The following is a 53,834-nucleotide window of genomic DNA, read 5'->3' on the forward strand; positions in this document are numbered from 1 at the left end:
CGACGAACCCGACCCCTCGACCGGCAGCACGAGCCGTACCGGTACCGCCCAGCTCACCCGAGCCGCCGCTCCCGCCCGCTCCCGCACCGGCACCGCCGCCAAGGTCGTCATCGCGGGTCTGCTCGTCGGGTTCCTCACCGGCTTCCTCGGCGTCGGCGGCGGCTTCGTCATCGTCCCCGCCCTGGTCATCGTCCTCGACCTGCCGATGCCGGTCGCCGTCGGCACTTCCCTGCTGATCATCGCGATCAACTCCGCCGCGTCGCTGGCCGCCCGCACCGGCCACGCCCACTTCGACTGGACGATCATCATCCCGTTCACCCTCGCCGCGATGGCCGCCAGCCTCGCCGGCAAGAAGATCGCCGACCGGCTCCCACAAACTGTCACCACCCGGGCGTTCGCCGTGCTGATCCTCGCCGTCGCCGCCTACACCGCCGGACACACCCTGCTCACCTGACAAGCCCGGACATCCGAACGAAGGAGAAACTCTGTGACCACCTCGGCCCCGGACCGCCTCGACGTCACCGCCCTGTTCCAGCGGCTCACCGGCGGCGGGCAGGTGAGCATCGTCGACGTGCGGACCCCGGCCGAGTACGAGACCACCCACATCGACGGCGCCGTGAACGTGCCACTGACCGTCATCGAAAGTCACGCCCCACAGGTCGCCGCCCGCCTCGACGGCGATGTCGTGCTGATGTGCCAGTCCGGCACCCGCGCCGAGCAAGCCCGCCGCCGCCTCACCGCAGCCGGCGCCGGCGGCCTGCGGGTCCTCGATGGCGGTGTCGAGCAGTACGCCGTCACCGGCGGCGACATCGTTCGCGGCAGGGCCCGCTGGTCGCTGGAACGTCAGGTACGCCTGGTCGCCGGCGGCCTCGTCCTGGCCGGGCTGGCCGCCGGCCTACGCGCCCCCAAGGCCCGCTGGCTCGCCGCGGGTATCGGCGCCGGACTGACCTTCTCCGCCCTGAGCGACACCTGCACCATGGGCCGCATCCTGTCCGCCCTGCCCTACAACCGCGGCCCCCGCGATCACACCCCGGCCGAGATCATCGACCGGCTGCCCGCCATCACGGCCTGACCCGCCGGCATGCATGCCGCACCTCACTCCGGCGCCGGCTCCCGGCCGCAGATAATCGCGTGGAGTCTCGTCGCCGCGCAGCTGCTGCTCATCGCGGCGGTCGCTGTCGCGCCGGCCCGACCGGGCTGGCCCGTACCATGGCCGGTGCGGCTGGCCGGCGCAGCCGTCACGGTTGCCGGGGCGGTGCTCGCCGCAGCCGCCGCGGCCGGACTCGGCCGCGGCCTGACCGCCTCACCGCTACCCAACGACGCTGCCCGCCTGCGCACCACCGGGCTCTACCGCCGGGTACGCCACCCCGTCTACAGCGGACTGCTCCTGGCCGCCGCCGGGTGGATCATCGCCTCCGGCAGCCTGCCTCGGGCCATCGCCGCCGTGGCTCTGGCCGCGCTGCTCGCCGCGAAGTCCCGCTGGGAGGAAACCCAGCTCACCCGCCGTTTCCCCGACTACCCGGCGTACGCGGCCCGGACCCCGCGCTTCATGCCGCGCCCCTGGCCGCGTCGCTCACGCCAGGGCCAGCACCCGCAGCAGTAGCCGCGCCGCGTCGCCGCCGGCGTCCACCGCCACCTCGACCGCCTGGGGCACGTCGAGGTCGTCGAGCAGGGCCGCAACGACAACACCGATGGCGGCCTCACCGGTGCCACCCGGGCGGCCGGCCGCCGCGTACAGCTGCTCGAGCCGGGCCGCCGCCGTGTCGAGATCACCGGGACGATACTGCCACACCGACCGCCACGGCCGGTCCAGCAGCAGCATCCGCACCGCCGCCGGGGAATGATCACGCAACAGATCGGCGACCAGGGTCAGGTTGCCGGTCGACTTGGCCATCTTGGTGCCGTCCTGATGCACCGCCCCCACGTGCAACCGCGCCCGCGCGAACGGTGCCACCGACGTGACCGCCTCGACCATCGCCGCCTGATACGCGTGGTGGGGGAACACCAGATCCTCCCCACCGGCCAGCACGTCCACACTCGGCCCGAACACCGACAGCGCCATCGCCGCGCACTCCGCGTGCCAGCCCGGGCGGCCCGGCCCCCACGGGCTCGGCCACGCCGGCTGGCCCTCACCCGACGGCCGCCACACCGCCACGTCGAACGGGTCGTCACGACGCGGATCCTGCGGATCGTCGCCGTACTCCGAGCTCCGCGCGAGCGCCTCCGCACGCGACAACCCGCACGCCGCGGCAACCTGCGCCCCACGGAAGTACACGAACCCGTCCCGCAGATACGCCCGCCCGCCGGCCAGCAGGGCCCCGGCGAGCTGCTGCACTGCGCTGATGTGATGCCGCGCCCGCGGCTCGTGCGCCGGACGCCGCACCCGCAACGCGGTCATGTCCTTGTCGAACAGGTACTCCTGCTGCAACGCGAACTGGTCGAAGTCACTGCCGCGCAGACCCGCGGCCCGGGTCAGCACATCATCGACATCAGTGACGTTGCGGCAACCGAGCGTCTCCACCCCGGCCAGCCGCCACACCGACGCCAGCAGATCCGACCACACGAACGTCGCCGCGTGCCCCAGATGCGTCACGTCATACGGGGTGATCCCACACGTGTACACCCGAGCCGTACCGACCACCGGCACGACCGCACCCGACAGCCGTAACGCGGCCCCGGAACCGGCCGCACCCTGCCCGGGGTGGTTCGAAAAGACCGTGCCGGCCGCGTGCGAAGAGGTCATGACCCCATGATGCGCCCGCACGCGCCGACCTGCCCCGCAGGCCGCACCCAACGCCCCCACGGCTTCGGCACCACCAACCCGTGGACAACGGCGGCCACGCCCGGCGGTAACGTGCCAAGCGAGCATGCCTGGCCAGTGGCCGGGCCTACCGTGACCTCGACCCGGCGCCGAGGCCGACTGCGGCGAGCACCGGCATGCCGGCGGGAGACACCATGATCTTGACCTATCTGCCCAGTCCCTCCCGGGGAGTCTGGCACCTGGGCCCCCTACCCGTACGCGCGTACGCGTTCTGCATCCTGGCCGGCATCATCGTGGCGGTCCTGATCACCCGCCGCCGGTGGGTCGCCCGCGGCGGCCGCGCCGAAGACGTCCTCGACGTGACCGTCTGGGCGGTCCCGTTCGGCATCATCGGCGGCCGGCTCTACCACGTCATCACCGACCCAGAGCTGTACTTCACCGCCGGCCACCACCCCATCCAGGCGCTGTACATCTGGGACGGCGGCCTCGGCATCTGGGGCGCGGTGGCCTTCGGCGCGCTCGGCGCCTGGATCGGCTGCCGCCGCCGCGGCATCGCCCTGACCGCCTACGCCGACGCCCTCGCACCTGGCCTGGTCGTCGCCCAGGCCATCGGCCGGTGGGGTAACTACTTCAACCAGGAACTCTACGGCCGGGCCACCACCCTGCCGTGGGCGCTGCACATCGACCCTGCTCACCGACCCGCCGACACCCCGACCGTCGCCCTCTACCACCCGACGTTCCTCTACGAATGCCTGTGGGACCTCGGCGTGGCCGGCCTGGTGATCTGGGCCGAACGCCGCTTCAAGCTCGGCGGCGGCCGCGCGTTCGCCCTCTACGTCGCCGCCTACACCGTCGGCCGCGCCTGGATCGAAGCCCTACGCGTCGACCACGCCAACCACATCCTCGGCCTGCGCCTTAACGACTGGACTTCCCTGATCATCTTCCTCGCCGCCGTCCTCTACCTCTGGCGAGGCCCACGAACGGCGAACGACCCGGCCACCCGAGTGAGCACGCCGGACGAGCCCGCGCCGCACCCCTCGAATGCATCGGAAGACAAGGACGCCGTGCAGCCCCGCTGAACCCTTCGCCGACGACGGCGAGGCGATCTTGTGCGCCGCGCGGTACGACCCTCCCCTCCCTGCTGCCGGAGGCGGGGCTGAACCACTGCTTCAGCGGTCCGAAGGGGCAGAATAGATCGGGTGAGGGCGTCGATTGTGTATTTCGCGGATTGCCCGAATTGACGGGCGGCCGGACAACGGTTGCGGGTGGCGTTGGACGCTGTCGGTCAGGCCGCGGTGAATGTCGAATTCGTGGTGGTCAGCAGCGAACCGGAGGCTGCGGCGGCCGGCTTGGCCGGGTCGCCGACGTTCCTGATCGACGGGGTCGACCTGCTCGGAAACGAAGCGGTACCGGCGGGGTTGACCTGCCGGGTTTTCCGGACAGAGTCCGGGAGCCTCGCCGGGTTGCCCGAGGTAGCCGACCTGGCCAGGGCGTTGAGGAAGAGGGTCGTGTGATGACGCCGGCCGATGGCTCGATCCGACCCGTCGATATGGCTGCTGCGGTAACACCTTCGCCGCCGACGAGGTCGCCGAGCTCGGCATGACGCCGGGTGTGTTCGTGTGCACCGGGTGCGCGTTGTGGGCGGCACGGCGGGCGACCACCTTCGCTGTGGTGCGGCGGCTGCCGGCCGCGTCACTGAAGGCGCTGGTGCGCTGGGCCCGTCCGCACGCCCACGCGTTGAGCCTAGAACAGGCCCGGACCGCTATCCCGATCTTGCCGAGCGGCGACCTCGACCGGACCGCGGCGTTCTGGACGCGGATCGGTTTCATCGAGACCGACCGCTACCCCGGCTATCTGCTGCTCAACAGCGGTGACGCCGAGCTGCACTTCTCCCAGCCAGACGGGGCTGTCTCACCGGGCGAGTGCTTCGTTCATATCGGTGACGCCCGGCAGCTGTGGAAACGGCTGAAGGAAGAGGCGGTCGACGGCATCGGCCCGATCACGGACACCGACTACGGACTCCGCGAGTTCATCGCCGCCGATCCCGACGGCAACCGCGTCCGGTTCGGCAGCCCCACACGGTGATCACTCTTCTCGATGCCGACACCCCGCTTCAGAAACCACCGCGAGCGCACGTTCGGGGCCGTGTGACTTGCATCCGGTACCTGGCGTCAGGGTGGAAACGAAGACCGCCGACTCGGTGGTGTCGGCAGCTGATCATGCCTCACCGTCCGGCCGGGTCCCGCCGTAGTGGGACTACCAGGCGCGACGCCGTGTCCGCGTTCTGACGGCGCAGGGCGTCGTTTTCCGCGGCGAGAGCGGCGATCACGGTGGCCGCGGCGTCGAGGTGGTGCTGCAGCTCGCGACAACGCGCGCGGCTGGCCTTCAGATCGTGTCGCAGGCGGTCGAGGTCGTCGTCGCGGCGGCGGGCGGCGGTCCCGGCCGGGCTTCTGCTGACGTGGGCATCCCAGGTGGCGAGGATGTCGCTGGCGCGGTTCATGGTGGCTCGGCTGACCCCGGCCTCCCGGTAGAGGTTGTTCTTGGTCAGCCGGCCGTCGGTGTGCTGGGGTGTGCCGGCAAGCAGCCGTTGCATCGCCTCGAGCAGCTGGCGCCGGGTGGCCGGGGAAACAGCGGCGGTCATGGGGTTGCCCGGTTGAGGACGTGCTCGACCTCGCTCAGCTCGGCTTCGATGCGGCGGCGGTGGTTTGGCGCGAGCGTCCCGGTGTCCAGTAGCCGGTTCAGGGAGGACCGCTCGGCGGTCCAGATTGGCAGGTGTTCGCCGGCGATGATGCTGTTCGTGCACCGGCCGGGCTGGCAGCGGTCCAGTAGCGGACCACGGTGCCCGGGCGGCGCGATCGCGTCTTCGAGGCATTTCGCGCCGACGGGGTCGTTGTCGTTCATGGTGCAGTGGTTGAGCTTGCCGAATCGGATGTTGATCCGGGTGCGGCGCAGCAGGTCGTGTTCGACGCGGATGTCGCCGCGGCGGGCCTTGCCGGTGGCGCGGAGCTGCTCGGCTTGTGCCCGGACCGCGGCGAAGGCTTCCCGGAGCCGGGCGGCGCCGGGGCCGTATCCGACGGTCTGGCCGGCGGTGTCGGCGTCGAACAGTTCGGTGAGCCGCTCGAAGCGGCGGTCGGTGATGGCCGCGTCCAGCTGGCGGGCCCAGGACGGGTCGGTGTCCATGTAGCTGCCGGTGACCCGGTTCGCCAGCGCGCGGGTCGTGACGTGTTTGAGCTGCATCCCGACGGCGATCTCTGAGCCGGGGAACTCGCGGGTGAGCATGGCCATGGTGCGCCGGAACATGTGCGGGGTGACCTTGCCGTCCGGGATCGCCTCCAAGCCGCTGATATGCCGCCACCGGTTGACGTGGTCGATGAAGTCGGCGATGGCGGCGATGCTGGCGAACCCTTCACCGGACCAGGTGTCGGTCACCGCGGCGAAGGTGAGCTGGTCGTGGCGCGATAACCGGCCGGCCAGCTCGATTGCGCGGGCGACCGGCGGGGTGATCCACCAGTGCTTGACCGGCAGGTCGGGGTCGAGTTTCTGCCGGACGGACCGAACGGCGGGGCTGCCGTAGTAGTCGACGAGCGCGTCCTTGGTGATCGCGCGCAGTTCCGACTCGCGCATCATCGACAGCGCCGCAGTGAATATGAAACACGCGTTGCGCAGCATCACCCGCTCGATCGCGACCTGGCGAGGACCGAGGTTGTCGTGCCAAGGCCCGCGGGTGCCGTCCGGGCGGGTCACCGTGGCGAGGTCGGGCAGCAGGCCGGGATGGCAGCGGCCGGCAGTGACCAGACGCGCGACGGCGTCCCGTCGGACCTGACCGTGCGGCTTGCTGACCTGGAAGAACGACGGTCCGACCCCGACGATCCGGGTCACCACGCTGAGGTGGGCGACGCTGCCGTCACCTTCGGCGCCTTTGGCGCGGCGCATCGGCACCCTCGTCGACGGATCAGCCAGCCAGGCCTGCAGCCGCTGGTCGCCGCCGGCGTCGCTGACCGCCCGGGACCGCAGATCGTCGGCGTAGGCGCTGACCCGCAGGATGTCGTCGGCGAACACGTCGATGTAGGCCCAGCAGTTACGGATCAGCGAGAACCAGGTCTGCGGCGGGATCGCTGGCGTGCGCAGCGGCGCGACGATCGGCTGGTGCGCCACCGCATTCGGCGACATGCCAGGCCAAGGGTCGCAAGACAGGCCGCCCCCGCTCAACGCGTCCCGGAAACGGTGCAGGGCCTTGATCACGTGCACCATGTTGCAGACGGTGCCTGGCTCGCTGGCCGCCTGCCGAGAAGCGACGTAGACCTTGACGTCCTCGATGCTCCAGCCCTGCAGATCGGCGGGGAGTTGTTGCTCGACACCGAATCGGGCCAGCGGCCGTAGCTGCGCGATGCGCTGAGCGACCGTCATCGCCGACAGCGGATCGGGCCGCAGATGGACACCGGCGGCCAGCACTGCGGGGTGGCGGGGGTTGAGCCAGAGCATCGCCAGTTCCCGCGCCAGCAGATTCCAGCCTCCCTGCAGGTCATGGAACAACAGCCGGATTGCCACGGGCGGATGATGCGCTGCCTTATGCACTACCCCGTTCAGGTCCCAGCGGCCGGTATCGCCGAACCGGGGAACGATCGCGCCCGGCAGCAGCGGATGGGACTGCACGACCGGTTCGTCGTCGCGGTAGAACGCCGACCGCCCGACCGCCGCCGGGTGAGGGCTGCTCATGCGTCGAACTCCACCCTGGTAGCCGCCGGCAGGACCAGGACGATGCCGTCCTCGGCGATCTGCCGCCGCGCCTCGGCCAGCTCGGCGGCCGTGCGCGAGCTCAGCACCTCGTCCAGGTTCGTGCGGCTTTGCCCCCACAACGTGTGGAAGTGAGTGGGGGTCAGCCGCAACGCGAGCTTCTGCAAGTGCTCGGCGAACAGCAGCAGCTGCGGCAGGTTCGACGGCAACACGAACGCGTTGCGGCATTCCAGGCAGCGCAGCGGCGCCACCGGGCAGAGCTGTCCGGGCCGGCCGAACGGCGACGCGAACGGGTCCGTGCAGTCGGTGACACCCATGTTGAGCTGCCCGGACCGTAGCGCCTCCACCTCGGCCGGATCCAACCCGAGCACGGTCGCGGTCTGAGGGTCGGCCAGCGACTGGGCAGCGTTCTCGTCCAAGACTGTCGGGCCGGCCAACGCGGTGTCCAGCCAGCGGTGCTGCGCGGCGGTGATGACCTCACCGGCGATCACGCGTAGGGTGGTGCCGTGTGCGTAGTGGCCGCGGAACGTCTTTTCGGAGTGGTCGTCGGCGATGTCGCTGATCCGGCCGCGGAACGCGATCGCCTTCTCCACCTTCGTAGACTTGCGCAGCCGGCGAATGTCCGCCGGCCCGGACACCGTCACACCGTGCAGGCGCAGCCAGTCAGTGAACGCGTAACCCCTCGACCGGGTCAGCAACCTGGCCACCAGCGCCGCGCCCGGCCGCGACACCCGCAGGAACAACGGCACCGGACTGATCCCGGCCAGCCGGGCCAGCGGCCGGTTCAACTCCAGCAACTCGGCGACGATCTCCGCGGCGTCCAGCCGGGACCCCGCCGGATGCAGCGTCCCCGCCTCATCCGACTCGGCGGTGAACGTCTGCCGGCGGCGCACCTGGGCCCGGCCCTTGGTGAAGGTGATCGTCACCCCGTGCGGGCCGAACTCCAGATCGTCCTCGGTCAGCCCGGTGATCTCCTCCGGCGCCCGGCCGGTCGCCGCCATCAACAAAATTCGGTAGGCATGCAGATCCAACGCGGTCACGAACAGCTCCGCCAGCAGGAACTGCACCAAGTGCCGCTTGCTGTGCCAAACCCCGCCCGGCGCCAGTTTGTGTAGGGCGGCCGGGAACTGCGCCGCCGGCGGTAAACGGTCCGGGATCTGCTCGCAGGCGCCTGAGTCCGACCAAAGCGCCCACAACAGGTTTTCCACCGCCAGCCATCCGCCGCGTTCCGGATCCGTGCCACCGGCGGCCAGCGCCCGGCCTCGCCGGATCCGGGCCGTCGTCGCCCGGCGTGCCACCAATGCGGCTCGAATCAGCTTCTTCTTGTCGGCTCGGCTGAACTCGTCCAGCTCACTGCTCGAACCCCGCCGAACCCCGACCGCGCCGTCGACCCACCCCTGCCACCCAGCGGCCACCGACCGGCCCGGATGCTCCATGCGCCGGGCGATCAACGCCCGGACCCGGCCCGCATGCCAGCCCGGCGTCCGCGAACCCGGCCGGCGCTGCGACGGCAGCACCCGCACCCAGTCGGCGACCACCCGCTGCAAATCCGGCTCGCCGCGCGCCAACGACGCCGCGGCCGCGTCCGGCATCGTCGCGTCGACGTGCGCCAGCAACACCTTCACCGCCGTCAGGTAGGAACGAGCCGCGCCTTCGCGCAATCGGGCGGCCGCCACCAGTTCCACCCACTCGTCGGCGAACTCGGCCGCCAGCCGCCCGCATCGAAACGCTCCTGGCTCGAACGACAGCTGCACCGTCGCGGACTTCAATCCGGCCGCGCCCGTCGCCGGGACCGTCACCTGCCGGCCCCCGATCCGCTCGACGGGTGCTGCGGCCCTCTGCGGGGCCGGGAAACCCGCCCGGTGCTCACCTCTGCGGGGCATCGGCCTGCCCGTCCAACGCGTGGCGGGCGATCTCGGCGTAGGTCGCTCCGCCGGCCACGGTCCAGGCTCGGAACGCCTGCGCGACATCGCGCATCGGGTCCTTCAGATAACGGATGTATCGGTAGGTCGTCGCTGGGCTGGCGTGGCCCAGCCGGCGCTGGACCTGCAACAGCGGGTTGCCGCTCATGTGCTCCAGCAGCGTCGCCATGCTCGCCCCGCGCCGCTGAAGCTCCTGCAACGCGAGCTCGGTCAGATAGATCAGCAACCGCAACGCGAACGTGTGCCGCAGGTCATGAAACACCCAGCAGCGGCCCGGCAACAACCCTGCCTGCCCGTCACCTGCCTGAGCTCTCATCCGGTCCCAGGCCGCCCAACGCACCCGATCCCAGCCCGACGCCGTGAGCATCCGTCCACCCGTGCCCACGAACAACGCCAGCGGGTCCAAACCGTCCCCGGTCTCGAGCACCGCGAGCCGGCGAAGCCGCGGATCCATCCCCCGCACCGACCGGGTCACCACCGCACCGTCCAAGAGCCCGCGGACCTTCGCGCCGTCGGCCTCCAGCCGGGTCACGACGAACAGTTCCCGCCGCCGGCGCCGCAACACCGACTGCGCCTTAGCAACGATCTCCGGACGCTCCAGCAGCAAATACGGACCCAGTAATTCGGCCGCGTCGGCCGGGACATAGACCCTCCGCGGGCGCCCGAACTTCGCGCACGCCCCCAGCTCGAACTCCACCGCCCGCGCCTGACCGTCACCGAGCAGCCCCAGCTCGGGCAGCAACACCGTGGACCATTCCTGGATCCGCATCCCGGTCAGCAGCGCCAACTCACACGCCGCCCGGTTGCGATGCGGCCGCCAGCCCCGGAAACGCTCGTCAAGGCCCGCGCTCGCAGCCAACCCACCGAACCCGACATCCCGCAGGAACAGGTACTGCTCCAAGCCCATGTGCCGGACCCGAAGATCACGACTGACCCCCGTCGACAACGAACGCCGGCCTCGGCCCGTGGCCCGCCACGGCCGACGGGCGATCATGCCCCGCCGGACCAAGAAGTCATACAGGCTGCCGATCGCCGCAGCATCGCGATCCCACGCCGCCTCGCTGATCGTCTGCTCCGCGTCATCAAGGCGCCAACGCCGGAACTCCTGCAGATCCGTCTCGGTAGCCGACGTCAGATCCGCACCCCGCGCCAGCAGGAACCGCAGCAACATCGTCGTGGTGTACGCGTACGCCCGCATCGTCTTCACGCTGCGCCGATCCAGGCTCAACTCCCGGAACCAGGAACACAGCGGCTCCACCGGCGTCATCGATTCCGACAACACGATCGGCGTACCCACCGCAGGAGCCCACCTCGCCAACAAGCCCGACAGCTCTGCGGCGCCAAGGCCCGCTATGCCGCCAGCCCGGTGGGCCTTCGGTACATCGGAGAAGAACAGGTGCATGAGAACCCCGCGAGCGATCGACGAGCATGCCAATCACTCAACGGACGAGACGGCGAACCGATACGCATCGATCCTCAGCTGAGACACATCAGTGTCTCTGGAGAACCATCCCACTTCGGCTCGTGCACCAAGCCCGGCCCCTCAGGCACCGCTTCGACCGGGGCCGCCAACATGGGCGCGACCGGCCGTTGCAACGCCGTCGGCGCAGCGCTTGGATGTGGGCGTTGGGGGGTCATCTCCAGCCGCGCCTGCACCGGCCGCGTGTGCCGCTCATCTTGGCCTCCCCACGTCCATCGTGGGAGGCAGGCGGGCTACGCCGGGTGCAGATCCGCAAGAACGGATGAGTCAGTGAGGAGCACAGCGGCGTTGGGTTCCACCCAGGCATCCCGAGGCCCCGTACCACATTCGGCCATGATCAGGGCGTTATCCACAGGCTCCGTGCTTATCCACAGCGCGTCGCCGGCCCGTGGCGAACGACGGCGCCAGCGGCGAACCTGGATCTAGTCGGCGAGGCCACCGCTCAGCTGCTGGCCACGGCCACGGGCAGGTGGAGCAGCTTCGGCCGCAGGCCACCGACAGCTGGTCCCCGCGGCCTTGCTCGCGGGGGCCAGCCCCGTTGCCCGCGCAGCGCCATGCCCTCCAGTGCCGGGGTCTCCTACGCGGCCTCCGAGGCCTGCGCGGACGTACGGTCGGAGCATGGACGTGCTGCTGCGCGGTGGACCCGGCGACGGGCAGGCAGTGCCTGGCGGCAGGGAGATCGTTGTGTGGCAGGCCTGCCTCTACGAGACTCATCAGAGTTCGAGCACCGGAACGACCGCGACCTTCGCGTCTACCGGCACCGTGGCGACTGTTGCGAACCTTACGGTCGAGGCGCCCAGGACGGCTGCGAATAGCCCTTCGGTCACTTAAAGCCTCGCCTTCACCGCCACCCGCACGACACCTAGTCGAACATGCGTACGATCGCGGGATGGAAGAGGTGGTCCGGAGGTGGTGGAACGGCAGCTGGGGGCGCCTAGCGCGCCGCGACGTCTGGCTCGTCCGCCAGACGCGCTGGAAGGTGGTTGCCCGCTCCGGAGACAGCGAGACGGGCAAGGTGCTGCGGTGGGAGTTCGACACGCAGCGGGACGCCGGCCTGATGGTGGAGCGCCTCCTTCGCGCCGACGCCGCCGGGCAGTGGCGTGAACAACAGGTTGGGGCCACGCCCCGAGCCGTCGTCGAGGATGTGAGACCGGCGGTAGGTCGGCCTCCCCAGGGAGCCGAAAGTGGAGAGCCCGATACCGGCATGAGGCGGGGCGACTAGCCGCTATCCGTCTGCAGGGCGTCCTACACACTCGCGCCGCTGGGCACGTCCTCCCAGAAATCGCTGCCGCGCCTCTGCCACTTGCTACTTCCGCACCGATGAAGCTGGCGAAGCTCGCGCTACAGCGGCAGGATGGCGGCCCGCACCGGTTGTGCCGGATAGAGCACGATCTTTAGGCTGCCACTCGTTCGGCGCCGCCAGCGCGGGGGAGGGTGAATGTCGCTGACCGACAGCATCAGTGGGGACCTGCAGGCGATGGGCGCAGGAGTGAGCGCCGCGCAGCAGGAAGCCGCCGCGGTCAACTCCGCCGTTGAACAGGTCGCCGCACGCGCCGCCGCTGCGGGCTTCGCGGGCATCGCGGTGGGGCTGGCACGGGTGCGCGAGGTGGTTGGGCAGGTCCGGGCACGGCTGACGACGGCCGGGGGAGTCTTGGGCGAGGCGTCGCGATCAGTCGCTGCGGTGCCGCAGCAGCCCTCACCGCAGGAAACCATCAGCGTGCTCACGCCCGTCGTTGCCGCCCTCTCAACGGTTGATTCCGCAGTCGCAGCGGCGGCGGCCGGAATCGAGGAAGCACGGCGACTCGCCGCAGCGACGCTGCAAGGAGGTCAACCCGGGCCAACACTGGCCCGCCTGCAGCAACTCGGCCAAACCCTCGCGGCCGTCAAGACCCGAGGGGGCGGAGCACGGCAACACGTCGAAGCGGCACTGGCGCAAGCCCGGCAGGTCGGTGATCTGGGAAACTGACGACGGGCGGCGGCAGCAGCCGACCGCCCGCCGCACGTGACGCCACCGAGATTGTGGCGCCAGCAGCCGATCGCACCGGATCCGACCCCGCCACGACGAGCGGCGGGCAGGTGCCTGAGGGACTCGCCGACATTCCGGAGCCAGCCGACCCCGTCTGGGTGCGAGTCGACCCAGTCGCCCTGCCCGACACGCTCCGGCGTGCGATCGGCCGATTCGAGCCACGGCCGGCCGGCAGCACCCGCCCTACAGCCGGCCTGCTCAACGACGAGGCCGTCACCTCCGGAGGAGGAGACCGGTCGCTGGCTGCCGACCTCGTCCACGACCCGCTGCGAGGACCCCCGGTCACCTTCTACGACCATGTCGAATCAAAGGCCGCCGCCCACCTGCGCCGCACCGGCGCGACCGAGGCAGACCTCGCGATCGACAACACCGTCTGCGGCACCAACGACCGAGACCGGAGCTACCCCTGGACCTGCGACAGAATTCTCCCCGCCATCCTCCCGCCGGGAAGCCGCCTGCGCCTGTGGGTCACCCGCGACGGCGGGCACAGCTGGTGGCACCGTACCTACACCGGAACCGGAGAAAGGATCAAGTGATGACGCTGCTGCTCCGTGACTACCACGGCCATCCATACCCGCTGAGCAGCCCCGATGAGGCCGGCCGCCGCTTCGACGAGCAGATCGAGACGATCATGCCCCACGGGGGCTGCGGCCAGACCATGACGATCGGCCCCGCTGACCAACCCGCGCTGCGCATCGACATCGACATCGACGCCGATCGGGCCGCGGTGCTCTGGCTACCCGACGACGCCTACGCCGCCGACCTCAAGCCCGACACGTCCATCACCGTCTACGAGTCACCCGACACAGGCTTGCTAGACATTCCGGCCGACCTCGCTCGCGTGGCGGTAGCCACAGCGCGGGACGTAGTCGTGGAGTACGTGGCTACAGGTCGCCGGCCCATCAATGTGCCATGGACGCGCAGGGCTGCATCCTAGGCCCAGCCGTAACTGAGCAGCCGCGATCGACAGCTCACCAGCAAACAGCTAACCGATGACTCAGACGAGCTTCCGCCTGGAGATCGAGCTCGGCTATCCCGCCTCATGCCTTCGCGGTCCACATCTCCGACGGCGGCGGCTACCTCAACCACCCATCAGTCCCGGACCCCGAGCGGAGGGCTCAGCTTCGACCTCGGCGGACTACCGACTGAGTACCCCGCCGAGCAACTGGGGTCCGGCGCGAAACGGTTGTGCAGGTCGCAGCCAGCATCCTCAAGACAGACGGCAAGCCGACTGGTCTGCCCGCGGGCAAGCATGTAGCGCCAGGCGAGGAATGCCGCTTTGCTGGTTCCTGCCCAGGATTCGGTTACTGCTGCGGGATCCGCAGGAGCGGTCGGTGACGGTAGAGTCGCGTACCTCCGGCTGACATCTCCGGCGAGTGGTGGCTTGCCGGCATCTGTGACGGGACTCGAAGCGCAGTGACGACGACCACGACCGTGCATGACGTCATCAAGGCGATCCGCGACAACTCGTTGAGTAATCGTGATCGTGGTACCGGCTTCGAGGAGTTGATGCTCCAGTACCTGAGCACCGACCCGCAGTGGACCGAGCAGTTCAGCCGGGTGTGGATGTGGGCCGACTGGCCGGGAACGGAGCACGACAAGCGGGATGTCGGCATCGACCTGGTCGCGCAGGACCGCGAGACGGGTGGCTACTGCGCCGTCCAGTGCAAGTTCTACGAGCCGCACCACACCGTGGAGAAGGCGGACATCGACTCCTTCTTCACCGCCTCCGGCAAGGGTGGCTTCACCCGCCGCCTAATCATCTCGACGACCGACAAGTGGAACGTCCACGCTGAGGCAGCGCTAGCCGATCAGCAGGTTCCGGTCACGCGGATCGGGCTCGACGAGATCGCGCAGAGCCCGGTGCAGTGGCACATGCCCACCGTTGACCGCCGCGTCGAAATGACGCTTCGCGCCAAGAAGTCACCGCTCAAGCACCAGCGCGAGGCCATCGACGATGTCTTCGCCCGCTTCGTCGAGCACGATCGCGGTAAGTTGATCATGGCGTGCGGGACTGGCAAGACGTTCACCAGCCTGAAGATCGCCGAACGGCTGCAGCGCGAGCGCGCGGTCGCTGGAGAGTCAGAGCACACCTCAGTGCTGTTCCTGGTTCCCTCCATCGCCCTTCTGTCGCAGAGCCTGCGCGAATGGTCGTACGAATCTGACGTGACGCTGCGCGCGTTCGCGGTGTGCTCGGACACCAAGGTCGGCAAGCAGCGGGCCGCCACCGGCGACGACAACGACATGGCCACCTACGACCTGGCGCTGCCCGCCACTACCGACCCCGACCGCCTGATTGAACAGATGGCCAGGGTTGAGGCTGAGCCGGGGCTGACTGTGGTCTTCTCCACCTACCAGTCCATCGGAACCGTGGCGGCGGCCCAACGCAAGGGCCTGTCCCGCTTCGACCTGATCCTGTGCGACGAAGCCCACCGCACAACCGGTGTCACGCTGGCCGGCCATGACGAGTCCTCGTTCGTCCGGGTCCACGACGACACGTACCTCGGCGGCGACCGCCGCCTCTACATGACCGCGACCCCGCGGATCTACAACGAGGACACCAAGTCCGAGGCGAGGAACGCCGACGCGTTGCTGGCGTCGATGGACGACGAGACGACGTACGGCCCTGAGTTCCACCGGCTGGGCTTCGGAAAAGCCGTCGAGCAGGGTCTGCTCACCGATTACAAGGTTCTCATCCTCACCGTGGACGAGGGCAGGGTCGCCAAGACGCTGCAGCAGGGTCTCGCTGGCGGGGACTCCGAGCTGAGGCTCGACGACGCCGCAAAGATCATCGGCTGCTGGAACGCGATGGCGAAGCGCACCGGCACGTTCGCCGACGGCTCCGGGTTCGCCGAGGGCGACGCGCCCATGAAACGGGCTGTCGCATTCGCCCGCTCCATCGCCGACTCCACGGCGATCGCCAAGCGTTTCACCGAGGTGGTCGACGCCTACGACGACGCCGACGACGAGGTGCTGCGCTGCGAGGTCGAGCACGTCGACGGCACATTCAACACGCTGCGGCGCAACAGGCTGCTCGACTGGCTGAAGCAGGACCCGGGCCCGGCCAACGCCCGCATTCTGTCCAACGCCCGCTGCCTGTCCGAGGGCGTGGATGTGCCCAGCCTGGACGCGGTCCTTTTCCTGCACCCCCGCAACTCGGTGGTGGACGTCGTGCAATCCGTCGGGCGGGTCATGCGCCTCGCTCCCGGCAAGAACTACGGCTACATCATCCTGCCGGTCGCCATCCCCGCCGGTGTGGCGCCCGAAAAGGCGCTCGCCGACAACCAGCGCTTCAAGACGGTGTGGCAGGTCCTGCAGGCGCTGCGCGCCCACGACGACCGCTTCAACGCGACGGTCAACCAGATCGAGCTGAACAAGAACAAGCCCGACAACAAGATCGGGATCGGCAGCATCGGCCCGAACGACGAGTCGGTCGGCGACCGTGACGGATCGAGCACAGCCGGCAGCGCGGAGGCCGCGAAGGCAAAGGAAGCCCAGAGCGCCAAGCACATCCAGGAGGCGCTCTTCTCCGTCTCCGACTGGCGGGAGGCGATCTACGCCCGCATCGTCGACAAGGTCGGCCAGCGGCAGTACTGGGAGGACTGGGCCCGCGACATCGCCCAGATCGCCGACCGTCACGTCACCCGGATCAAGGCCGCCCTGACGCTGCCTGAGAAGCGCAGCGCCTTCGAGGAGTTCCTCAGCGAGCTACGCCTGAACATCAACCCCGGCGTGAACGAGAGTGACGCCATCGACATGTTGGCCCAGCACATCGTCACCAAGCCAGTCTTCGACGCGCTGTTTAAGGACTATGGCTTTGCCGAGCACAATCCGGTCTCCAAGGCTATGCAGCGCATGCTCGACATCCTCGACGACCAGGGACTCGACGCCGAGAGCAAGAAGCTTGACGAGTTCTACCAGTCGGTGCGGGTGCGCGCCGAGGGCATCGACAACCACGAGGGCCGCCAGCGCGTCATCGTCGAGTTGTACGACAAGTTCTTCAAGACCGCTCTGCCGAAGACCGCCGACGCCCTCGGCATCGTCTACACCCCCGTCGAGGTCGTTGATTTCATCATCCGCTCGACCGAGCAGGCGTTGAACAAGCACTTCGGTCGCTCGCTGTCAGACGAGGGCGTCTAGATCATCGACCCGTTCGTAGGCACTGGCACCTTCCCGGTCCGCCTTCTCCAGTCCGGCTTCATCAAGCCAGAAGACCTGCTCCGCAAGTACACGAGTGAACTGCACGCTAACGAGATTGTGCTGCTCGCGTACTACATCGCCGCTGTCAACATCGAAGCCGCGTTCCACGACCTGGCCGGCGGCGAATATCGCCCCTTCGAAGGCATCGTGCTCACCGACACCTTCCAACTCGCCGAGGGCACGGCCAGACTAGACGGGATGGACGTCCTCGAAGGCAACAGCGAGCGCGCCAAGAAACAACAGAAGCAGAAGATTACCGTTGTCATCGGCAACCCGCCCTATTCTGTGGGGCAGGACAGCCAAAACGACAACAATCAAAATCTCAGCTACGAGGTACTAGATCAGCGGATCGCCGACACCTACGTCGCGCGGACGAAAGCTACTAACAAGAGCAAGCTGTACGACTCATACATCCGCTCCATCCGCTGGGCATCGGACCGCATCGACCAAGAAGGAATCGTGGCATATGTGTCCAACGGTGGCTATATCGATGGGACAAGTGCCGACGGACTGCGCAAATGCCTGGTCGACGAGTTCGACGCAATCTACTGCTACAACCTGCGTGGTAATCAGCGCACCGCAGGCGAGCAGTCCCGTAAGGAAGGCGGCAAGATCTTCGGCAGTGGCAGTCGAAATACCGTAGCCATCCTGCTCCTCGTCAAGGGGGGCCCGAAGAACTCCAAAGCCGATGGCTGCACCTTGCACTACCGGGATATCGGGGACTACCTCACCCGTGAGGACAAGCTGAGTGTCCTCGCGTCGCAAAGTCTCGACGCTGTCCCATGGGAGCAGATCAAGCCGAGTCCCGAGGGCGACTGGATTAATCAGCGCAACCAACGATTTGCAGCGTTCCGGGCCATTGGTGAGAAGGACAAGGCTCGGCGGGCCGATGCCCTTTTCGAGATCTACTCCAATGGCCTTCTTTCTTCTCGCGACGCCTGGGTGTACAACTTCTTGGAAGGCCGCCTAGAGCATGGCGTGCGAGCCCTGACGAACTTCTACAACGACCAGGTCGCCGGTTTCGAGGAACATTGCAGGTCGAACGGCATCGTCACGCCCAGCATAAGGGATGCCGAGCGGTGGGTCGCCACCGACTCGGCGAGGATCAGCTGGTCCTCGAGCCTTCTGGCTAAGCTCCTGCAGGGAAAACGCATCGATTTCGACCCGACCCGCATCGTCACCGCCCAGTACCGGCCCTTCTGCCGCCAAGCCGTTTACTTTGATAAGGACTTGATCCATCGACCGGGTCAGCTGCCTCTGATGTTCCCGACCGTCGACTCGCAGAATTTTGGCTTCTACGTGACCGGAGCTGGCTCAGACAAGCCGTTCTCGGTCCACGCGATAGGCTGCCTGCCCGATGTCTCATACTGGGGATCAAGCGTCGGCCAGTTCTTCCCGCGCTACACCTATCGAGACTCGGGCGAGGCAAATGATCTCTTTGCTGTCGCTGGAGACGGCAGTCAACGGTTTCAGCGCGTCGACAATATCAGCGACGCCGCACTAAAGGACTTTAGGCGAGCATACCCAGGCGCTACCGTCAGCAAGGACGACATCTTCTACTACGTCTACGCCCTGCTGCACTCCCCGGAATACCGGGGCCTCTTCTCCTCCGACCTGAAGAAGTCACTTCCTCGCATCCCAAAGGTGAGTCACTTCGGGGACTTCGCGGACGCGGGTCGTAAGCTCACCGACCTCCATATTCGATATGAGCAGATGGATCCGCACCAGGGTGTTGTCGAGACGGTCGCGGGGGATGCGTCTACTACTCCACTTGACGAGCTGTACCGGGTCGGCAAGATGAAGTTTGCCAGGGTCAAGGGCGTGGTGGACCGGTCGACGATCCTCTACAACCACCGAGTGACCCTCAGCAACATCCCTGAGGAGGCGTACCGCTACCAGCTCGGTGCTCGTTCGGCCATCGAGTGGATCATCGATCGGTACCAGGTCAAGACTGACAAGGATTCAGGCATCGTCAACGACCCGAACGATTGGTCCGACGATCCTCGTTATGTGGCCGATCTGCTGAAGCGGGTTGTCACCGTCAGCGTGGAAACCATGAAAATTGTGGACGGCCTACCCTCTATGGAAATTCTTGACTAAACGCTACCGACGGGTCATGTCGTGACACTGCGACGATAGGTCCGGGTCTCGTTGGCGTCGCTACAGGTACGGGCGGTCGCGGCGCTGACAGCGTAGCTGCGACACGCACTTTCGGGTTGACGGATCGCTCGCTGCCATGGGCTGGCCGCCTCGTCTGCGACGAGGGGCCCGGTTCGAACCAGGCCCGGACTTCTGCGCCCGATGAGGGGCGTGGTCTGACCCATGCGCGCCCCCTGCTGCCGCACAAGCCTGAGTTGTCGGTGGGCCTGCTTATGCTGACTCGAGCCACAGCTTGACAGCGAAGGACCAGCGCATGGCGTGGAACAAGCCAGTACGGCGGCATCGACCTATCAGACGCGGGCGGGCTGCGGCACAGTCACCCGCCCTACTGCTGGCGTCGTGATCGGATGCCGAAGCGTAGCGTCCAGCAGCGGGCTGGATACCGGGGCGAGGCCTTCGTCGACAAGGCCGTCTCCGACGCCGGCCACGTGTGGAACGACACCCGGCGCGACTTCGCGATCGACGGCCAGATCGAGTTCGTGGACACCGATCGGGAAGTTACCGGAGTTGCCGTTCTAGCCCAGGTGAAGGCCACGGAAGCTGGGTTCCCGGGCGAGACGCCAACTCAGTTCAGGTTCCCGTGCAAGGCCGACCACATCGACTACTGGTGTCGGCTGGGCAGACCAGTCGTGCTGATCTGCGTGGACCTTCGTAGCCAGCAGGCGTGGTGGAAGCGCGTGGACACCTGGTTCACCGACCCCGAGCGCAGGGCGCGCCGCGTCGTGCAGTTCGACAAGTCGGCGGATCGGTTCGATCCAGACGCCTTCAGCGAGATGTCGGCCCTGGGCGTGCCGGTGGGGGAGCAACTTCCGCGGCTAGAGGGCAGCGAGCGGTTGGTCTCGAACCTGCTCACTGTCGAGGGGTTCGCTCCACTTGTCTTCGAGGCGTCGACGCCGTGCCGTGACCGGGGCGAAGCCTGGGAGCGGATGCGCTCGAACGGCAACAAGTTCGAGGGCGGCTTCCACCTGGCCGCCGGGCGAATCTTCTCACTGTGCCGACTGGACGAGGGCCCGCTGGCCATCCTGTGCGACGGCCCGGTGACCTCCATTCCGACCGAGACCTGGGCGAGCACCGAGGATCCCGACCTCCAGCGCCGCTTCGTGTCCCTGTTGAACTTCACCCTGCGAGCGGCGCATCACCCCGAGCTGGTCTGGCACCTCAAGAAGAAGGTCGTCTACATGCAGGCCCCACCCGACCGCTCCAACCGAAGAATTAAGGGCCGCTATCGGGGCAGCCGCGGGCGCAGCTTCTTCACCCCCTATTTCGGGAAGGACGACGAAACGAAGATCAGCTTCTGTCGTCACTACGCCGCCGGCTTGTACTTCCGCCGGTGGGGTGATCAGTGGTACTTGGAGATTAACCCCACCTACCACTTCACCATCGACGGCTGGCGCGATTCTCTGTACGACTCCGAATACGTCAAGAAGATCAAGCGCATGGAGCGCAACAACGCCGTCTACCAGCTCGTGCGCGCCTGGGCCGACTATCTGCAAGGCGAGGACACCCTGTTTAGCCGCCGAGACGAGCGCATCCGGTTCGGCCAGCTCCTCGAGCTGGACTGCGACGCCACGATCGACGAGACGGTCTGGATTCCGCAGGAGCCGGTCCCGAAGCCGAACGTGAACGGGCTGACAAAGGGGCTGTGGGAGTTGCCACGATGAGAGCGCACGTGCTTCACGAGCCGGAGCTGGAGTTTCGCGCCGGAAATCGGCACATCGACCCGCGCTACGGCATCAGCGTCTTTGGCCCGGCCGACGCCGACTCCCCGGCCGCGCCGCACCAGATCCCGGTCGCCCTGGTAGGCCCCGCCCAAGCCATCGATGGCATCCGGAGCTGGTTGCAGCGCTGCCAGAATCAAATCGACGCAAAAGACACGAAGCCCGGGCAGGAGAACCTCCACCAGCCTTTTCCCGGTTTCAGCATCGATGCGCAGTTCGGCGCCGAGCTCATCTTCGATGACTCCCTCGTCCGCGAGATCCCCGAGCGCCAGCTGCGCCGCCTCGCCCGCGCCGACGTCATCTCCGCAACCGCCGATGCGGTCGAGATCTACGCCGATGCCGCCCGATCGCTCGTCGAGACCGGACGCTGCCGGGTCGTCATCTGCGCCCGTCCGGATGAGCTCAACGACAGGGAGAACCACCCGCCGTCGGTCGAAGGCGCAGCCGAACACGAGGATGACCAGGACGAGCGTGAGGCCGGAGGCGACTTTCATGATCTGCTCAAAGCCACCGCACTCACGCTGCCGGCGCCCCTGCAGCTGATGCGTAGAGAAACCTGGACCGGGGTCCGCGCCAGGACCGGCGGGCAGGCCGCCCGGCCGTTGCAGGACGAAGCCACCAGGGCCTGGAACTTACACACGGCCCTGTACTACAAGGCCGGCGGGACACCCTGGCGCATGCAGCGCCACAGCTCAGACCTCGCCACCTGCTACGTCGGTGTCAGCTTCTACCGCACCCAGAGCGGCCAAGAGCTCCACACTGCCGTCGCCCAGGTATTCAACGAGCGCGGCGACGGCGTCGTTGTACGCGGCGGCACCGCGCAGATCTCCAAGAGCGACCGGCAGCCCCACCTGGCGCTCACTGACGCCCGCCGGCTGCTGCTCGACGCGCTGGCCGAGTACCGCAGCACCCACGGCCACCAGCCCGCGCGCATCGCCGTTCACAAGACCTCGAACTTCACCCCTGGCGAAATTGATGGCTTCCACGAAGCCGCCGACCAGCGCGACATCGACCACGTCGACATGCTGTGGATCCAGCGACGCGGTGCCCCACACCTATACCGCGCCGGGCAACTTCCACCCCTGCGGGGTACCACCGTTCAGATGGATGCGCGCACGCTGCTGCTGTACACCCGCGGATCAGTGCCCTACTTCCGCACCTACCCCGGCATGTACGTCCCGCAGCCGCTGTTAATCCGGTCAGCATCGCCAGGCACCGATCTGCTGGCCGCCGGCGCCGACATACTCGCCCTATCCAAGATGAACTGGAACAACGCCCAACTCGACGAACGCGACCCGCTCACCCTGCGCACCGCCTACAGGGTCGGCTCGATCCTCAAGCATGTTCCGAGCAACGCTCGAATTGCCACGCGTTACGCCTACTACATGTAGAGCTACAGGATGCGGGACACCGAATTCCCTGACGGCGTCATCCTCAGCGTCCTGCGCCATGTGCCGCAGCGTATTGCCCATGAGTTCGTCGACCTGTTCCGGCGGCAAGGCGCAGAGGTGGTGGCGATCGACATCGGGGGAAGCAAGTCGCGGCTGGGCTCGTCGACACGCCGGCCATCCGAGCAATGCCCGTCACAGTAGCTCGACCTGTGACAGCCCGCTGGCGGACGCCCAGCCGCGATTGTCAGCCTGCCGTAGGGGCCCCGATGCTGTAGCGCTCGCCCGCGGACCTACGGAATGATGGATGCTGCGAGATCGCACGTCGAACCGCCGCAGCGGTGGCCCGCTGGTTCGAGTATTGCCCGAGTGCATCCCGAAGTTCCGAGGGTGTCATCGGATCTCCGCTGCGCGCTAGGTAGCGGGCGCAGTGTTCCGTGAGCGTCTCCGTTCGCCAGCGGGGATCTTGCACGATCACCATCGACGACCGGAGTTCGCCGTACTGAACCAGTTCTGCGCCAATCCGCGCCGCGACAGGTTCCAGCGCTTCCCACACGGCGGCGCCGGTGGCCCGAACGCTATCGCGCTTGGCCCACATCGTGCTGGCCAGCCAACCGGCCGCGAGTCCCAGCCCTGGCACGAGCCAGGGCCACCGTCGGCTCAGATACCCGACGGCCGAAACACCGCCCCCCATGAGCCTGGCTGCGAACAGTGCGGAGTGCAGCCGGTCGATGTATCGGCCTTCGAGGTCACCTGCGGTATGGAGGACCTTGGCTCCTTCAGCCCAGTACCCGGCGTTAGCGAAGCCGAGAGCGGCGAACACGCTGTCGGAGGTCACCGTGAATGTGGGACCGAGGAATGCCGCCAGAGCCAAGGTTGGCCAATCATCGGGATCGCCTTCTGGCGGCGGCTGCCGGATGGCGGCAATCTCGGGACGGAGGTACTCCCCGATCGGTAGCTCGACCACTCGCAGCAGCGGGGCGATGTCGGTCCGCCAGACCCGGAACGCCTCTGCCGGATCGATCCTCTGCGACCGACTGATGCGCTCCAGGTGCTCATCCATCTCACCCGGCACGTGATCGGCGACGAAGCAGGGGACACGCTCAGTGGCCACCAGTCGCGTAATCAGCGAGTCGTGTCCGGTCGCCGCCTGCAGACAACACGCGTTGGCCAGGGCGTTGGTGTCTACCACCGCGACCAACTGAGGATGGCTGGACACCACAGTCAGACCTGACTGCCGACGCCACGGCGAGGACGTTCCGGACGCCTTGGGCCGGATCGACGCCGTGGTCTCCGGGGCCAAATTCTGCACAGTCGTCACCTTGGCCAACCTCATCCGCGAGCGAGTTCTCATGAAAGCGTGCGGAGAACAGGGTGACAGGAACGTACGACAGTCCGCGAGGAGGTATCCACAGCCCGCTCTCGCGCTCTCCGCAGCGCCCGCACGTGAATTAGTTCCGCTGGTGAGACCCGTTCTTACAGGTCTCAGGCGTCGACGGACAGAGGCAGTGGTACGTGGACGGCGGCCCCGAGTAAGAGGTCGCTCCGGGTCTATGCTCCAGCACATGAGCCAGAGGCACCCCCGGATCACCGTGACCGCTGAAGTGATCATCGAAGTCACTGACGCGGGGGCCCTCGAACAGGCCGTTCTCGACGATGTGGACGCCACGCCGTTCGACGCGCAGCCGGGGCACAGCGAAGCGGACGCTCGCGCCGAGGCCCGCCAGGATGTCCAAGGCGACCCGGTTGGCGCAGTCGCCTGGATTGCCAACGCGGAGGACATGATCCCGGACTTCCCGGGAATCACCGTCGTCGGGTCCACGCAACGCGTCGCGGATACAGAGGGGGATAATGAGCCTGACGAGCGGCCGGACTTCGCCAAGCTCTTCCCGTTGTGCAATTGCGGCTCAGGCGACTGCGCCGCATGCTCTGAGTTCCAGCTGACCCCGCGGACCGCTGCAGTGCTGTGGGCGGTCGCGCAGATCCTCGCTGACCAGGCCTACGACGACGTGATCGAACACGGCGACGACCTAGTCAATGACGAGGGCGCGTGGGTTCTGTTTGGCGAATACCCGCATATCACCTGGCAGCAGGATGCCGTGTGGCGCCGGCAGGCCGCACGCGCCTTCGATGACCTGACCGCAGACCTTGATGCCGGCAGATGGCCCCGGCCCACCTGCCCAGGTGAGGAGATGGCCTTTCATCTGCTGCTGCGCAACGCGCGGGACGCTCAGGAGGATGGCTGGGGTATGAGGCCCGACGAACTGGCAGTGCTGCCCGAGCATGCCGACGACTACGACTGGGACACGGCGTACGAGGTGCTGCTCCAAGACGACGACATCCTGCAGCTGTTTGACGCGCAGGTTGACGGCATTGAGGACCCGGACAGTGACCAGAACCGCTTCATGAGGATGGGGGACTACCGCCCGGCTGCATGGTTCCGCCCGTTCTCGAACGCCACCCCGCGGGATGGACGACGTCCCTTCCGCCGCTGAGGCAGCCCGAGGGCGTCGCGGTGGCTGATGCAGTTTCAGGCAGGCATCGCCCTACCGCGAGTTGCGATCACCGGTAGTGCAGGTCCAGTGGCCAATCTGCAACCGAGCCTCGTCAACCCGCTACGGACGCTGCTTGCTGTGACAGGGGTTGACGTACAGGGGTGGGCTTGCCATGGACAAGGCTACGACGAGGCGGTGTCGGACTACTTCCAAACCGGTCGTACTGTGTCGCTACGTAGCTGATACCAGAGGTGCCGTAACGGGCGACTGCCTGTGAGGTGAAAACAAAAAACGGAGTGACCGCGTCCAGATAGCGAAGCCACCTTCGGTCCGGAAGATCGCTTCTAGTGGCCGAGCGAGGTGCCCGACGCAATCAGACGTAGGAGGCGGTCAACCAGAAGTGCCACGAGCTCGGTACTGCTGGAAAGCTTGCAGACATCATCGACCGTTACTACGAGAACCCTTAGACCATCGCCTTGAGCCATCGCTACCTTGTGATGAGCGGCGGCCAGGGAATTCGGATCTCCCGTTATCCCGTTCGCCGCAACTAGAATGCCAAGCTCAATCCGACGGTTCCGCATCTTGTCGATGAAGGCGGCGACCGTCGGGGCGTCGACCGGCTTCGCCCAGTTCTTGCATTCAACAAGGAAGAGGTGGGGGAAGCAGGCTAAGCCGTTGTTCGTGCGCGTGTTCGCCACAGCTATATCGATCTCCTCGCTGCGGAAGGGATCGATAGAATTCGGCCGTGAAATCACCCCAGGAACTTTGTTGAGTAGATATTCGAAGAGCTGCTGTAGGGCCATCCCGCGCGCGGTGGTGGAAAGGGTCAGATCCTTGCTGCGGGTGATGAACCCGGATATCTTGACACTTGAATAATCGGCCACGTCGAGCTCACTCAGGGACTTCTGTGAGCTGGTCGGCAATTACACGCCTGAGGTCGTGGCTGCGCAGCCGATGAAGCAGGTCCTGGATTTCGATTGAGATGACCGAGGGAAAGCTGAACTCCGGGAATCGTCGTCCGGAATCGTCGTGGTAGACGAGAAGGCCGAGGCCGACGTTCCTTTCGAGCATCGATTTGTGGAGACGGCGACCGAACCAAGTCAGCTTCTGGCGATCGAGGTCGCCGCTCTTTGCCTGAACCAGCACAATCTCTGGTAATCCCGTCAAGCTGAACGCCGCATCGTAACCAACATCTCCCCTCATAAAATCCGGGGTCTGGACCACGTCGGCACCTTGCTCGCGCAGAAGACTCAGGACAACGTCCTCAAACCGACTCCCGCTAACCACAGCGTTTGAAGCGAGCCACCTAGAAACCTTGTCAAAGCTTTCGGTCGCCCCGTCCCGTGGCCTGCCGCTGCCAGTGCTCCGAGTCGTTCGGGGCTGCGGTCTACGCAAAGTAGCGATGAAAGCCCAAAGGTGAAGCTTGAGTGCGGGAACGTCATCGACCGGGCATGGTGCAACGACAAGCGAAGCGACAGCGGCCGGAGCCGCCAAGGGTGGAGGAGCAACGACGAGAACGGGAATCCCTCGCTCGACAAAACGCCCCAGCCGAAGCATCACATCCTCGTTCGTAAACTCCGGAGACTTGGAGAGACCTGGACGAACTTCCGGGCGGGGCTGATCCCCTCCTTTGCTTGGAGGGCCAAGGATGCCTACGACTGCGCCCGGCTTGCGTTCGGCAAGGGCGTCATCGCTTAGGTGACTCCGCAGTGCTCTTTGCTCTGTCACCCCAACGCTTCTGAGGGCCGATTGCACGGCGCGGATGTCGACCCCCGCTGCGGCGATCACTGTGGCGGATAGGCGACTCCCCCTCTCACGCCGAGCGCCCCTTTGGCGTAACTGGACGCCGCTTTCCGTGAGCACTCGGTGAATGAAGCCGTATGATCTCCCGGTGGAGGCAGCCAGGGCGCGGATGCTTTCGCCCGATGTATAGCGTTTGACTAGGTCCGCCCCAAGACCTCCCTTCCCTGAGTCGTCGTGGGCCGAAACCGTTCGGGGTAGCTGCGACTCGTTGGAGTGGGCATGGCGTGACTCCGGCATCGCGGTCCTCTCGTCCGGTGTGACCACGCTATCGACTCTGCGCGCGAATCCGCGACATGCGCGTGGTCGGCGCCCCGCGTAACCTGCTGCGGCCAGCGTCGCCGCTAGCCTGTGAACAGATCATCGAGAGGACTGCGCAGGTGCTGCCACCCGGCTTCGAGAGCAGTGCGGCATTCGACAGTGAGGCTGTCGAGGTCGTCCTCGGCATCGGTTGGCGCTACCTGCCGCCACCACAGCCAGCCGGTCTCGATCTGGGACCCCGACCAACCAAGGCGACTGGCGTAGGTCTCAAGTTGCTCGGTCATGGTCTTCACAAATGCGTGTCGCTCTGGGTGCTTGGGCTTCTTGACCCGCACGCCCACATACGGCCATGGGTCCGCGTCGGTGAGCAACTCGGCCGGTTTCCACTGCAGGGCGATCGCCGCGTGCACTTCGCCCCGCTGCCAGGACGGCCGCCATAGCTCGAACGTCGGATGGGAGGCGAGATCCATGTCCCAACCGTGCTCAGCCTCCGCGAGAAGGGTCGCGTCGAGAGATCCCGCCGCGGTGTGAACTGCGGCGGTGATCTCTCGCGTCGCACCATCACGCAGGGTGGCCCACTCCGACAGCAGTTGCCAGTGGCGCATGTAGAACTTTGTCTTTTCATCTAGCATCGAAGGCCCTTTACTCCCGTACAGCAGCTGCAGAGTTTCCAGAAAGTCTCGGGCCCCGGCCGACGCGTCGTTCGGCGGTGGGGTCATGAAGCCGGCGATATGCCGCCAGGTGAGCGGCTTCCACGCTGCAGAGCATGGGAGGCCGTCGGGCCCGGTCCCCTCGCGCGTCAGGTAAACCAGTGTGGCCTCCTCGTCGGCCCACAGTCGCGCAAGCCTGGCGCACTGGTCTCCGTGCTGTTTGGCGTTGACCTTCGCCTCGATCAGCACGCAGACCCCTCCGGCGCGGACGATGAGGTCTGCTGGCGTTCGTTTGCCGTCCGAGGTGAACCGCGGCTCCTCCCGGGTCACTCGTACCTGAGCGGTCGGGTCGAACGGTAGACCGAACCTTTCGAAGAGAGCCTTCACGACGCGGTTGCCCAGACCGTGGTGGCCGTCGGGCCGCAGTATCCAGGCCAGGCAGGTGACGAGCTTGCGCTCAAGTTCGTGCATGCCGAGGACCGCCAGCAGGGTGCGAGGGCCGGTTCGCCACTGGCCAGCGGCTTTGATGGCGGCGGCTTCCGACGCTAGAGCACTCAGATGCGTCTCCCAAGGCCCGACCTGTGTCCGTGCCGCTTTGCAATCGGCGGCTGACTTGTCCAGCCAGGGCTCGTCGGCGATCACTACCTGATGCTCGCAGGCCCCTCCGACAACTCTGCGTCCGATGCCAGGCTCTGCTCTGCCCGCGCGCCGGGCTCGTGAACGTCGGGTCGTCCAGGTGGGGCTTCCGCTCACGCTGCGGTTGAATGCCGCGTCGTTCCCGTCGATCAGGCCGATTTTCGTCGTGGCCGCGCGTACCGCGTCCGCCGGGTTCGCATGCCTGGCGCCGCGGGCAACCGGTCGACGATCTGGCGGACAGGCCCGGCGATGGATTGCTCCCGGACGGCGGCGGACATGAGCGCGTCGTCGCATACTTTTGCGACGTCGAAGCGCGGGCCGAGGATGATCAGGTTCCGGAACGCGCGGCGCAGGTAGTCGTACAGCTGCTCGGGCAGCGTCTTGAGGTGCGTGTCCGGCGGCACGTCGCCATGGGCCACCTTCGACCGGATGTGGTAGGCGTGGGTGATGGCGCGACGGATCTCAAGTCGCTCGTCGTCGTCGGTGCCGACGAGGACTGCGGTGCGCTGGGACACCTTGCGGCTCAGTTCGCCGTCTGAGCTTTCGGTGATCACGAGATTTTCGAGGGCCGAGGTGTACCAGAAGATAATCTCGGCGCGGTCGCGTTCGTACAGCACGCCACCGTCGCCGCCGAGGCGTGGACCGAGGGCGAGGAACCGGTGGGCGCTGCGTTGAAGCCGCTCGCTGGCCCTTTTTGTGGCCTTCCTTTGAGACGAGTTGGCGACGTCGTCCCACGTCTGCCATTGCAGCAGGAGGGGCGACATGATGTCAGTGAACATCAGCACGTCAGCCAGTTCCTGCTCGTCCAGCCGACAAGGGCCCCAGCCGGGCTCCTCCCGGTCGTCGATCCCGTCGGATGCGGCGGGCACCAGGTCTAGGCCGGTGCCTCGGACGCGTTCCACCATGCGGCCCGGCTCGATCTCGTACTCGGCGGCGACGATCACGCGTTCGGTTTGGGCAAGGTTGAGCAGCAGCAGAGGCTCCCACGCTGGGATCACGAGTTCTGGTTCGAACAAACTCCGCAGAATGGCGGTGCCCCACACCGACGGATTGCGCGCCTCGAGGTCGTCGCTGGCCCGGCGAAGGACGCAGCAGCCACCGAGCCGCAAGGCCGGATCCCACGGGTCTGCGGCGAACTGGCTGCTCGATGGCAGCGGAGTCACTTCATCGAGGTCGGCGGCGGTGGGCTGCGTCAGCTGCCAGCCACAGATCCCGTGGGAACCCCGCACGGGCAGTCCGGCGTCAATGACCACTAAACGCTCCGACGGCATCGGCGGACCAGCGAGATAGGCGGCCAGGTCGGCAGGAAACTGGTCGGGTATCCCTGGTCGGCGCAGTACTTCAAGGACGCCCAGAGCACGCAGGTTGTTGCGAGTGAGCCGGCGTCCCCAGTGGTCCTCGCCGCCGTCGCCGTAGTACAGGTATCTGTGGACCCTGGCAGCGGCGCCAGCGGCGGTGTTCACCGCCCGGGTCTCCGGCCAGGCGAGGACCAGCTTGGCCAACTCGGCATCGCCCGTGGCGGCGAGCTGGTCACGCACTTTCCCAGCACGTTCGAGGAAAGCGGCGATAGCCGGCATGAGGGCGAGCTCGGTTGAAGAGTCGGTCACCATCACATCGTGCACCCGGGCGGAAGCGAGGGGACGTGTGTTGTCGGCACCGCGACGCCACCGAACGCTAGGCCCTTCCAGCGGATTTTCGATGTCCGGTAGTGACGAGTACGACTTCTATGCGGTGCACTACCAGGACGACCCCGTGTGGTAGCCGGGGTGCGCATCGAGGTGGCTTCTGGCGGAGCTGGCGCCGGAAGCGCTGCGCCGGTTCCGCAGTCAGCTTCGACGCTGGTTGTTGTTTGATCGCGACGTCCTGAGCGCCCGAGACGGCCGCTGCGATCCGGCGCTCGGTGACGACGGGTGAGTTGGCCGCTGCGTGTGGGTGGCCGGCTGGGTCCCGCTGCTGACCGCTCTCGGCTGCCAGCGGCCCGCTCCCGGTGGGTCCGCCTGCATTCCGCCTAGTCGTCCGTCCGTCGCGGTACCTTCGCGACCCTGACTTCCACCACGGAGGACTTCTTTGCTTTAACTTGTTCGGATAGTCGGGCGGCGTCGGACGAAGGCTGGGCGGATGCAACGGACGGAATTGGCAAGGCTATTTTTCGGGCCACCGGATCAGCCGCATCCGTGGGCCACGGGCTGCCCGATCAGCTTCGACACCTGGCTTGAACTAGCCAAGCTCGGAACCAACGGCAGTCCGGCTCGAGGTCGTCTGATCATTTCCGTGGATGAGGAACTCGGGGCCCGTAGTGTTCTCGAAGCGATCCGGGAAGCAGCAGACCCGCCGGGAAGTTTTGTCGCTTCGGGCGGTTTCATCGCGGCGCACATCACCCTCGCTGACTTGATCGTCAGTGTCCTCCCGCTCACCTCCCTCCGTGTGCTGGCCGAGAGGGCTCACAATCTTCTCGTTCAGCACCGCGGGGCGCCTCGGGCGGTCTGGCCCGATCTCCTGGTTGAGACCGGAGGATTGCGGGGTGTAGCTCGCAGACGTGAGAGTGCCGACGAACTGATGTGGTTCATGGACCTGCTGCTGGGGGTGACGGCTGAAATCCTGCCGAGGAGCATCCGCGAGAACGCCAATGCCCGTGGATCTGCGGCGTTCGCGCAGCTTCAGAGACTACTGGAGGCGGCCTCGGATCCGGGACGGCTGGTGGACGAGCTGGGGGTCCTGGATCACCCCCAGTTTCCGATCACTGCGGTCACCCCGAATCGGATCGCGATCGGCGCGGTAACCAGATCCCGTGCCACGATCAAGGCCGACGCCGCCGGGCGCCTGTTCGATGTCGACTGCGGCGACATCGGCTGGGCTGTGCTGGACAGTGGGATCGACGCAAGGCACTCGGCCTTTCGCGATCGCGCCGAGGGCCGACCCGGCTGGTCACGAGTTCGCCGCGCCTTCGACTTCATACAACTTCAGGACATGCTGGAGAGGCACGGCCTCGGCGGCGTCATCGACTGGCCGCAGGTCTTGCCGATGGTGGAGATGGAGGTGCCCCGGCCTTCGAGCGCATCACGGCGAAAGGCCTTGCCGTACCGGCCACCGGGCAACCACCACGGCACGCACGTCGCCGGAGTGCTGGGTGCCAACTGGCCGGAGGAGAAGCTGATCGGGGTATGCCCGACGATCCGGCTCTACGATTTCCGGGTCCTCGACGATCGCGGCAAGGGCGACGAGTTCGCCATCATCACCGCGATGCAGGCCATCCGCCACATCAACGAGGAGGCCGGCCGTCTGGTGATCGCCGGTGCGAACCTGAGCCTGACCATTCCGCATGACGTGGCCGTAGGCTCGTGCGGCTGGACCCCGGTCTGCATCGAGGCCGAACGCTTGGTCCGCTCCGGCGTCGTCGTGGTCGTGGCCGCCGGGAACTCGGGCTATGCCGGGGCGTCCACGCGCACCACCGGCGGTGACCACCGGAGTATCAGCATCTCCGACCCGGGCAATGCCGAAGCCGTCATCACCGTCGGCTCGACCCATTCGCGGCATCCGCACCGGCACGGCGTCAGCTATTTTTCCGGTCGCGGCCCGACCGCCGACGGCCGGACGAAACCCGATCTGCTTGCACCCGGCGAACACATCGAAGGCCCGATCCCCAACGAACAAATTCGCACGATGAACGGCACTAGCCAGGCAGCCCCGCACGTCAGTGGGGCTGCCGCGATACTCATGGCGCGCAACCGCGAGCTGATCGGCCGCCCCGAGCGGATCAAGCAAATCCTCTGCGACACCGCCACCGACCTGGGCCGAGAACGCAGCTTCCAAGGCGCCGGCCTGGTCGACGTCCTCCGCGCCCTGCAATCGGTGTAGACGCCGATGCTGTCCGTGGAGTTCCTCGACGCAGCTCATGGCGACTGCTGCCTGATCCGCTGGCCCGGCCACGCCATGCTGATCGACGGTGGCCCCGCCGGTACCTGGCGCCGCAGCCTGAAACGCCGGCTGAACGACCCCGACGATCCCGTCCGCTCCTTCGACGTGGTGATCGTCACGCACACCGACGACGACCACATTGCCGGGATCCTGGACCTAATGCAGGCCAACGCCGACGCGCACGACGATCATCGGCCGTTGCCTTATGCCATCGGCGAGTTGTGGTTCACATTCCCCACGAAACCGCCCGCCGAGGCGACCCCGAACGAGCAGGACGCCTACGGCGCCAGCCTCAGACAGGGAAACAACCTGGCCGAGCTGGCTCGCAAGCTGCGCATCCGATGGCGCGCCGCCGATCTGGTGCCGGGATGGACGACCGACCTACACGGCCTCGACGTGACGGTTCTCGCCCCACCGGTCGAGGCGACTGAGCGGCTCGCCACGATGTGGAAGTGGGATGCCGAACCCGCCGGATTCACCGGATCTACCCGGAGACCGGACTACGGCCCTTACAATGCGGCGAGTCTCGCCCTCCACCTCGAATACCAGGGCGTCTCGGCGCTGATTTCAGGGGACTCGCGCGGGTCGGTCATCACCAACGGGCTGCTGCGCGCACCGCACCTCACCGCGGACGACGCCCTGACAGTGAACGTGTTGCACGTCCCGCATCACGGAAGTGGCGCCAACTCGCGCCCGGAGTTTTTTGAGCGGATCCGTGCCGACACCTATGTAATCTCCACGGTGGCGACCAACAGACACGGCCACCCGCATCCCGAGGTCCTAGGCTGGATCGTCGGTTCGCGTGCCAAAGAGGAGTCGTACCGGCTGGTCTTCACCAATCCACCAGCCGCGTCGGTCCGGGAGCAGCTGACAGCCCTTCAGCGAGGTCGCTGTTTCCAGATCGTCGAACGTGAGCCCGGCCGTGCGTCCGTCATCGCCTACCCAAGTTCACTCGCTGCCAGCATGCTGCCTTGACTTGGAAGCGCGCTCCTACGGCGAGTTGCATCCGCATATCAGCGAGCAGGTCCGGGACTCAGTCGTGCTGGCTGAGTACGGGCTCATCGCATTCGCGGCTCTGCGCGAGGTCGAGACCAGGGTGCGGGAGCTGGCTAACCCAAGCGAATCCGACACAGGCGTGTGTAGCTCATGCGCCAGGTGTTCGGCGGCACGTCTCTCCTAGCCCGCCGTGAGTCGTCATCTTCGAATTCTCACCGTGGCCGGCTTGCTTGAGCGCGACAAGCGCGGCGCCTGGGCGTACCACCGGCTAGTGGCCGTCGCCGCTCGCCGCGATCGCTGACCTGCTGACGCCGCCTCGGAACGGGCGACGAAGAGCGATCGCCGGCCGGCAGCGGCGCAGGCCGGCGCGAGTGGCGCCGTTAGTGAGACGCCCCTGCCAGAGGAGTAATCCCGAGCGCTCGGATTGACACGTCAGCATAGCCATGCGTCCAGGCTTGATTCCGTGACGACGGGTGAAGCTGTCGGTAGTCACCTGACGGCCTACTTGGCCGCCACGGCGCGCGCCGTGGGCGCGACCGACGGCAATGTCCTGCTACTGCTGGAGTGCGTCATACGCCTCACCAGTCTGCTGGATGTGCTCAGCGATCTCAGTCCACGCCCGTTCTGCTGTGGCCTCGCCGAGCAGCCGCCGCGCCAGGTGCATCTCCGCCACGACCTGCCGCCATATCAGGCGGAACTCCTGGGACCAGGCCGACCGGTAGATGCGTTCAGCGAGTTCGATCAGAATCCTGGTCCGTTCGGGATGGGGGGCGAGGATCTCGGCCGCCAGGCGCGGCGCGCGAGCTTGTTCGTCGACGTGCACCTGCCCGAACTGGTCGAGGAACAGGCCCTCGACCACTCCCTCGCGGTATCCCAGGGGCCAAGTGACTGCGTCCTGGCTCAGCGCGCATGCCTCGACGCCGTCGATGCGTACGGTGAAGGTGTTGCGCGACGCCCGCTGGCCCACGGCCACGCCCAGCTGGCGCTGGTCGGCAGGCTCCAGCTGCGGCAGGTCCGCCGCAGCGAGCCTCGTTGCGAGAGATCCCATGCTGAACGATGCGGTGCCCAGGTCGGCGATCAGCGGCTGCAATGAGCCGAGGAGTACCAGTTGCAGGCGCCGCAATGCCCACCGCGTCCACAGCAGTGCGGCGTCGACGCAGGTCTCCAAAACCTCGTCTTCAAGAACCGGCAGGACGGATCGGCCGTGACCAGTACCGTAGGTATTGCGTAGCTCCCGCAACACCCCGGCAAGCTTGCGGGCTGAAGTGGCCGCCTGGCGGACCGCAGCATCGGCGGCGACTCCGGGCCCGACCTGGTGCTCAATTGCGCGATGGGCATCGCCCAGCACCTTGTCGTACTCCTCGCCGCTTCCGGCGGGGCGCCCACGAGCATCGAGCACCACGCGCGCGGTTGCCTCGATGAGGTCCTTGGCCGAGCCGACTACCAGCGGACGGTCGTTCGCGGTTACTGCCGACCGAAGTCGTTGAAACGGATCTTGAATCGCTGCCCATGCAGCGTGGCCTAACGCCTCCGGTCGGGGAAGCTCTGCCGTCAGCACGTGCGTGGTCATTCAACGATAGTGCCAGCGTGACCAGGCACTCCGGAGATCGCCTCCCGAGTGCTTGCGGCCGCCCAAGGCTTCGATGGCGCGTTGCGAACGACCGGCTTGGAGCGGTCGCTCCGCGAGGCACGGCCATCTCCCGCTGGACTGCCACTGGTTCACCACCACTTCTCGTCATCGCCAGCCGTCGTCGCGACGGGCCGCCGGCACCCGGCAACGGCTGGACGCGGGCTGCTGAGTCGGAGCGAGCGTCTGCCGAGCCGGGGATCAGCGTCGTCGAAGACGCCTCGAGCGTCGCTGCGCCGATGACGTGACGCGGGTGCGACGGCGCTCGCCATACAGCTCGGTCTGGGCTGAAGCGATCTGTTCGGCCTTCTGCACCGGCTCGGTCAGCAGGTCCGCCTCAACGCTGACCGGCCCGCGAGCTTGGCCGTCGCGGTCGGCGAGGTGGTGATCGCGCCAGACTCGGCCTACCGCAGCGCGCACGCCGGCCATGGGCACTCCGCGAAACGTCGCGGCACCTTTGAGGTAGGCGGTCCAGTGTTTCTGGGTGGCGGTGGTCGCGGCGGTGTCGTGGGCGGTGATCAGGTCGGCGGTCGCCGCGGTCATTTACGCCTCGGTCATGGCTATGAGAGTAGTGCGGGCATGGCCCGGGCCAGGTTGTCCCATACGGCGACGGGTGCGGCGAAGCCGGGGTCGGTGCGGTAGACCTCGGCGGTCCGCGGCGATCGTGGCTGCTCGGTGGCTGCTCGGACGTCGGGGAACTGACGCGGACGTACCGCTACGCACGCGGATTCGACGGGAAGCGCGATGCCCGCCGGTCCATCGACGGTCGAGAATGACATGCCCCTGCAGGGCTTGGACCGGCGGGGACGCACCCGAGCTCGGGCGGACTGGGAGGGTTGCGGTCGGACCAGTTTCGTGTAGAGTGCTATTTGTGGGAGTGTGCGATTCGAGCCCCTGACTACGGATCAGAAGGTTAGGGGTTCGAGTCCCTTCGGGCGCGCAAGATCAAGAGGGCCGTGAACTGCGGAAACGCAGTTCACGGCCCTCTTGCTTTTCGTCCCCTGTGGACGGTTGGGTGCTCGGTGGGTGCTCGTGCGACGAGCATCCCTCACGTCCGGGTCTGTCCCGCAGGCGTGTGTCCTGGTCCGGGTGGGTCTTGATCATGGTTCGGCCGGTCGGGCCCAGCGGTTGACCCTTGTGCGTCGCGGGGTGGTGCGAGGGTGCGTTGGACCTTGCGGGGTAGGGGCGGTTAGCGGGTCTGGCTGGCCTGTCCTGCGGCGATGTGTCGTCGTTGGTGGGACAGGTTGGTGTGGTGGTGTCCGCCGGGGTGGCTGTCGGGGTCGGTGTGGACGGTGGCGCTGGTCAGTCTGGGTACGGTGTGGGTGAGTTGGTGTTCGGCGTCAGCGGCGATCTCGTGTGCGGAGATGAGGCTGAGGTTGGCGTCGACGACGAGGTCGGCTTCGGCGTGGAGGCGGTGGCCGATCCAGCGCAGTCGTATCGCGGTGACGTCTTGGACGCCGTTGACGGCGCGGAGGGTGGTTTCGGCCTGGTCGACGAGGTCAGGGTCGATGGCGTCCATGAGTCGGCGGTAGACCTCGCGGGCGGCGTCTTTGAGGACGAAGGTGATGGCCACGGCGATGGCCAGGCCGACGACGGGGTCGGCCCAGCGCCAGCCGAGGGCGGCGCCACCGGCGGCGGCGAGGACGGCGAGGGAGGTGTAGCCGTCGGTGCGGGCGTGCAGGCCGTCGGCGACGAGGGCTGCGGAGCCGATCCGGCGCCCGACGCGGATGCGGTATCGGGCGACCATCTCGTTGCCGGCGAACCCGACGAGGCCGGCAGCGGCGACCCAGGGGAGGTGGGTCACCTCGGTGGGCCGTAGGAGCCGGTCGAGGGCGGTCCAGCCGGCGGCGACGGCGGAGCCGGCGATGACGACCACGATGACGATGCCGGCGAGGTCTTCGGCGCGGCCGTAGCCGTAGGTGTAGGCGCGGGTGGCGGCGCGGCGGCCGAGCAGGAACGCGATGCCCAGCGGGACGGCGGTGAGGGCGTCGGCGACATTGTGCAGGGTGTCGCCGAGTAGTGCGACGGAGCCGGACATCACGACGATGACCGCTTGGGCCAGGGCGGTGATGCCGAGGCCGACCAGCGAGATCCACAGGGCGCGCAGGCCGTCACGGGAGGATTCCAGCGCAGGGTCGATCTTGGCCCGGGAGTCGTGGGAGTGCGGGACGACGGCGTGGGTCAGCCGGTGCCACCAGCCGGGCAGCCGCCCATCGTGGTCGTGGTGATCGTCCGGGTGGCCGTGGTCGTCTTCGTGCCCGTGGTGGTGTGTGTGGTTGTTCACCCGTTCCCCCAGGTCTGGCGGTCGCATCGACGCTGTTCCGGTGACGGCGGCGATAATATGTGCTCATGTACGCACGCGACAATGTTGCAGGTGCCAGTGACCTGCAACAACGACTCCCTGGCGGTCCGGAGGTCGCGGCGGCCACGGACATGCTGCGGATGCTGGCCGACCCCACCCGGCTGCGGCTGATGTGGCTGCTCAGCGAGGGCGAGTACGACGTGACCGCCCTGGTGACGGCGCTGGGAACGGCCCGGCCGGCGGTGTCACAGCACCTGGGCAAGCTGCGGCTGGCCGGGCTGGTCAGCGTCCGGCGCGACGGCCGGCGGGCGGTGTATCAGGCCCGGGGCGGGCACGTACGCCGACTGGTAACCGAGGTGCTGCACGCGGCGTCGCACCGGGTCACCGGCACGCCCGTGCACGACTGATCGGGGCGGCTATTCGATGTGCTGGGAGTGGGGGTCGGCGAACCAGCCACGGGTGAACCGGCCGACCGCGTCGATGTCGACGGCACCGCACCCGGCGGTCTGGTAGGCGTGCACAGCCTTGAGCGCCTTCGTCTGCCCGGGGACGGGGCCACCGACGACCCGACCGACGGCGGGGTCGGTGACGAACGTACGCACCTGGGCGAGCTGGTCGGCGGCGAGATCGGGCCGGTAGGTGACGATGCCGAAACCGGCGCCGATGACATGCCCGGACGAGGTGGCCGGCACGGTCTCTCCGGGTTCGATGAACCGCTCCATCGGCTGCCCGCCCCCGAACGGGAAGCTCTCCGTGCGGTCCCGGACCGTGCAGGCGCCCACCGCAGGATCGGCCCGTACCGGCCGTAGCACCTCACCCGGGGAGGTGAGAGCCAGGACCGACGCGGCCACGACACCGGCGGCCACGAGGACCCCGTGGGACAGGCGTGGGTCACGCAGCTTCGGCAGGTAGTGGCTGAGTACGTCACCGAGCATGAACATGCCGACCACGGCGATGAGCTGCCCGATCTCCACTCCGACGTTGAAGGCCAGCACCCGGGGGATCACGCCGTCCGAGGGCAGGCCCAGATCCTGAAGCCGGGTCGACAGGCCCAGGCCGTGGACCAGGCCGAAGCCGAGCACTACGGCGGCGAACCACGTCCAGTCCTTCGGCCGGCCCCGCAGTCCGACCACGCCGACGAAGACCAGGCTCAACGCCACCACCACGTCGACCAGCACCGGGTTGATGTGCCAGTCCGCGACGGTCGCGGTGAACAAAGTGACACTGTGCCCGAGCGCGAACAGCGAGATCAGCTTCGCCGCCCGCCGCACCTGCCCGGCCAACAGCAGGACCCCGCCGACGAACGCCAGATGATCCCAACCGGCCAGCATGTGCTTGGTACCCAGCCACACGAACCCGCCGACCGTGTCGCTGGACCCACCGACCCCGTGCGCGAAGACCGCCTGCGCTGATCCGAACAGCGTGATCACCAGCGCGGCGCCGACGACCGCACCCCGTCGCACCGTAGCCGGCATCCGCGCCGCCCTCCCTGTGACCTGTGGTGAAACAAGCGCGAAAGCCTGCCCCGTCCCCTGATAGTCGCTTCCGACGCCCCTTCAGTTCCCAACCCGGCGGCCTCTGTCCCAACCTCGTGCAGAGACGCCGATTTACTGGCGATGTGGCTTGGCCCCGGTGTGGCATGCACGCCGACCCGCCTGTCGGGAGAGATCATTTGAGGCAGATGTCGCCGCCGACGTGCACCACCGTGACTCGTGCCAGGAACTTCACGTCAGATGCTCGGTGAGGCGTTGGGCGAGTTCCTCGGGTGTGATGGTTTCGATGCCCAGGGCCTGGGCCCTGGTGGGTTTGCTGCCGGCGTTCTCTCCGGCGACGACGAGGTGGGTGCTGGTGGAGACGCTGAAGGATGCGCGTCCTCCCGTTTTGGTGATCAGCTCGGTCATCTCGGTTCGGGACAGGTGTGAGAGGGGGCCGGTCTGGTTGGCGTTGCGGTCGTTGCCGGACTGAGTCCGCCGGTCGAAGCCCTTGAGGGCGGTCGGGCTGGTCGGGTTCGTCGGGACGGCCGAGTGGATCCGGGCCTTCGCGTCCTGGGTCATCGGGGGAACGGTCCCGGGGCGGGTGCGCCGGGTGCGGGGCTACGAGACCCTGAGCCGGGGACGAGTTCCTACCACTTCCTGATGTTCGCGTTCCGCGTGCGGAGGCTGGCGCTTGCGGCTCGGTCGGGTGCGCGCCCGGGCGACCGTGGCCGCCATGTTCGGTACCCTTCCGCAGCCCACGACGCAGCCCTTGAGCCAGGGCCCCGCTACGGAGCAGGCACTGCTGCAACCTGGTGACCCGGCGGCGACAGGGTGGTCAGTGCGCCGGGCTGGGCTCCTCAGGCGGGCGTCGGGCGGCGTGACGGGCGTCGGCCAGAGCGACACCGAGCAGCGTGAGCGTGGCCACGACGGCAGCGGCCAACGGCGGGGCACGATGCAGGGGTACGGCCGCTGCCGTCAGGACGGCGATGGCGACGACCCGGCGGATCGACAGCCGGTTGAACACGATCCGCTCCAGGCGGATGCGGCCGTAGAGGAACAGGGCCGGACCGCCGAGGATCACCACTAGCCACACCGGTGCCGGCCGGCCACCGGCGTGTTCGATGACGATCTCGTAGCCGACGGCGGTGGCGACGATGCCGATGACCATGACGACGTGGGAGATGCCGGTGGCGCGGCCGGCGGCCAGGCGGTTCCCGGCGGCGGCGACCGCGTCGGCGAGGACCTGGCCGGAGCGGTAGAAGTAGATCCGCCACAGCAGCACCGTCGACAGGTACGCCACCACCAGTGCCGCCCACGTACCGGCGGTGGCCGGCAGGTCGGTGAAGCTGATGCCCACCGCCAGGACGGTTTCCCCGAGGGCGATCAGCAGGAGTTGCTGGTAGCGCTCGGGGAGGTGGTGGCCGCTGTCCATCGCCCATGGGCTGATGACCGGCCGGGCCCGGCCGGGTACCGGCCAGCGCAGTTGCGCGGCGACGATGTCCACCGTCACGGCGATTCCCCACAGGGCGGCCCGGGTGCCGCCGTTGACCAGTGCACCGGTGATCCAGATGACCGCCCCGATCGCGCTCCACAGTGCCGACCGGGCGTAGAGGCCCCGCAGGGCGTGCCCGTGCAGGCTGGGTAGCAGGACCAGCGGCCGGGTGCAGTGCAGGATCACGTACGGCAGTACGAACGCCCAGCCCCGGCCGGTGAACGCGTACGGCAGGGACGATGCCATGACCAGCAGACCGAACGCGCTGGCCAGGACGATCCATTGGATCTTGTGGCGACGGGGATCGAACCAGCTGGTGATGTGCGCGGTGGTGATCCACAACCAGAGCAGTGGCATGGCCAGCACCAGCAGGTACGCCAGTGACCGCCACTGGGTCACCGGGTCGCCGGCGGTGGCGTCCTGCACTACTCGACGGACCACCCCGGACAGGGCGAACACCAGCACGAGATCGACGAAGAGTTCGAGGAAGTTCGCCTGCCGCACGTCCTCGCGACGTTCCAGCAGGTCCCGGCCGCCGTCTCTTCGAAGCCCCATGCCACCCATGCTCGTCCTGCGACACCGTTTCGATGCCGGGTTGGACGCGGTCCATCCGGAGGAAGCCATCCGGCGCCCCGCCCGGGTCCGTTGTCGGGGGTCGGCTGTGGGAAGGCACGCTTCTCCGGACCTGCTGTGGCAGATGGCGCCATGGCGGCATCATCTCTGCGCCAATATGGCTTCCCTGTGGTGCCATCAGTGTGCCAGAATGATGCCATGGACTTGACCTCGTATGTGAGCAACCTCGGGCGTGAGTTCGCCACGCTTGCAGAAGTCGGCGGGGAGGAGGCGCGTGCGCTGGTCGAGCGTCTGACCGGGTCGCTCGAATCGGCGATCCGGATGGCGATGCTGGATGCGCTGTCGGCCGCTGCCGACGAGATCACCCGGGACCTGGCTCCGGGCTCCGTGGAACTGCGCCTCCGCGGACGCGATCCGGACTTCGTCGTCAACCTGCCGCCCGCCGAGCCGCCCCGCGCGGCCGAGGGTGCTGCCCTGATGGTCGACGGTACGCCGGAGACGGACCTGTCGTTCGCCGAGGACGGCCCGGTCGCCCGGATCAACGTACGCCTACCCGAGCAGCTCAAGGCTGCGATCGAGGAAGCTGCGGGCAAGGAGGGGCGCTCGGTCAACGCCTGGCTGGTCCGGGCGGCGGCTGCCGCCGTGCAGCGCTCCGATCGCGATCAGCGCCCCGAGCCGCGCGGCAGCGGGAAACGCAGCCAGCAGAGCTTCACCGGCTGGGTGCGTTAAGCCGCACCGCACCTTTCGTCCACCGCACCTTCCGCCCACCGCGTCCCCGACCTGCGGGGACGGCTCACCTACCCATGATGTGGGGACAACCATGCCAAAATTCGAGACGCCCGAGCCGATCTCCGTCATCCTCGAACTCCGCGTCGGCGACGTGCGGATCACCGGGAGCGACCGGACCGCCACCGTCGTCGAGGTCCGTCCGAGCGATCCAGCGGACGAGTCCGACGTGAAAGCCGCTCAGCAGGTACGGGTCGACTACACCAACGGCACACTCCGGGTCACCGGCCCGAAGGCGCGCGCCCTCGACTTCTCCCGCAGGACCAGGTCGGTCGACGTGTCGATCGAACTGCCCAGCGGCTCCCAGGTCTCCGCCCAGATGCAGGTGGGCGACGTCCGCTGTACCGGTCGGCTCGGCGCGTGCCGGCTGAGGACCTCCGCCGGCAACGTCTGGCTCGAACGGACGGGCCCGCTGCGCCTGTCCACCGGGGCCGGCCACGTCACCGCCGACAGCGTCGCCGGCAACGCCGAGATCTCCACCGGCACCGGCAAGATCCAGATCGGCGAGGTCGAGGGCGCCGCGGTGGTCAGGAACTCCAACGGCGAGACCTCGATCGACTCGGTCACCGGCGACGTGCGGGTACGCGCGGCCAGCGGCGACATCCGGGTCGAGCGGGCCGGCGCCGGTGTCGACGCGAAGACGTCCAGCGGCAGCATCCACCTCGGCGAGGTGACCCGTGGCTCGGTCGTGCTCGGCACCTCGATGGGCGACCTGGAGATCGGCATCGCCGAGGGCACCGCCGCCTGGCTGGAGGTGAACACCGGATTCGGGCAGGTACGCAACCTGATGGAGAACGCTGCCCGCCCCGACGGGACCAGCGAGACCGTCGAGGTATGTGGCCGTACCTCCTACGGCGACATCACCATCCGTCGATCCTGATCCACTCCGCAACGGAGAAGGGAAGCCATGACCAGCACGCAATCCCGGCCGGCGATTGCCGTGACCGGGCTACGGAAGTCGTTCGGCGACCACGTCGTACTCGACGGTCTCGATCTGCACGTGCCCCGGGGAACGGTCTTCTCGCTGCTCGGCGCGAACGGCGCGGGGAAGACCACCACGGTCCGGATTCTGTCCACCCTGGTGGCAGCCGACGCCGGTGAGGTCCGGGTCGCCGGGCACGACCTCGCCCGCGAACCGGACGCGGTACGGGCCGCGATCGGTGTCACCGGCCAGTTCTCGGCGCTGGACAACCTGCTCACCGGCGAGGAGAACCTGCTGCTGATGGCGGATCTGCACCACCTCGGCCGGCGCGAGGGCCGGCGGCGTACCGCCCGACTGCTTGAGGAGTTCGACCTGACCGAGGCGGCCCGGAAGCCGGCATCGACCTACTCCGGGGGCATGCGGCGGCGGCTCGACCTGGCGATGACCCTGGTCGGCAGCCCGCAAGTGATCTTCCTCGACGAGCCGACCACCGGGCTGGACCCGCGCAGCCGGCGGAACATGTGGCAGCTGGTCCGGGACCTGGTGGCCGGTGGCGTCACCATCTTCCTGACCACCCAGTACCTGGAGGAAGCCGACGAACTGGCGGACCGGATCGCGGTCCTCGACCATGGCCGGGTGGTCGCCGAGGGAACGGCGGAGGAACTGAAGCGCCGCATTCCCGGCGGGCACGTCCGCCTGCGGTTCGCCGACCCGCAGGGCCTCGACGCGGCCGTACGGGTGCTGGGGCAGGCCACGCCCGACCACGACGCGCTCGCCCTGCGGGTACCCAGCGACGGCAGCCTGCGCTCGCTCCGGACCCTGATCGGCCGGCTCGACGACGGGGCCGTCGAGGTCGACGAACTGTCCGTGCACACCCCCGATCTCGACGACGTCTTCCTCGCCCTCACCGGCGACTCCTCCGACGGGAAGGTCACCACCCGATGAGCACCCCGGCCCTCACCGGCGCGACGCCGGCAGGTCTCCGCCTCCATCCGCTACGCGACTCGGCGACGATGCTGCGCCGCAACCTCAGGCGCATGCTGCGGTACCCGTCGATGACCGTGACGCTCGTCGGGATGCCGGTCGTCTTCCTGCTGCTGTTCGTCTACGTACTCGGCGGCACGCTCGGCGCCGGGCTCAGCGGGGCGGCGCAGGTCGGCGCGGCCGGCGGGCGCGCGGCGTACGCCAACTACGTGACGCCCGCGATCATCCTGATGACCGTGACGGCCACGGTCCAGGGAACGGCGATCTCGATCGCCATGGACATGACCGAGGGCATCATCAGCCGGTTCCGGACGATGAACATCGCCCGCGTCTCGGTACTGACCGGACACGTCCTGGGCAGCATGATCCAGGCGGTGTTCAGCCTGGTGGCCGTGATCGGCGTGGCGCTGCTGGTCGGCTTCCGACCCACCGCGTCGCCGGGTGCGTGGCTGGCCACGGCCGGTTTCCTGGCGGCGGTCACCTTTGCGCTCGTCTGGTTGTCCGTCGCGCTCGGTCAGGTGAGCGGGAGCGTCGAGACCGCGAGCAACCTGCCCATGCCGCTCGTCCTGCTGCCCTTCCTCGGCAGCGGGTTCGTCCCCACCGACTCGATGCCGGCCGGTCTGCGCTGGTTCGCCGAGTACCAGCCGTTCACGCCGATCATCGAGACCCTGCGCGGCCTGCTGACCGGCGGGCCGATCGGGAACAACGCGTGGATCTCGCTCGCCTGGTGTGCGGCCATCGCGCTCGGCGGGTACCTCTGGTCGAGGCGACTGTTCAACCGTGAGCCGGCGCGCTGATCCTGGCGGCGAGCGGAGCGGGCAGCGGGTAGACGTGCTCGACGGGCAGGTGGCCCGCTGCCGCCTGCCCGTCGCCGGCCCGCAGCAGTTCCCGGATGCGGTGCACGGTGGGCGTGACGTCGGTGACGGCGACCACCCAGTCGTCGACGTACCGGTCGACGGCCTCGCCGGACAACCCCACCTGAAGTGACCGGTACGGCAGCGCCGTCAGATGCAGTGACCGTTCCGGATCCCACTGCACCCGCACCGGGCTGGTCTTCAGCATCCGCGACCAGGTTGCCCTGTCGCCGTGCAGGTCACGGTCGTAGTGGCTGAGACAGGCACGCGCCAGCGCCCACTCGAACCCCTCCCGGGTGATGTCGATCGCCAGCACGTGCTCCTGTCCCGGCTTCGTCGCCCAGCCGCAGCGGTACATCATCCACAGGAACGAAGGCTTGATCCAGGTCATCCGGTCCCGCTTGAAGGGGGCCACGAACCGACCGGCGGCCACCGCCGGCCGCGCAATCTGCGGTGAGTACGCCTGGTACACGGTGATGGTGTCGGCCGAGTAGTGGGCGCGGACCTGACGGGCGGGGACGGTCACCCTCCGATCCTCGCCGACCGGACCCCGCGTGATCCAACGAGATTCCATCTCCCACCGGATCCCACCTCTCCCACCGCGGTGACCGGGTGCGGCACTGACGGGTCGGCGTCAGCCGCTGGCGGTTCCGTCCACTCAGGTCGATGATCGAACCCGTGACCCGGTCCACGACCACAGAGGAGCCACCGGCATGACCGCGCCGACCATCACTCCCGTCGACGCCGCGCTCGTCGCGGTCCGCGCCGAACTGGGCCGGGTCGACAACAAGGCGACCGCACTCATGGGTTTCGCCGGAGCCGGACTCTCCGGTGGTCTCGCGGTTCTCGGCTCCGGGCGGCTCGGCGGGGCCGCTACCGTCTCCGCCTGGGTGGGTATCGCCGCGCTGCTCCTGGGGGTGATCCTGCTCGGCCTCGCCATGCGGCCCCGGCTGAGTGTCGGGTGGGGTTTCATGGCCTGGGCGGGTCAGGAGCCGGCGGAGGTGCTCCAGGTGCTCGGTGCCGAGGAGGCCCAGCGTGCCGCGCACGAGCTGTGCACCCTGTCTCGATCGGTGCTCGCGAAGTACCGGCGGGTCCAGGCGGGCATGGCGTTCCTCGGGCTCGCGCTGATCGACGCGGTGGTCACCGCTGCACTGGTCTGACGACTGCGGTTCCCGGAGGGCGACCCGCTACGACCGGGCGGAGACCACCGTGCCCTGGGCGATCGCGCACAGCGTCTCCTCGCCGTCCTGTACCGCGAAGATCTCGCACTGGCAGACCGCCTGGCGCTTTCCGACGTGCGTCGCGACGGACCGGCCGACCAGGGTGCTCCCGACGGCCGGCCGCAGGTAGTTGATTTTGAACTCGGAGGTCAGCGCGTTGCCGCCGAGCGCGAGCCCACCGGCGAAGGTGATCGAGTTGTCGGCGAGATAGCTGATCACACCGCCGTGGACGTACCCGTGCTGCTGCTTCAGTTGGTCGGTGATGGGTACGGTCAGTTCCGCGCTGTCGGGGCCCACGTTGGTGAGCCTGGCGCCGATGTACCGGCTGAACGGCTGCCCGTCGAACACGTCGTGCGCGAACTGCTCAAGGCCCATCCGTTCCTCCGATTGTCCCGGGCCTGACAGTGGCCGCGTTGACAGGATGTGCACATCGGCGATAATCAGTGAAGTTGCTACTCTCCGCACGGATTCTAACAGGGTCCACCGATCTGTCGAGTACCGGTCGATCCGGTTGCTGTCACCTCGTCCACCGGCCCGACGACCATCACGTTACCGAAAGCATTTCGTCCGCAGAGCAGTCCATACTGGATCTAAGGAACATTACCGATGAACCACCAGGAACAGGTAGACATTCTGAAGGGCCTACTGGCGCTGCGCGAACAGGGGCGCGATCAGGAAATGCTCGGTAGGGTCGTCCGGGTTCCGGTGCGCAACTATACCGACCCGCACATCCTCGACCGTGAACTCGCGAGCGTGTTCACCGACCACCCGCTGGTGGCGGGCCACGTCTCGAACGTCCCGGAGCCCGGTTCGTACCTGCTGAGCGACTGGAACCGCATCCCCTACGTGGTGACCCGCGACCGGCAGGGCCGACTGCGGGCCTTTCTCAACCAGTGCCGGCACCGGGGTGCCCGGCTGGTCAAGGGCGACGAGAAGCAGCTCAAGGCATTCGTGTGCCCGTTCCACAACTGGGTGTACGACCTGGACGGTTCGTTGCGGGCCATCACCCGGCAGGAGGACTTCCCGGGGGTCGACGCGGCCGAGTACGGCCTGAAGGAACTGCCCGTCGCGGAGGCGGGCGGGCTGATCTGGATCCACCCGGACCCCGACGGCACCCTCGACCTGCGATCGTACCTGGGCAGGATGCTGGACGACCTGGTGGAATTCGACATCGAGAAACTCGTGCGGTACCGCAAGACCAAGGTGGTCAAGAACGCCAACTGGAAGTTGCTGATCAAAACCTACCTTGAGGGTTACCACGTTCCGTACCTGCACCGGACCACGCTGTCGAAGGCTTTTCGGAAAGGCGTACTGGCCCATTTCGAGGACGGACCGCACATCCGAATGTCCGCCGCCCGGTCGAACATCGACGAGATCCTGGAAACCGACCCCGAATCGTGGCGGATCCTCGATTACGCGTCCGTCTACTACGTGCTGTTCCCGAACACGTTCTTCATCATGCATCCGGACTACGTCTCGATCAACATCTTCTACCCGTTGGCACCGGACCGCACGATCTGGACCCACGAGATGCTGTACCGGAAGGACGACTTCCCGGGGGAGGAGGGCGAGGCCGCACTCGCCAAACGTTTCGACTTCACCAACGACGTCGTGTTCGACGGCGAGGATTTCGCAGTCGCCGAGGACGTCCAGGAGAACCTCCGGTACGGCGCCAACGACTTCCACACCCTCGGTCTCGCGGAGGGGCTGCTCGCCATGTTCCAGCAGAGCATCGACGACCGCCTGCGCTGATCCGGACGGCGGCCGTGCCCGGACACACGTGAGGCCCGCTCTCCCCGACCGGGGACAGCGGGCCTCAGGCGCTGATCAGGTGAGGTCAGCAGCCACCGGCAACGGTGACCACGATGCTCAGCACGCACCACGGGGTGCTCGGCGACTCCTCGTCGCCGTGCTGGTCGAACGTGAGCTCCTCGGCGTCGGTGTAGGCCTGGTAGCCGTCGATCAGCTGCTCGTCAGCCATCGGGATCTCCTTCTTCGGAATTGTCGCCCCAGGTTCGGGGGCAGGGAGATCCTGTGAGCCGGCCGTCGAGCGGAACAAGGGCGATGGCCGGATGGCGACAACGGTAGGCATGATGGCGTCACCGAATGCGCGGTGCCCCGTCACCGGCAATACGTTCCCGGGCATGCTGGCAAAGGTGGAGCCGCGCCCCTCGTCCCTGTCCGACTTCCCGGAAGTGAATGAGTTTCTGATCGAACTCGGTCTGGGTCAGCTGGACCCGGACGGGGTACGCGCCCGCACCGGCCGGAACACCAACTGGCTGGGGCACACGAGCACGGGCGCAGCCGTGTTCGTCAAACGACTCGACGGCGACCCGACCGACGCGAAGCGCCGGTACGCCCGGATCGTCGACCTCGACGCGCGGGCCCCCGGCATCTCCGGCGCGCTGCGGTTCCCCACCCTGCTGGGCGCCGACGCGGACCGGCGGCTGGTCGTGTTCGAGTGGCTCGAAGACGCACGCTCCGCCGCCGAACTGGCCGCCGACGGACACTTCGACGAGGACCTCTGCCACCGGGCCGGACGTGCGGTGGGGGAGCTGCACCGCAGCGGCGACGCCCTCGACCGGTCGTCGCATCCACTGCCCCCGACGTCGGTCCTGCGGGCCATGCCGCTGGCGATGTTCCAGCAGGCGCGGGGCCCGGAGCTCAGGTTCTGGCGGATCCTCCAGCAGGACGACCAGCTCGTTGCGGCGCTCGACCGGCTCAGGGCGGCCGAACAGACCTCCTCGCCGGGCCGGCCGTGCCACTGTGACCTGCGGTTCGACCAGTTCCTGCGCGACGGTGACCTGCTCTACCTGCTTGACGGTGAGGAGTTCCGGATGGCCGACCCGGCACGTGACGTCGGGTCGTTCGCGGGTGAATGGCTGCACACCGCGATCCGGCAGGTCAACGCCGACCTCGGGGAACAGGGCCGGCTCACCCACGATCAGGTCGTCGCCCGGGGCACCGCCGAGATCGCGCGGGTCCGCCCGCTGGTGACCAGCTTCTGGACGGGCTACCGGGACAGCGGGGTACCGGTCGATCCGACCCTCGCGGAACGCGCCACGGCGTACGCCGGATGGCATCTGCTCGACCGACTGCTCGCCGCCGCCAGCGCCCGGCCCCGGCTCCGCGCGGTGGACCTGGCGGCGGCGGGAGTGGGGCGTACCGCACTGCTGAGCCCGGCGTCGTTCATCGGCACCCTCGGCCTCGCCGACTGAGGAGGCCGCAGCGGACGCCGACCGCCGGCCGGAGACCGGAGACCGGAGACCGCCGACCCGAGACCGCCAGTCGCCAGCCGCTGACCCGAGACCGCGACCGGTCCCGGACACGACGAAACGGCCCGTTGTCCCACCGGGACAACGGGCCGGAAACTCGCTATGTCAGCAGCCGAGTGCCCAGGTGAAGGCGATACTCACCGGAGTGGTCGGGAACTCGCTGTCACTGTTCTCGTCGAAATCGAGCTCTTCGGCGTCGGTGTAGGACTGGTATCCGTCCACCAGGATCTCGTCGGTCATCGGGTGCTCCATTCCGCAGATCGGGATGACCGCCATCGTGGTGAGGGCTGCGGCACCGGACAATGACGGTGGCACGAGACGGCCACCGGTTCGCAGCTAGGTGCCAGCCCGGTTCGCCCGAGACGATCATGCGCCTAGCGTCGCCGGGGTGATGGTCGCGGAGAGTTCCACCGTCGTACCGGAGTCGCCGGTCGACGACACGTTGCTGGCGGCCCTGACGTCGGTCGGGGTGGTGTCGGCCGCCCGGGTCTACGTCGGCGACGAACTGGTCGAGGCAGCCGGTCCCCGGGCACTGGTCCCCGCGCTCGGTGCCGCCCTCTACTCGGCGCTGCACGTCGGCAGGGCGTACGACGGTTCCATCCGGCCGACCCTGCGGGACCTGCCCCTGGAGGGCCGGCTCGCCGCAGCCCTGCCGCACCGGCGTACCCCCGTCCGCGCCCCGGTGGTCGAGGACGGGAACGACGACTGTGTCGTCGAACTGTCGGGCGTACGGGTGCGGGTACCCGCCGGCCGGGTCGGCGCCCGGGACGACGACGGGACGGCGACGGTCTCCCTCGACGCGGCCCGTCCCACCCTGTCCCCGGGGTTCTACCTGTGCGACGGATCTGCCGGCTCGATCACCGGCGCCGGGCCGATCCTCCGGCTCTACCTGCACCTGGCGACGGCCGACCACGCACCCGGGGCGCTGGCCGCCGGGCTCGGGGTGCTGGAGTCCCGACAGGTGCCGTACCGCGCGAAGATCCTCTCGCTCCCCGGCTCGTACCCCCGCCGCGACGCCATGGTCGTCTACCTGGAGCAACCGGCCTGGCCGGTGCTCGACGACCTGGTCGAGGCGCTCTCCGGCGTGCCCGGCCTGGTCGACGAGACGTCCCCGTTCGCCCGTCGGGTCGCCCCGGGGATCGCGGTCGCCTGGGACCCGGCGGACGGCCGGCCGGGAATGCGGGCGCTGAGCTTCGGGGAACACCGGGCCCGGATGACCGCCGAAGCCGTGGTCGACCACGCGGTACGCGGCATCCCCCTCGCCGAGGCCGTCGCAGCCGCCTTCCTCCGGGGCGGCGCGGACCCCGCAGCCCCGTTCCGGAACACCACGTCCCCCCGACTGCCCTGGCCGGACCGGCCGTGAAGGTCTCCGTCCTCTACCCCGGCCAGCCCGAGTCCCCGTCGGCCGTCGCGCCGTACGCCCGGTTCGTCGGCCAGGGCGGCGCGACCCGGCTCTGGCTGGGCCAGTCGCTGCGTACCGAGCCGCACCAGGTGGCCGCCTACCTGGCCGGCGCCGGCTCGGCGGTACCCGTCGGCACCTCGGTGACCCTGATGCCGCTGCGCGGTGCGTACGAGGCGGCGTTGCAGGCGAGGTCGGTGGCCGCGCTGACCGGCCATCCCTACGTGGCCGGCTTCGGCGCGTCGACCCCCGACGTGGTGCGGGCGCTGACCGGCCGGCCGTACGACCGGCCGGCCTCGACCCTCGGCGGGTACCTGACCACCATCCGCAGCCTGCTGCGCGACGAAACCGTGCACGGCCTGCGACTCGCCCCGCTGCGGCACCCCGGGGTCGAGGTCGGCGCCGGTGTGCTCCGGCCCGGGATGGCCCGGGTGGCGGGGGCCACCGCGGACGTCGCCGTCACCTGGATGACCTCACCGGACTATCTCCGCACGGTGGTCGTACCGGCACTGCGGGCCGGGGCGGGCGACGAGCGGCCGGTACCCCGGATCGTCACCGTCGTGCACGTCGCCACCGGCAGACCCGACCGGAACCCGGCACGGCTCGCGTACCTGGCCGCCGGCCAGCACCTGCGGGCCGCCCACTACGTCGACATGCTGTGCCGCGCCGGGCTGTCCGTGTCGACCGCCGACCCGAAGGGCGGTGCGCGGGCGCTGGTCGGGTCGGGGCTGTTCGCGTACGCCACCCCGGACGGGATCGTCGAGCGGCTGGCCGGGTACGCCGCCGCCGGTGTCGACGAGGTGGTCCTCAACCCGTGCGGGGTGCTGCTGGCCGAGGGCGAGCAGGCCGCCGTCGACGATCTCGCGGCGATCCTCACCGCATGGAAGGCGTAGGGAACGTGTCCGGTACCCCCGAATTCCCGGAGTTCGCCGGCCGGCGGCTCCTCGTCGTGGTCAGTGGTGCGGTCTCCGCCGCCTTCCTGCCGGGCTGGCTCAACTGGCTCCGCCTCGGGTACCCGGACCTGACCGTCCAGGCCGTGGCGACCCGCAGCGCCCAGCAGTTCGTCACGCTCGGCACGTTGAGCACGTGCACCGGACGGCCGGCGATGTCGGACGAGTGGCCCGAACAGCTCACCGGTGGCGCACCCCACGTCGAGTTGGCCGAGTGGGCCGACTCGATCATCGTCTACCCGGCCTGCCTGAACTTCCTCGCCCGACTGGCCCTCGGCCTCGCTGACACCCCGGCGATGCTCGCCCTCCAGTGTGCGCCGGCACCGGTCGCGCTGGCCCCGGCCCTGCCGCCACACGGACTGGAGAGTCCGGCGTACCGCAGCCACCGGGCCGCCCTGGAACAGCGCCCGAACGTCGTGATCGCACCCCCCGACAGGGGGCTCAGTGCCTCCACCGGACGCCTCGACGCGTCCGTCGCCGCGCCGATGCCCACGGTGGTCCGGCTGCTGGAGCAACGCCGACGGGCGCTGATGCCGACATGACCGCCGCCCCCACCCTGCACCGCTTCGCGACGTCGTTGCTGGCGATCTCGGTACGGCGCACCCCGGACGGCTACCTCTGGGTCCGGGAGCCCGGCCCGTCGTACCGGCCGCCGACCCCGGTGCCGGACGGACTCCTCGACCGGGTGGGCCGGCTGCACCCGGCGATCCGCACCCCCGCGACGGACGGTCGCGCCTTCCACTACCCGACCGCCGGCCCGTTCTCGGCGGCGATGCTGCTCTCGGCGCTCCGGGCCGACCCCGTGCGGGTGCCGACCGATCCCGTGCGGGTGCCGACCGACCACACCGAGCCGGACAACCCTTCGCGGGTCGCGCCGGCCCGCCCCCTCAGGGCGACGGCCGGGCCGGACCGGCGCGCGCTGCTCGCCGACGGGCTGCGCGCGGCGGGCGCCGCCCTCGCCGCCCTGCACCGCCATCCGCTCCCCGCCCAGGTGGTCGACGAGCATCCCGGCCCCGCACGGCTGGGCCGCTGGTTGGCCGGAAACCCGGACCCGGCCACGCCCGTCGGACGGCTGCGCGCGGAGGCGTACCCCCGGCTCGGCGCGGCCCGCTGGGCGCGGCTGGACGCCGCGCTGCGTGCCCTGACCGCCGTGGCGGGCGGCGACCGGCCCGCCCTCCTGCACGGCGCGGCCAGCCTCTCCGTGATCGTCCCGCAGTCACGGGGTCGGAGCGTGCTGTTGACCGGGGAGGCGTTCGCACGCGGACCTTGGTGGCTGGACCTCGGATGGCTGGTCGCGGAGCTGCACGAGGTGCGGGCCGCCGCCGCCGTCGGCCTGCCGGCGGCGCCCGACGGTGACCTGGACGACCTGCACCGGGCCCTCGTCGAGGGGTACGGCCGGCCGGTCGACCCCGACGTCGTCGCGGTGCTCGCGGCGGCACGGGTGCTGACCCACGCCCACGACTTCGCCGCCTACGTGGGGTGGCACGACCAGCTCCTCGACTACCTCGACATCACCGCCGACCTCGTGGACCGGCTACCCGGAGGTGCCTGAGATGCCCAGCTATCGGCCGGAGGTGCCTGAGATGCCCGGCTGTCCGCCGGAGGTGCCTGAGATGCCCGGCTATCCGGCGGCGCCCCGCGCCGACGTGGTGGACGTGCTGCACGGCCATCACGTCGCCGACCCGTACCGCTGGCTGGAGGATGCCACGAGCCCGGCGAGCCGGGAGTGGATCGCCGCCCAGGAGGCCCTGTTCCGGTCGTACGCCGACCGGCTGCCCGACGTCGAAGCCTTCCGGGAACGGCTGTCCGCCCTGGAGTCGGTGGGCATGGTCGGCCCGCCCAGCACCCACGGCGGCCGGCAGTTCTTCATGCGTCGGGAACCCGGCCAGGAGCACATGGTCCTGCACGTGGCGGAGGCCGACGGCAGCCGGCGGGTACTGCTCGACCCGGTGGCCCTGGACCCGTCCGGTCGGACGGTCGTCGACGTCTGGCAGGTGTCCCCGGACGGCGCCCGGCTCACCTACCTGCTCTCGGTCGGTGGCACCGAGGAGTCGGTGCTGTACGTCATGGACGTCGCGACGGGCGGCACCGTCGACGGTCCCATCGACCGGTGCCGTAACTCGACGATCGCCTGGGTACCCGACTCCAGCGCCTTCTACTACGTCCGCCGGCTGCCGCCCGGAGCGGTACCGGCCGACGAGACCCAGTACCACCGGCGTATCTACCTGCACGTCGTGGGCAAGAGCGCGGACGACGACGTACTGGTCTTCGGTGCCGGCCGGGACAGGGCGACCCACTATCGGGTGCAGTCCGAGCGGGGCTGGCTCACCGTCTCGGCCACCCGGGGCCGGCAACCCGGCAACGACCTCTGGGTGGCCGACCTGACCACCGCCCCCTGGGACGCCCCCGCGTTCCAGCCCGTCCAGGAGGGCGTACCGGCCAGTACCTCGCTGCGGGTCGGTGTCGACGGACGCGCCTACCTGCTGACCGCCCGGGACGCCCCCCGGGGGCGGGTCGTCGTCACCGGGCTGCGCGATCCCGGGTACGACAACTGGCGGGAAATCGTCCCGGAGGACCCGTACGCCGTACTCGCCGACGTGGCGGTGCTGGACGGCGCCCTCGTCGTCGCCTGGCGGCGGGACGGGGCCAGCGAACTGACCCTGCACGACCGGCGGACCGGTGTCCGGCTCGGCGCCGTGGACCTGCCCGGGGTGGGTACCGTCGGCGGGTTGAGCGCGCACGGTGACACCCTGTCGTTCGCGTACACCGACCTGACCACCCCGCTGTGTGCGCTGCGCTTCGACCGGGTCACCGGGCGGACCGGGGTCCTCGC

General features: G+C 68.4%; 50 protein-coding genes and 3 pseudogenes. 32 read left to right on the top strand and 21 right to left on the bottom strand.

From position 1 onward, the window contains the following. The 3 genes from GSF22_RS01910 to GSF22_RS01920 all read left to right on the top strand — a co-directional run. A partial coding sequence (locus GSF22_RS01910) for a sulfite exporter TauE/SafE family protein (protein ID WP_208810958.1) occupies positions 1–454 on the top strand: 454 nt, incomplete at its 5' end. A 33-nt stretch (positions 455–487) separates the two neighbouring features. Then, on the top strand, positions 488–1,072 hold the full coding sequence (locus GSF22_RS01915) for a rhodanese-like domain-containing protein (RefSeq protein ID WP_274477754.1): 585 nt from the start codon (positions 488–490) through the stop codon (positions 1,070–1,072). A 9-nt stretch (positions 1,073–1,081) separates the two neighbouring features. Then, positions 1,082–1,603 carry a methyltransferase family protein gene (locus tag GSF22_RS01920; protein ID WP_187691561.1) on the top strand — a complete coding sequence of 174 codons (522 nt, stop codon included), beginning with the start codon at positions 1,082–1,084 and terminating at the stop codon, positions 1,601–1,603. On the opposite strand, the gene GSF22_RS01925 is transcribed toward GSF22_RS01920, so the two are convergent. Beyond that, the gene (locus tag GSF22_RS01925; protein WP_208810959.1) at positions 1,574–2,869 is read right to left on the bottom strand and encodes a cysteine--1-D-myo-inosityl 2-amino-2-deoxy-alpha-D-glucopyranoside ligase; all 1,296 of its coding nucleotides are present in this window, start codon (positions 2,867–2,869) and stop codon (positions 1,574–1,576) included. The genes GSF22_RS01920 and GSF22_RS01925 overlap by 30 nt on opposite strands. 86 nt (positions 2,870–2,955) lie before the next feature. Between GSF22_RS01925 and lgt the strand changes: the two genes are divergently transcribed. After that, a complete protein-coding gene (lgt, locus tag GSF22_RS01930) occupies positions 2,956–3,840 on the top strand; it encodes a prolipoprotein diacylglyceryl transferase (RefSeq protein ID WP_187691560.1) in 885 nt (294 codons plus the stop codon). 520 nt (positions 3,841–4,360) lie between these two features. Further along, positions 4,361–4,846, top strand: a complete 486-nt coding sequence (locus GSF22_RS01935; RefSeq protein WP_208810960.1) for a VOC family protein — start codon at positions 4,361–4,363, stop codon at positions 4,844–4,846. Between the two features lie 139 nt (positions 4,847–4,985). Here GSF22_RS01935 and GSF22_RS01940 read toward each other — a convergent pair whose 3' ends face one another. The 4 genes from GSF22_RS01940 to GSF22_RS01955 all read right to left on the bottom strand — a co-directional run bounded on the left by GSF22_RS01940 (position 4,986) and on the right by GSF22_RS01955 (position 10,714). Then, a complete protein-coding gene (locus GSF22_RS01940; protein ID WP_187691558.1) occupies positions 4,986–5,402 on the bottom strand; it encodes a hypothetical protein in 417 nt (138 codons plus the stop codon). Further along, positions 5,399–7,477 carry a hypothetical protein gene (locus tag GSF22_RS01945; RefSeq protein ID WP_187691557.1) on the bottom strand — a complete coding sequence of 693 codons (2,079 nt, stop codon included), beginning with the start codon at positions 7,475–7,477 and terminating at the stop codon, positions 5,399–5,401. The genes GSF22_RS01940 and GSF22_RS01945 overlap by 4 nt, the downstream gene beginning before the upstream one ends. Continuing rightward, complete coding sequence (locus GSF22_RS01950) at positions 7,474–9,294, bottom strand: hypothetical protein (protein ID WP_208810961.1); 1,821 nt, start codon at positions 9,292–9,294, stop codon at positions 7,474–7,476. The genes GSF22_RS01945 and GSF22_RS01950 overlap by 4 nt, the downstream gene beginning before the upstream one ends. Positions 9,295–9,361: 67 nt before the next feature. Beyond that, on the bottom strand, positions 9,362–10,714 hold the full coding sequence (locus GSF22_RS01955; RefSeq protein ID WP_187691461.1) for a tyrosine-type recombinase/integrase: 1,353 nt from the start codon (positions 10,712–10,714) through the stop codon (positions 9,362–9,364). Between the two features lie 801 nt (positions 10,715–11,515). On the opposite strand from GSF22_RS01955, the pseudogene GSF22_RS34405 reads away from it, so the two are divergent. The 10 genes and pseudogenes from GSF22_RS34405 to GSF22_RS01995 all read left to right on the top strand — a co-directional run bounded on the left by GSF22_RS34405 (position 11,516) and on the right by GSF22_RS01995 (position 22,593). After that, positions 11,516–11,712 (top strand): annotated as a pseudogene (locus tag GSF22_RS34405) (hypothetical protein). 74 nt (positions 11,713–11,786) lie between these two features. Next, positions 11,787–12,119 carry a hypothetical protein gene (locus GSF22_RS01960; RefSeq protein WP_244365808.1) on the top strand — a complete coding sequence of 111 codons (333 nt, stop codon included), beginning with the start codon at positions 11,787–11,789 and terminating at the stop codon, positions 12,117–12,119. Positions 12,120–12,335: 216 nt separating this feature from the next. After that, positions 12,336–12,863: a DUF6244 family protein gene (locus GSF22_RS01965; protein WP_208810962.1), complete on the top strand. Its 528-nt coding sequence runs from the start codon at positions 12,336–12,338 to the stop codon at positions 12,861–12,863. 158 nt (positions 12,864–13,021) lie between these two features. After that, positions 13,022–13,459 carry a DddA-like double-stranded DNA deaminase toxin gene (locus GSF22_RS01970; protein WP_208810963.1) on the top strand — a complete coding sequence of 146 codons (438 nt, stop codon included), beginning with the start codon at positions 13,022–13,024 and terminating at the stop codon, positions 13,457–13,459. Continuing rightward, positions 13,459–13,860, top strand: a complete 402-nt coding sequence (locus tag GSF22_RS01975) for an Imm1 family immunity protein (RefSeq protein WP_208810964.1) — start codon at positions 13,459–13,461, stop codon at positions 13,858–13,860. The genes GSF22_RS01970 and GSF22_RS01975 overlap by 1 nt, the downstream gene beginning before the upstream one ends. A 497-nt stretch (positions 13,861–14,357) precedes the next feature. Then, positions 14,358–17,063, top strand: coding sequence for a restriction endonuclease (locus tag GSF22_RS34410; protein WP_307803674.1), 2,706 nt, complete (start codon positions 14,358–14,360; stop codon positions 17,061–17,063). Positions 17,064–17,180: 117 nt separating this feature from the next. After that, complete coding sequence (locus tag GSF22_RS34415) at positions 17,181–19,223, top strand: type ISP restriction/modification enzyme (protein ID WP_307803675.1); 2,043 nt, start codon at positions 17,181–17,183, stop codon at positions 19,221–19,223. 407 nt (positions 19,224–19,630) lie between these two features. Further along, on the top strand, positions 19,631–20,944 hold the full coding sequence (locus GSF22_RS01985) for a DUF4365 domain-containing protein (RefSeq protein WP_208810965.1): 1,314 nt from the start codon (positions 19,631–19,633) through the stop codon (positions 20,942–20,944). Then, positions 20,941–22,392, top strand: a complete 1,452-nt coding sequence (locus tag GSF22_RS01990; protein ID WP_208810966.1) for an argonaute/piwi family protein — start codon at positions 20,941–20,943, stop codon at positions 22,390–22,392. The genes GSF22_RS01985 and GSF22_RS01990 overlap by 4 nt, the downstream gene beginning before the upstream one ends. Before the next feature lie 9 nt (positions 22,393–22,401). Next, positions 22,402–22,593 (top strand): hypothetical protein, encoded by a 192-nt coding sequence (locus GSF22_RS01995; RefSeq protein WP_208810967.1) that lies wholly within the window; start codon positions 22,402–22,404, stop codon positions 22,591–22,593. 43 nt (positions 22,594–22,636) lie between these two features. Here GSF22_RS01995 and GSF22_RS02000 read toward each other — a convergent pair whose 3' ends face one another. Then, on the bottom strand, positions 22,637–23,710 hold the full coding sequence (locus GSF22_RS02000) for a PIN domain-containing protein (RefSeq protein WP_208810968.1): 1,074 nt from the start codon (positions 23,708–23,710) through the stop codon (positions 22,637–22,639). Positions 23,711–23,954: 244 nt separating this feature from the next. On the opposite strand from GSF22_RS02000, the gene GSF22_RS02005 reads away from it, so the two are divergent. Then, positions 23,955–24,884 carry a hypothetical protein gene (locus tag GSF22_RS02005; protein WP_208810969.1) on the top strand — a complete coding sequence of 310 codons (930 nt, stop codon included), beginning with the start codon at positions 23,955–23,957 and terminating at the stop codon, positions 24,882–24,884. Positions 24,885–25,228: 344 nt separating this feature from the next. Here the strand turns inward: GSF22_RS02005 and GSF22_RS02010 are convergent, their stop codons facing one another. From GSF22_RS02010 to GSF22_RS35580, 5 genes and pseudogenes are all read right to left on the bottom strand, one after another. Beyond that, positions 25,229–25,768: a restriction endonuclease gene (locus GSF22_RS02010; RefSeq protein ID WP_208810970.1), complete on the bottom strand. Its 540-nt coding sequence runs from the start codon at positions 25,766–25,768 to the stop codon at positions 25,229–25,231. A gap of 7 nt (positions 25,769–25,775) precedes the next feature. After that, entirely contained in the window at positions 25,776–26,108 is a 333-nt protein-coding gene (locus GSF22_RS02015) for a hypothetical protein (protein WP_208810999.1), read from the bottom strand. A gap of 585 nt (positions 26,109–26,693) precedes the next feature. Then, a pseudogene (locus GSF22_RS02020) lies at positions 26,694–26,840 on the bottom strand (helix-turn-helix domain-containing protein); the annotation flags it as partial. 188 nt (positions 26,841–27,028) lie between these two features. Next, entirely contained in the window at positions 27,029–28,237 is a 1,209-nt protein-coding gene (locus GSF22_RS02025; protein WP_208810971.1) for a PD-(D/E)XK nuclease family protein, read from the bottom strand. Positions 28,238–28,380: 143 nt separating this feature from the next. Then, positions 28,381–29,838: a HEPN domain-containing protein gene (locus tag GSF22_RS35580; RefSeq protein WP_208810972.1), complete on the bottom strand. Its 1,458-nt coding sequence runs from the start codon at positions 29,836–29,838 to the stop codon at positions 28,381–28,383. A gap of 511 nt (positions 29,839–30,349) precedes the next feature. Here GSF22_RS35580 and GSF22_RS02035 point away from each other — a divergent pair. The 3 genes and pseudogenes from GSF22_RS02035 to GSF22_RS02045 form a co-directional block, all read left to right on the top strand. Next, entirely contained in the window at positions 30,350–32,086 is a 1,737-nt protein-coding gene (locus GSF22_RS02035) for a S8 family serine peptidase (RefSeq protein ID WP_208810973.1), read from the top strand. A gap of 15 nt (positions 32,087–32,101) precedes the next feature. Further along, positions 32,102–33,121 carry a ComEC/Rec2 family competence protein gene (locus tag GSF22_RS02040; protein WP_208810974.1) on the top strand — a complete coding sequence of 340 codons (1,020 nt, stop codon included), beginning with the start codon at positions 32,102–32,104 and terminating at the stop codon, positions 33,119–33,121. Between the two features lie 205 nt (positions 33,122–33,326). Beyond that, positions 33,327–33,462: pseudogene (locus GSF22_RS02045) on the top strand (ArsR/SmtB family transcription factor); the annotation flags it as partial. A gap of 233 nt (positions 33,463–33,695) precedes the next feature. Here GSF22_RS02045 and GSF22_RS02050 read toward each other — a convergent pair. From GSF22_RS02050 to GSF22_RS02060, 3 genes are all read right to left on the bottom strand, one after another. Further along, positions 33,696–34,712, bottom strand: coding sequence for an abortive infection family protein (locus GSF22_RS02050; protein ID WP_208810975.1), 1,017 nt, complete (start codon positions 34,710–34,712; stop codon positions 33,696–33,698). Between the two features lie 258 nt (positions 34,713–34,970). Continuing rightward, complete coding sequence (locus GSF22_RS02055) at positions 34,971–35,312, bottom strand: hypothetical protein (protein WP_208810976.1); 342 nt, start codon at positions 35,310–35,312, stop codon at positions 34,971–34,973. A gap of 646 nt (positions 35,313–35,958) precedes the next feature. Next, a complete protein-coding gene (locus tag GSF22_RS02060) occupies positions 35,959–37,053 on the bottom strand; it encodes a cation diffusion facilitator family transporter (RefSeq protein WP_307803676.1) in 1,095 nt (364 codons plus the stop codon). Between the two features lie 65 nt (positions 37,054–37,118). Here GSF22_RS02060 and GSF22_RS02065 point away from each other — a divergent pair, with 65 nt between their 5' ends. Further along, positions 37,119–37,478 (top strand): ArsR/SmtB family transcription factor, encoded by a 360-nt coding sequence (locus GSF22_RS02065; RefSeq protein ID WP_208810978.1) that lies wholly within the window; start codon positions 37,119–37,121, stop codon positions 37,476–37,478. A 9-nt stretch (positions 37,479–37,487) separates the two neighbouring features. Here the strand turns inward: GSF22_RS02065 and GSF22_RS02070 are convergent, their stop codons facing one another. The 3 genes from GSF22_RS02070 to GSF22_RS02080 form a co-directional block, all read right to left on the bottom strand. Beyond that, the gene (locus tag GSF22_RS02070; protein ID WP_208810979.1) at positions 37,488–38,546 is read right to left on the bottom strand and encodes a HupE/UreJ family protein; all 1,059 of its coding nucleotides are present in this window, start codon (positions 38,544–38,546) and stop codon (positions 37,488–37,490) included. Between the two features lie 249 nt (positions 38,547–38,795). After that, positions 38,796–39,125 carry a BRCT domain-containing protein gene (locus GSF22_RS02075; RefSeq protein WP_208810980.1) on the bottom strand — a complete coding sequence of 110 codons (330 nt, stop codon included), beginning with the start codon at positions 39,123–39,125 and terminating at the stop codon, positions 38,796–38,798. Positions 39,126–39,381: 256 nt separating this feature from the next. Continuing rightward, positions 39,382–40,593, bottom strand: coding sequence for a low temperature requirement protein A (locus GSF22_RS02080; protein ID WP_208810981.1), 1,212 nt, complete (start codon positions 40,591–40,593; stop codon positions 39,382–39,384). A gap of 216 nt (positions 40,594–40,809) precedes the next feature. Between GSF22_RS02080 and GSF22_RS02085 the strand changes: the two genes are divergently transcribed. The 4 genes from GSF22_RS02085 (at position 40,810) to GSF22_RS02100 (ending at position 44,100) form a co-directional block, all read left to right on the top strand. After that, positions 40,810–41,340: a ribbon-helix-helix protein, CopG family gene (locus GSF22_RS02085; protein WP_208810982.1), complete on the top strand. Its 531-nt coding sequence runs from the start codon at positions 40,810–40,812 to the stop codon at positions 41,338–41,340. Positions 41,341–41,431: 91 nt separating this feature from the next. After that, the gene (locus GSF22_RS02090) at positions 41,432–42,277 is read left to right on the top strand and encodes a DUF4097 family beta strand repeat-containing protein (RefSeq protein ID WP_208810983.1); all 846 of its coding nucleotides are present in this window, start codon (positions 41,432–41,434) and stop codon (positions 42,275–42,277) included. A 27-nt stretch (positions 42,278–42,304) separates the two neighbouring features. After that, positions 42,305–43,264, top strand: coding sequence for an ATP-binding cassette domain-containing protein (locus GSF22_RS02095; protein WP_208810984.1), 960 nt, complete (start codon positions 42,305–42,307; stop codon positions 43,262–43,264). Next, complete coding sequence (locus GSF22_RS02100; protein ID WP_208810985.1) at positions 43,261–44,100, top strand: ABC transporter permease; 840 nt, start codon at positions 43,261–43,263, stop codon at positions 44,098–44,100. The genes GSF22_RS02095 and GSF22_RS02100 overlap by 4 nt, the downstream gene beginning before the upstream one ends. Here GSF22_RS02100 and GSF22_RS02105 read toward each other — a convergent pair. After that, positions 44,078–44,683, bottom strand: a complete 606-nt coding sequence (locus tag GSF22_RS02105) for a DUF4291 domain-containing protein (RefSeq protein WP_208810986.1) — start codon at positions 44,681–44,683, stop codon at positions 44,078–44,080. The genes GSF22_RS02100 and GSF22_RS02105 overlap by 23 nt on opposite strands. Before the next feature lie 187 nt (positions 44,684–44,870). On the opposite strand from GSF22_RS02105, the gene GSF22_RS02110 reads away from it, so the two are divergent. After that, positions 44,871–45,317, top strand: coding sequence for a Pycsar system effector family protein (locus GSF22_RS02110; RefSeq protein WP_208810987.1), 447 nt, complete (start codon positions 44,871–44,873; stop codon positions 45,315–45,317). Between the two features lie 27 nt (positions 45,318–45,344). On the opposite strand, the gene GSF22_RS02115 is transcribed toward GSF22_RS02110, so the two are convergent. Further along, complete coding sequence (locus tag GSF22_RS02115) at positions 45,345–45,752, bottom strand: PaaI family thioesterase (RefSeq protein WP_208810988.1); 408 nt, start codon at positions 45,750–45,752, stop codon at positions 45,345–45,347. 330 nt (positions 45,753–46,082) lie between these two features. On the opposite strand from GSF22_RS02115, the gene GSF22_RS02120 reads away from it, so the two are divergent. Beyond that, positions 46,083–47,129 (top strand): aromatic ring-hydroxylating oxygenase subunit alpha, encoded by a 1,047-nt coding sequence (locus GSF22_RS02120; protein ID WP_208810989.1) that lies wholly within the window; start codon positions 46,083–46,085, stop codon positions 47,127–47,129. 85 nt (positions 47,130–47,214) lie between these two features. Here the strand turns inward: GSF22_RS02120 and GSF22_RS02125 are convergent, their stop codons facing one another. Next, positions 47,215–47,358, bottom strand: coding sequence for an LxmA leader domain family RiPP (locus tag GSF22_RS02125; protein ID WP_208810990.1), 144 nt, complete (start codon positions 47,356–47,358; stop codon positions 47,215–47,217). 163 nt (positions 47,359–47,521) lie between these two features. Between GSF22_RS02125 and lxmK the strand changes: the two genes are divergently transcribed. Then, positions 47,522–48,595: a class V lanthionine synthetase subunit LxmK gene (gene lxmK / locus GSF22_RS02130; protein WP_208810991.1), complete on the top strand. Its 1,074-nt coding sequence runs from the start codon at positions 47,522–47,524 to the stop codon at positions 48,593–48,595. A 162-nt stretch (positions 48,596–48,757) separates the two neighbouring features. On the opposite strand, the gene GSF22_RS02135 is transcribed toward lxmK, so the two are convergent. Further along, positions 48,758–48,892, bottom strand: coding sequence for an LxmA leader domain family RiPP (locus tag GSF22_RS02135; RefSeq protein WP_208810992.1), 135 nt, complete (start codon positions 48,890–48,892; stop codon positions 48,758–48,760). Between the two features lie 151 nt (positions 48,893–49,043). Here GSF22_RS02135 and GSF22_RS02140 point away from each other — a divergent pair, with 151 nt between their 5' ends. The 5 genes from GSF22_RS02140 to GSF22_RS02160 all read left to right on the top strand — a co-directional run. Continuing rightward, positions 49,044–50,015, top strand: coding sequence for a T3SS effector HopA1 family protein (locus GSF22_RS02140; RefSeq protein WP_244365825.1), 972 nt, complete (start codon positions 49,044–49,046; stop codon positions 50,013–50,015). Continuing rightward, positions 50,012–50,944, top strand: a complete 933-nt coding sequence (locus tag GSF22_RS02145; protein ID WP_307803678.1) for an LLM class flavin-dependent oxidoreductase — start codon at positions 50,012–50,014, stop codon at positions 50,942–50,944. The genes GSF22_RS02140 and GSF22_RS02145 overlap by 4 nt, the downstream gene beginning before the upstream one ends. Beyond that, positions 50,932–51,543, top strand: a complete 612-nt coding sequence (locus tag GSF22_RS02150) for a flavoprotein (RefSeq protein ID WP_208810994.1) — start codon at positions 50,932–50,934, stop codon at positions 51,541–51,543. Before GSF22_RS02145 ends, GSF22_RS02150 begins: the two co-directional genes overlap by 13 nt. Then, entirely contained in the window at positions 51,540–52,553 is a 1,014-nt protein-coding gene (locus GSF22_RS02155) for a hypothetical protein (RefSeq protein ID WP_208810995.1), read from the top strand. The genes GSF22_RS02150 and GSF22_RS02155 overlap by 4 nt, the downstream gene beginning before the upstream one ends. Before the next feature lie 61 nt (positions 52,554–52,614). Further along, on the top strand, positions 52,615–53,834 hold a 1,220-nt coding region (locus GSF22_RS02160; protein ID WP_208810996.1), incomplete at its 3' end, for a hypothetical protein.

The organism is Micromonospora echinofusca (genome assembly GCF_017614955.1).
GTDB lineage: Bacteria > Actinomycetota > Actinomycetes > Mycobacteriales > Micromonosporaceae > Micromonospora > Micromonospora echinofusca_A.

What these genes read in the sequence shown, in the direction of transcription:
- GSF22_RS01920 (WP_187691561.1), top strand. Translation starts at nt 1,082, where the DNA reads ATGCATGCCGCACCTCACTCCGGCGCCGGCTCCCGGCCGCAGATAATC.
- GSF22_RS02035 (WP_208810973.1), top strand. Translation starts at nt 30,350, where the DNA reads ATGCAACGGACGGAATTGGCAAGGCTATTTTTCGGGCCACCGGATCAG.
- lgt (WP_187691560.1), top strand. Translation starts at nt 2,956, where the DNA reads ATGATCTTGACCTATCTGCCCAGTCCCTCCCGGGGAGTCTGGCACCTG.
- GSF22_RS01935 (WP_208810960.1), top strand. Translation starts at nt 4,361, where the DNA reads ATGACGCCGGGTGTGTTCGTGTGCACCGGGTGCGCGTTGTGGGCGGCA.
- GSF22_RS01945 (WP_187691557.1), bottom strand. Translation starts at nt 7,477, where the DNA reads ATGAGCAGCCCTCACCCGGCGGCGGTCGGGCGGTCGGCGTTCTACCGC.
- GSF22_RS02050 (WP_208810975.1), bottom strand. Translation starts at nt 34,712, where the DNA reads ATGACCACGCACGTGCTGACGGCAGAGCTTCCCCGACCGGAGGCGTTA.
- GSF22_RS01975 (WP_208810964.1), top strand. Translation starts at nt 13,459, where the DNA reads ATGACGCTGCTGCTCCGTGACTACCACGGCCATCCATACCCGCTGAGC.
- GSF22_RS02110 (WP_208810987.1), top strand. Translation starts at nt 44,871, where the DNA reads ATGACCGCGCCGACCATCACTCCCGTCGACGCCGCGCTCGTCGCGGTC.
- GSF22_RS02100 (WP_208810985.1), top strand. Translation starts at nt 43,261, where the DNA reads ATGAGCACCCCGGCCCTCACCGGCGCGACGCCGGCAGGTCTCCGCCTC.
- GSF22_RS02140 (WP_244365825.1), top strand. Translation starts at nt 49,044, where the DNA reads ATGGTCGCGGAGAGTTCCACCGTCGTACCGGAGTCGCCGGTCGACGAC.
- GSF22_RS01990 (WP_208810966.1), top strand. Translation starts at nt 20,941, where the DNA reads ATGAGAGCGCACGTGCTTCACGAGCCGGAGCTGGAGTTTCGCGCCGGA.
- lxmK (WP_208810991.1), top strand. Translation starts at nt 47,522, where the DNA reads ATGCTGGCAAAGGTGGAGCCGCGCCCCTCGTCCCTGTCCGACTTCCCG.
- GSF22_RS02155 (WP_208810995.1), top strand. Translation starts at nt 51,540, where the DNA reads ATGACCGCCGCCCCCACCCTGCACCGCTTCGCGACGTCGTTGCTGGCG.
- GSF22_RS02080 (WP_208810981.1), bottom strand. Translation starts at nt 40,593, where the DNA reads ATGGGGCTTCGAAGAGACGGCGGCCGGGACCTGCTGGAACGTCGCGAG.
- GSF22_RS02095 (WP_208810984.1), top strand. Translation starts at nt 42,305, where the DNA reads ATGACCAGCACGCAATCCCGGCCGGCGATTGCCGTGACCGGGCTACGG.
- GSF22_RS02135 (WP_208810992.1), bottom strand. Translation starts at nt 48,892, where the DNA reads ATGACCGACGAGATCCTGGTGGACGGATACCAGTCCTACACCGACGCC.
- GSF22_RS02085 (WP_208810982.1), top strand. Translation starts at nt 40,810, where the DNA reads ATGGACTTGACCTCGTATGTGAGCAACCTCGGGCGTGAGTTCGCCACG.
- GSF22_RS02065 (WP_208810978.1), top strand. Translation starts at nt 37,119, where the DNA reads ATGTACGCACGCGACAATGTTGCAGGTGCCAGTGACCTGCAACAACGA.
- GSF22_RS01960 (WP_244365808.1), top strand. Translation starts at nt 11,787, where the DNA reads ATGGAAGAGGTGGTCCGGAGGTGGTGGAACGGCAGCTGGGGGCGCCTA.
- GSF22_RS01995 (WP_208810967.1), top strand. Translation starts at nt 22,402, where the DNA reads ATGCGGGACACCGAATTCCCTGACGGCGTCATCCTCAGCGTCCTGCGC.
- GSF22_RS01985 (WP_208810965.1), top strand. Translation starts at nt 19,631, where the DNA reads ATGCCGAAGCGTAGCGTCCAGCAGCGGGCTGGATACCGGGGCGAGGCC.
- GSF22_RS02115 (WP_208810988.1), bottom strand. Translation starts at nt 45,752, where the DNA reads ATGGGCCTTGAGCAGTTCGCGCACGACGTGTTCGACGGGCAGCCGTTC.
- GSF22_RS02090 (WP_208810983.1), top strand. Translation starts at nt 41,432, where the DNA reads ATGCCAAAATTCGAGACGCCCGAGCCGATCTCCGTCATCCTCGAACTC.
- GSF22_RS02055 (WP_208810976.1), bottom strand. Translation starts at nt 35,312, where the DNA reads ATGACCGCGGCGACCGCCGACCTGATCACCGCCCACGACACCGCCGCG.
- GSF22_RS01940 (WP_187691558.1), bottom strand. Translation starts at nt 5,402, where the DNA reads ATGACCGCCGCTGTTTCCCCGGCCACCCGGCGCCAGCTGCTCGAGGCG.
- GSF22_RS01965 (WP_208810962.1), top strand. Translation starts at nt 12,336, where the DNA reads ATGTCGCTGACCGACAGCATCAGTGGGGACCTGCAGGCGATGGGCGCA.
- GSF22_RS02005 (WP_208810969.1), top strand. Translation starts at nt 23,955, where the DNA reads ATGAGCCAGAGGCACCCCCGGATCACCGTGACCGCTGAAGTGATCATC.
- GSF22_RS01925 (WP_208810959.1), bottom strand. Translation starts at nt 2,869, where the DNA reads ATGCTCGCTTGGCACGTTACCGCCGGGCGTGGCCGCCGTTGTCCACGG.
- GSF22_RS02075 (WP_208810980.1), bottom strand. Translation starts at nt 39,125, where the DNA reads ATGACCCAGGACGCGAAGGCCCGGATCCACTCGGCCGTCCCGACGAAC.
- GSF22_RS02070 (WP_208810979.1), bottom strand. Translation starts at nt 38,546, where the DNA reads ATGCCGGCTACGGTGCGACGGGGTGCGGTCGTCGGCGCCGCGCTGGTG.
- GSF22_RS02150 (WP_208810994.1), top strand. Translation starts at nt 50,932, where the DNA reads ATGGAAGGCGTAGGGAACGTGTCCGGTACCCCCGAATTCCCGGAGTTC.
- GSF22_RS02125 (WP_208810990.1), bottom strand. Translation starts at nt 47,358, where the DNA reads ATGGCTGACGAGCAGCTGATCGACGGCTACCAGGCCTACACCGACGCC.